Source organism: Phytobacter palmae (assembly GCF_039409775.1).
GTDB lineage: Bacteria > Pseudomonadota > Gammaproteobacteria > Enterobacterales > Enterobacteriaceae > Phytobacter > Phytobacter palmae.
Genome location: NZ_JBCIVJ010000010.1, coordinates 114593 through 171298 on the forward strand (window position 1 = coordinate 114593; position 56706 = coordinate 171298).

Annotated in this window: 54 protein-coding genes (1 of these 54 running past the window's edge); 29 read left to right on the plus strand and 25 right to left on the minus strand. The window is 53.7% G+C overall.

Annotated elements, in window-relative coordinates:
• From paeA to msrA, 4 genes are all read right to left on the minus strand, one after another.
• Window positions 1-775, minus strand: partial view of a polyamine export protein PaeA gene (gene paeA, locus AAIG39_RS13880; RefSeq protein WP_090081026.1) — the 5' portion only. Its footprint begins 560 nt before the window's first position; only the first 775 of its 1335 coding nucleotides appear in the window; the start codon lies at window positions 773-775; the stop codon falls past the left edge of the window.
• A 417-nt stretch (window positions 776-1192) separates the two neighbouring features.
• Window positions 1193-1666: a hypothetical protein gene (locus AAIG39_RS13885; protein ID WP_090081029.1), complete on the minus strand. Its 474-nt coding sequence runs from the start codon at window positions 1664-1666 to the stop codon at window positions 1193-1195.
• A gap of 356 nt (window positions 1667-2022) precedes the next feature.
• Window positions 2023-2613 (minus strand): hypothetical protein, encoded by a 591-nt coding sequence (locus AAIG39_RS13890; protein WP_090081032.1) that lies wholly within the window; start codon window positions 2611-2613, stop codon window positions 2023-2025.
• 392 nt (window positions 2614-3005) lie between these two features.
• Window positions 3006-3647, minus strand: coding sequence for a peptide-methionine (S)-S-oxide reductase MsrA (gene msrA, locus AAIG39_RS13895; protein WP_090081034.1), 642 nt, complete (start codon window positions 3645-3647; stop codon window positions 3006-3008).
• A gap of 213 nt (window positions 3648-3860) precedes the next feature.
• Between msrA and tamA the strand changes: the two genes are divergently transcribed.
• Genes tamA through AAIG39_RS13910 form a run of 3 tightly spaced genes read left to right on the plus strand, consistent with a single transcriptional unit; the run spans window position 3861 to window position 9714 of the window.
• On the plus strand, window positions 3861-5594 hold the full coding sequence (gene tamA, locus AAIG39_RS13900) for an autotransporter assembly complex protein TamA (RefSeq protein ID WP_090081035.1): 1734 nt from the start codon (window positions 3861-3863) through the stop codon (window positions 5592-5594).
• On the plus strand, window positions 5591-9367 hold the full coding sequence (gene tamB / locus AAIG39_RS13905) for an autotransporter assembly complex protein TamB (RefSeq protein WP_249569650.1): 3777 nt from the start codon (window positions 5591-5593) through the stop codon (window positions 9365-9367). The genes tamA and tamB overlap by 4 nt, the downstream gene beginning before the upstream one ends.
• A gap of 2 nt (window positions 9368-9369) precedes the next feature.
• Complete coding sequence (locus tag AAIG39_RS13910; protein ID WP_090081041.1) at window positions 9370-9714, plus strand: gamma-glutamylcyclotransferase family protein; 345 nt, start codon at window positions 9370-9372, stop codon at window positions 9712-9714.
• A 50-nt stretch (window positions 9715-9764) separates the two neighbouring features.
• Here the strand turns inward: AAIG39_RS13910 and bla are convergent, their stop codons facing one another.
• The 3 genes from bla to ppa all read right to left on the minus strand — a co-directional run bounded on the left by bla (window position 9765) and on the right by ppa (window position 13171).
• Window positions 9765-10619 (minus strand): class A beta-lactamase, encoded by an 855-nt coding sequence (bla, locus tag AAIG39_RS13915; protein ID WP_343194118.1) that lies wholly within the window; start codon window positions 10617-10619, stop codon window positions 9765-9767.
• Between the two features lie 175 nt (window positions 10620-10794).
• Window positions 10795-12378 carry a methyl-accepting chemotaxis protein gene (locus tag AAIG39_RS13920; RefSeq protein WP_090081044.1) on the minus strand — a complete coding sequence of 528 codons (1584 nt, stop codon included), beginning with the start codon at window positions 12376-12378 and terminating at the stop codon, window positions 10795-10797.
• A 262-nt stretch (window positions 12379-12640) separates the two neighbouring features.
• Window positions 12641-13171 carry an inorganic diphosphatase gene (ppa, locus tag AAIG39_RS13925; protein ID WP_039077764.1) on the minus strand — a complete coding sequence of 177 codons (531 nt, stop codon included), beginning with the start codon at window positions 13169-13171 and terminating at the stop codon, window positions 12641-12643.
• A gap of 402 nt (window positions 13172-13573) precedes the next feature.
• Here ppa and ytfQ point away from each other — a divergent pair, with 402 nt between their 5' ends.
• From ytfQ to AAIG39_RS13955, 6 genes are all read left to right on the plus strand, one after another.
• The gene (ytfQ, locus tag AAIG39_RS13930) at window positions 13574-14530 is read left to right on the plus strand and encodes a galactofuranose ABC transporter substrate-binding protein YtfQ (protein WP_090081046.1); all 957 of its coding nucleotides are present in this window, start codon (window positions 13574-13576) and stop codon (window positions 14528-14530) included.
• Window positions 14531-14661: 131 nt separating this feature from the next.
• Entirely contained in the window at window positions 14662-16164 is a 1503-nt protein-coding gene (gene ytfR / locus AAIG39_RS13935; protein WP_343194119.1) for a galactofuranose ABC transporter, ATP-binding protein YtfR, read from the plus strand.
• 10 nt (window positions 16165-16174) lie between these two features.
• Window positions 16175-17200 (plus strand): galactofuranose ABC transporter, ATP-binding protein YtfT, encoded by a 1026-nt coding sequence (gene ytfT, locus AAIG39_RS13940; protein WP_090081052.1) that lies wholly within the window; start codon window positions 16175-16177, stop codon window positions 17198-17200.
• Window positions 17187-18188: a galactofuranose ABC transporter, permease protein YjfF gene (gene yjfF, locus AAIG39_RS13945; protein ID WP_090081055.1), complete on the plus strand. Its 1002-nt coding sequence runs from the start codon at window positions 17187-17189 to the stop codon at window positions 18186-18188. The genes ytfT and yjfF overlap by 14 nt, the downstream gene beginning before the upstream one ends.
• Window positions 18189-18296: 108 nt before the next feature.
• On the plus strand, window positions 18297-19862 hold the full coding sequence (locus AAIG39_RS13950; protein WP_090081057.1) for a methyl-accepting chemotaxis protein: 1566 nt from the start codon (window positions 18297-18299) through the stop codon (window positions 19860-19862).
• Between the two features lie 53 nt (window positions 19863-19915).
• Window positions 19916-20437, plus strand: coding sequence for a DUF2569 domain-containing protein (locus AAIG39_RS13955; protein WP_090081060.1), 522 nt, complete (start codon window positions 19916-19918; stop codon window positions 20435-20437).
• Window positions 20438-20532: 95 nt separating this feature from the next.
• Here the strand turns inward: AAIG39_RS13955 and fbp are convergent, their stop codons facing one another.
• Complete coding sequence (gene fbp / locus AAIG39_RS13960) at window positions 20533-21531, minus strand: class 1 fructose-bisphosphatase (RefSeq protein ID WP_090081061.1); 999 nt, start codon at window positions 21529-21531, stop codon at window positions 20533-20535.
• Window positions 21532-21705: 174 nt separating this feature from the next.
• Here fbp and mpl point away from each other — a divergent pair, with 174 nt between their 5' ends.
• Entirely contained in the window at window positions 21706-23082 is a 1377-nt protein-coding gene (gene mpl, locus AAIG39_RS13965) for a UDP-N-acetylmuramate:L-alanyl-gamma-D-glutamyl-meso-diaminopimelate ligase (RefSeq protein WP_090081063.1), read from the plus strand.
• Between the two features lie 109 nt (window positions 23083-23191).
• Here the strand turns inward: mpl and AAIG39_RS13970 are convergent, their stop codons facing one another.
• Window positions 23192-24400 carry an aldose 1-epimerase family protein gene (locus AAIG39_RS13970; protein WP_343194120.1) on the minus strand — a complete coding sequence of 403 codons (1209 nt, stop codon included), beginning with the start codon at window positions 24398-24400 and terminating at the stop codon, window positions 23192-23194.
• A 319-nt stretch (window positions 24401-24719) separates the two neighbouring features.
• Window positions 24720-25271 carry a ribosome biogenesis factor YjgA gene (gene yjgA / locus AAIG39_RS13975; protein WP_047372043.1) on the minus strand — a complete coding sequence of 184 codons (552 nt, stop codon included), beginning with the start codon at window positions 25269-25271 and terminating at the stop codon, window positions 24720-24722.
• A gap of 94 nt (window positions 25272-25365) precedes the next feature.
• Here yjgA and pmbA point away from each other — a divergent pair, with 94 nt between their 5' ends.
• Together pmbA and cybC are read left to right on the plus strand one after the other, a co-directional pair.
• Window positions 25366-26718 carry a metalloprotease PmbA gene (gene pmbA / locus AAIG39_RS13980; RefSeq protein WP_090081068.1) on the plus strand — a complete coding sequence of 451 codons (1353 nt, stop codon included), beginning with the start codon at window positions 25366-25368 and terminating at the stop codon, window positions 26716-26718.
• A 155-nt stretch (window positions 26719-26873) separates the two neighbouring features.
• Complete coding sequence (gene cybC, locus AAIG39_RS13985) at window positions 26874-27263, plus strand: cytochrome b562 (RefSeq protein WP_090081070.1); 390 nt, start codon at window positions 26874-26876, stop codon at window positions 27261-27263.
• A 39-nt stretch (window positions 27264-27302) separates the two neighbouring features.
• Here the strand turns inward: cybC and AAIG39_RS13990 are convergent, their stop codons facing one another.
• Window positions 27303-28247 carry a quinone oxidoreductase family protein gene (locus tag AAIG39_RS13990; RefSeq protein WP_343194121.1) on the minus strand — a complete coding sequence of 315 codons (945 nt, stop codon included), beginning with the start codon at window positions 28245-28247 and terminating at the stop codon, window positions 27303-27305.
• A 113-nt stretch (window positions 28248-28360) separates the two neighbouring features.
• Here AAIG39_RS13990 and AAIG39_RS13995 point away from each other — a divergent pair, with 113 nt between their 5' ends.
• From AAIG39_RS13995 to AAIG39_RS14040, 10 genes are all read left to right on the plus strand, one after another.
• Entirely contained in the window at window positions 28361-29251 is an 891-nt protein-coding gene (locus tag AAIG39_RS13995) for a LysR family transcriptional regulator (RefSeq protein ID WP_090081075.1), read from the plus strand.
• Between the two features lie 261 nt (window positions 29252-29512).
• Window positions 29513-29851, plus strand: coding sequence for a PRD domain-containing protein (locus tag AAIG39_RS14000; protein WP_090081078.1), 339 nt, complete (start codon window positions 29513-29515; stop codon window positions 29849-29851).
• Between the two features lie 10 nt (window positions 29852-29861).
• A complete protein-coding gene (locus tag AAIG39_RS14005; protein WP_017459110.1) occupies window positions 29862-30224 on the plus strand; it encodes an SFCGS family glycine-rich protein in 363 nt (120 codons plus the stop codon).
• Between the two features lie 2 nt (window positions 30225-30226).
• Window positions 30227-30526 carry a DUF4312 family protein gene (locus tag AAIG39_RS14010; RefSeq protein WP_039077746.1) on the plus strand — a complete coding sequence of 100 codons (300 nt, stop codon included), beginning with the start codon at window positions 30227-30229 and terminating at the stop codon, window positions 30524-30526.
• A gap of 22 nt (window positions 30527-30548) precedes the next feature.
• Window positions 30549-31325, plus strand: coding sequence for a DUF4311 domain-containing protein (locus AAIG39_RS14015; protein ID WP_039077745.1), 777 nt, complete (start codon window positions 30549-30551; stop codon window positions 31323-31325).
• Window positions 31326-31334: 9 nt separating this feature from the next.
• Window positions 31335-31976: a DUF4310 family protein gene (locus AAIG39_RS14020; RefSeq protein ID WP_090081080.1), complete on the plus strand. Its 642-nt coding sequence runs from the start codon at window positions 31335-31337 to the stop codon at window positions 31974-31976.
• A 42-nt stretch (window positions 31977-32018) separates the two neighbouring features.
• A complete protein-coding gene (locus AAIG39_RS14025) occupies window positions 32019-33152 on the plus strand; it encodes an amidohydrolase/deacetylase family metallohydrolase (protein WP_343194122.1) in 1134 nt (377 codons plus the stop codon).
• A complete protein-coding gene (locus tag AAIG39_RS14030; protein ID WP_090081086.1) occupies window positions 33136-34254 on the plus strand; it encodes a DgaE family pyridoxal phosphate-dependent ammonia lyase in 1119 nt (372 codons plus the stop codon). Before AAIG39_RS14025 ends, AAIG39_RS14030 begins: the two co-directional genes overlap by 17 nt.
• Entirely contained in the window at window positions 34251-34994 is a 744-nt protein-coding gene (gene dagF / locus AAIG39_RS14035; RefSeq protein WP_249569640.1) for a 2-dehydro-3-deoxy-phosphogluconate aldolase, read from the plus strand. The genes AAIG39_RS14030 and dagF overlap by 4 nt, the downstream gene beginning before the upstream one ends.
• Window positions 34995-35065: 71 nt before the next feature.
• Entirely contained in the window at window positions 35066-36976 is a 1911-nt protein-coding gene (locus AAIG39_RS14040) for a BglG family transcription antiterminator (RefSeq protein ID WP_343194123.1), read from the plus strand.
• Between the two features lie 198 nt (window positions 36977-37174).
• Here AAIG39_RS14040 and AAIG39_RS14045 read toward each other — a convergent pair whose 3' ends face one another.
• The gene (locus AAIG39_RS14045) at window positions 37175-37654 is read right to left on the minus strand and encodes a hypothetical protein (RefSeq protein ID WP_343194124.1); all 480 of its coding nucleotides are present in this window, start codon (window positions 37652-37654) and stop codon (window positions 37175-37177) included.
• A gap of 385 nt (window positions 37655-38039) precedes the next feature.
• Between AAIG39_RS14045 and AAIG39_RS14050 the strand changes: the two genes are divergently transcribed.
• Complete coding sequence (locus tag AAIG39_RS14050) at window positions 38040-38639, plus strand: nitroreductase family protein (protein ID WP_090081093.1); 600 nt, start codon at window positions 38040-38042, stop codon at window positions 38637-38639.
• A gap of 132 nt (window positions 38640-38771) precedes the next feature.
• Here the strand turns inward: AAIG39_RS14050 and nrdG are convergent, their stop codons facing one another.
• The 5 genes from nrdG to treR all read right to left on the minus strand — a co-directional run bounded on the left by nrdG (window position 38772) and on the right by treR (window position 46145).
• The gene (gene nrdG / locus AAIG39_RS14055; protein WP_090081095.1) at window positions 38772-39236 is read right to left on the minus strand and encodes an anaerobic ribonucleoside-triphosphate reductase-activating protein; all 465 of its coding nucleotides are present in this window, start codon (window positions 39234-39236) and stop codon (window positions 38772-38774) included.
• Between the two features lie 124 nt (window positions 39237-39360).
• Window positions 39361-41496 carry an anaerobic ribonucleoside-triphosphate reductase gene (gene nrdD, locus AAIG39_RS14060; RefSeq protein WP_249569637.1) on the minus strand — a complete coding sequence of 712 codons (2136 nt, stop codon included), beginning with the start codon at window positions 41494-41496 and terminating at the stop codon, window positions 39361-39363.
• 441 nt (window positions 41497-41937) lie between these two features.
• A complete protein-coding gene (gene treC, locus AAIG39_RS14065; protein WP_090081097.1) occupies window positions 41938-43599 on the minus strand; it encodes an alpha,alpha-phosphotrehalase in 1662 nt (553 codons plus the stop codon).
• Between the two features lie 48 nt (window positions 43600-43647).
• Window positions 43648-45066, minus strand: a complete 1419-nt coding sequence (gene treB / locus AAIG39_RS14070) for a PTS trehalose transporter subunit IIBC (RefSeq protein WP_090081099.1) — start codon at window positions 45064-45066, stop codon at window positions 43648-43650.
• 131 nt (window positions 45067-45197) lie between these two features.
• Window positions 45198-46145, minus strand: coding sequence for a trehalose operon repressor TreR (gene treR, locus AAIG39_RS14075; RefSeq protein ID WP_249569635.1), 948 nt, complete (start codon window positions 46143-46145; stop codon window positions 45198-45200).
• Between the two features lie 166 nt (window positions 46146-46311).
• Here treR and mgtL point away from each other — a divergent pair, with 166 nt between their 5' ends.
• Both mgtL and mgtA read left to right on the plus strand, forming a co-directional pair.
• Entirely contained in the window at window positions 46312-46362 is a 51-nt protein-coding gene (gene mgtL, locus AAIG39_RS25695) for a mgtA regulatory leader peptide MgtL (RefSeq protein WP_222708289.1), read from the plus strand.
• Between the two features lie 185 nt (window positions 46363-46547).
• Window positions 46548-49253: a magnesium-translocating P-type ATPase gene (gene mgtA / locus AAIG39_RS14080; RefSeq protein ID WP_343194126.1), complete on the plus strand. Its 2706-nt coding sequence runs from the start codon at window positions 46548-46550 to the stop codon at window positions 49251-49253.
• Window positions 49254-49295: 42 nt separating this feature from the next.
• Here mgtA and AAIG39_RS14085 read toward each other — a convergent pair whose 3' ends face one another.
• From AAIG39_RS14085 to pyrL, 5 genes are all read right to left on the minus strand, one after another.
• Window positions 49296-49754 carry a transposase gene (locus tag AAIG39_RS14085; protein WP_249569633.1) on the minus strand — a complete coding sequence of 153 codons (459 nt, stop codon included), beginning with the start codon at window positions 49752-49754 and terminating at the stop codon, window positions 49296-49298.
• A gap of 197 nt (window positions 49755-49951) precedes the next feature.
• Window positions 49952-50338 (minus strand): 2-iminobutanoate/2-iminopropanoate deaminase, encoded by a 387-nt coding sequence (gene ridA, locus AAIG39_RS14090; protein WP_000047541.1) that lies wholly within the window; start codon window positions 50336-50338, stop codon window positions 49952-49954.
• 93 nt (window positions 50339-50431) lie between these two features.
• On the minus strand, window positions 50432-50893 hold the full coding sequence (gene pyrI, locus AAIG39_RS14095) for an aspartate carbamoyltransferase regulatory subunit (RefSeq protein WP_039077731.1): 462 nt from the start codon (window positions 50891-50893) through the stop codon (window positions 50432-50434).
• Window positions 50894-50905: 12 nt separating this feature from the next.
• Complete coding sequence (pyrB, locus tag AAIG39_RS14100) at window positions 50906-51841, minus strand: aspartate carbamoyltransferase (protein WP_090081112.1); 936 nt, start codon at window positions 51839-51841, stop codon at window positions 50906-50908.
• Entirely contained in the window at window positions 51834-51980 is a 147-nt protein-coding gene (gene pyrL / locus AAIG39_RS14105) for a pyr operon leader peptide (protein WP_072039708.1), read from the minus strand. The genes pyrB and pyrL overlap by 8 nt, the downstream gene beginning before the upstream one ends.
• Before the next feature lie 274 nt (window positions 51981-52254).
• Here pyrL and AAIG39_RS14110 point away from each other — a divergent pair, with 274 nt between their 5' ends.
• The gene (locus AAIG39_RS14110) at window positions 52255-52707 is read left to right on the plus strand and encodes a YhcH/YjgK/YiaL family protein (protein ID WP_090081114.1); all 453 of its coding nucleotides are present in this window, start codon (window positions 52255-52257) and stop codon (window positions 52705-52707) included.
• 124 nt (window positions 52708-52831) lie between these two features.
• Here the strand turns inward: AAIG39_RS14110 and argF are convergent, their stop codons facing one another.
• Both argF and argL read right to left on the minus strand, forming a co-directional pair.
• A complete protein-coding gene (gene argF, locus AAIG39_RS14115; protein WP_343194127.1) occupies window positions 52832-53839 on the minus strand; it encodes an ornithine carbamoyltransferase in 1008 nt (335 codons plus the stop codon).
• On the minus strand, window positions 53809-53949 hold the full coding sequence (gene argL / locus AAIG39_RS25700) for a putative translational regulatory protein ArgL (protein WP_378108803.1): 141 nt from the start codon (window positions 53947-53949) through the stop codon (window positions 53809-53811). Before argL ends, argF begins: the two co-directional genes overlap by 31 nt.
• A 52-nt stretch (window positions 53950-54001) precedes the next feature.
• Here argL and rraB point away from each other — a divergent pair, with 52 nt between their 5' ends.
• The 3 genes from rraB to AAIG39_RS14130 all read left to right on the plus strand — a co-directional run bounded on the left by rraB (window position 54002) and on the right by AAIG39_RS14130 (window position 56149).
• Entirely contained in the window at window positions 54002-54424 is a 423-nt protein-coding gene (gene rraB / locus AAIG39_RS14120) for a ribonuclease E inhibitor RraB (protein ID WP_090081129.1), read from the plus strand.
• Window positions 54425-54471: 47 nt separating this feature from the next.
• Window positions 54472-55230: a tRNA isopentenyl-2-thiomethyl-A-37 hydroxylase MiaE gene (gene miaE / locus AAIG39_RS14125; RefSeq protein ID WP_090081132.1), complete on the plus strand. Its 759-nt coding sequence runs from the start codon at window positions 54472-54474 to the stop codon at window positions 55228-55230.
• 91 nt (window positions 55231-55321) lie between these two features.
• Complete coding sequence (locus AAIG39_RS14130; protein ID WP_343194128.1) at window positions 55322-56149, plus strand: topoisomerase II; 828 nt, start codon at window positions 55322-55324, stop codon at window positions 56147-56149.
• A 49-nt stretch (window positions 56150-56198) separates the two neighbouring features.
• Here the strand turns inward: AAIG39_RS14130 and AAIG39_RS14135 are convergent, their stop codons facing one another.
• Window positions 56199-56702 carry a GNAT family N-acetyltransferase gene (locus tag AAIG39_RS14135; RefSeq protein WP_343194129.1) on the minus strand — a complete coding sequence of 168 codons (504 nt, stop codon included), beginning with the start codon at window positions 56700-56702 and terminating at the stop codon, window positions 56199-56201.
• Window positions 56703-56706: the final 4 nt, after the last annotated feature.

The window sequence follows — 56706 nt, forward strand, 5'->3', positions numbered from 1 at the left end:
AACCCACGATGTGGTCAATGTCTTCATTACAGACGAGGAACTTGGAGTGCGGGTTTTCAGCGACTTTTCGTTTTAAGCTTTGTTCATCTTCATGCAGGTCAAACCACACCACATTTTCGCGCGATGTCATTGACGATGGCACCGTGCGTGACTCCAGCTCAAACACATTCTCAATGAGTTCATGCTCTTGCTTACGCAGCACCCCGGCCAGTGCACCGGCTTCTACCACCGCATAGATATCATCCGACGTGATGTCATCTTTACGCACCATGGGCAATTTAAACAGGCGGAAGATAACGTTGGCCATGCCATTAAAGAACCAGACCAGCGGGCGGAAGATAAAAAGACAGAAGCGCATCGGGTTGATGATACGCAAAGCCACGGCTTCTGGCGCAATCATACCGATGCGTTTCGGTGTGAGGTCGGCAAACAGGATAAACATGCCTGTTACCAGCGAAAACGAAATAATAAAGCTCAGTTGATCTGCGAGTTCCGGCTCAACCAGATTGATAAGCATGCTGTAAAACGCAGGGGAGAAGGCAGCGTCGCCAACAATACCGCCCAGAATCGCCACGGCATTAAGGCCGATTTGTACCACGGTAAAAAAGGTGCCGGGGTTTTCCTGCATTTTCAGGATGCGTTGCGCATTGATGTTGCCTTCATCGGCAAGCAGCTTAAGTTTGATTTTTCTGGAGGCGGCCAGCGAGATCTCGGAAAGCGAGAAAAACGCACTCACACCTATCAGACAAAGTATGACTAAGATACTGTTTAACATAATTTATCCAGCTACAAGCGGGATCCTCGGAGGGAAGTTGAAAAATCCTTGTGGTAAACACATTGAAAGCGGGTCCGAAGCGGTGGACCAGCAATTTCGACGGCTAGTATAGCGTAAGCGTGTTACAGCCTGCCAGCAGTGTAAGCAGTTTGTTACAAGTAGATGCGAATTTTTCTCAATTACTTGTTCATTCGGTGAGCTAGCGGCACGATTTTCAGGTAGTTTTCAGCGAAGCCTTTCATCCGAAGAAGAGGCGCGAAGGTTAAATGAAAGAGTAAAAGGAGTAATAAGAGGGTTTTTATATAATCCCCTGGGCCCATTATTACTTCCTTTTCCTCATACTAAAGTCTTACCTTCATTTTCTATTTTGTGGGGGTGACCTTGTCATTATTAGGCTCACGTTCTTGCGCATAGCGATTAAAGTAACCACTGTAGTTTTTTTAAAGGTACAGAACGATACATGTAGCCCTGAACAGCCCAGATACCGCAATCCTGCAGCACTGAAAATTCCCATGTACTTTGCACGCCGTCGATAATGACGCGATCCGAATAAGATTTCCTGATGTTCTTAATCAATTCAGGGAAAGTGGGTTTTTGTACCTGCTTATGGTAGAAATCTCGATTAATCACTACAGCCTGACGGACATTTTCCCGCCACAGCCCAAATAACGCAGGATCTTCTTGTTTCATTAATGTCAGGTGTGGAAACTGAGCGGCAGTATCTGTAAGATTCCTGGGGTTGTTAACATAAAACAAAAGCCCATTTTCTACTGAGAAGTCAGAACAATACTTCAGGTGTTGGCTGTGCGGAGGGTGATCGCTACAGTCCATTGAAAATCCAACAATTGTGCCATTCAGGCTGTGAATGGGTATTACGCTAACCCGGTCCATATCCTTTCCTTGTTAATGCCTAGATATATCTAATATTGATCGTTAAAAGTTATTAATCAATCATTTATTGATCGATAATTAATATCAATATATATACCTATCAAATGGTATTTCTTTGATAGTTAGCGCATTTGTATATTACCGATTATGAAATGAATGTTGTTGAGCGGTAGCGGCTCTGGCTCTGGCTTTTACAGGAAAGCGGCGTTCCTGCGGGCGTAACACATGCTTCCTTACCGGTAGGTGATGTGGAATTTATAACTGCACTGGTAGTTTATTACGGAATAAAATACCAATTCATATTGCATTCTTAACAAATGAAACTGCAAATGAGCAGAGCGTATTGTAACAATGAATTACATTAACTGATGTACCTTGCTGAATGGTGTTGGCGCATAAAGCCCGCTGCAAGCCCAGATACCCGCCTCTTCAAGCGTTCTTCGGTTAATATCATTATCTATTTTAATAATGATTTTTTCGCAATAACGCTTTAAGTTTTGGATTAGGTAAGGGAATGTGTTTTTGCTTAATTCGTTGTTAGTAAATGTTTCATCCAGGATGATCGCCTCACAATACTGGATAAAAGGCACATCTCTATTCCCCACATGGCTCAGCCAGATACCATTTTTACTTTTTGCTAAATCCTGTATGGCTGTTTCAAATGTTTGGTTGATTTGTAATTTAACAAAGGGAAGTCGCGCCAGAGTTGCCTGCAACACTAAGTCGAACGTTAATATCATTGCGATCTCTTCATCAGTGATGGAGACCAGACAGAACAAACCACGTTTTTTAAAAAAATCAGCTTTGTTGCCAATGGCATTCATTAAATCAAAAAGATAAGTTCTTTTTTTTTCGATACTGTTAAGGACAGGCGCTTTTCTGGGGTAGATCTTAACTCCCAGTAGTTGACCGTGTGGAGTGGTTATCCTTTCTGCTAAGTAAGGCATATAAATTCTCCCTCCAGGTGGTACTCACATCGCTTTCTTAAAAACATGCTTACAGCTGGTGTAACACATATTAAGAGCATATTGCGACAGGTGGTGTCATTCTTAAATGGAAATTTATCTGAAATACGCTTATGCAAACGATGTTTATATATGACAGATTTTACTTAAGTAAAAAAACGGAATGGGATAAATAAACTTTCCAGTAAAATTAATGAGATGCATGAACCTTGTCATACAATGCAGACATGCGAAATTAAAGCCGTCATTGCGAGAAAATAGCGTGGCCGGTTAAAAAGGAATAGCGAAAAGTTAAAGCGAGAAATTCCAGAGGGAATGGGTCAGGTGCTATGTTAAAACCGGTTCAGGGCGGCTGAACCGGCAATATACGAATATCAGGCCAACTGTGGCGGCAGGCAAACGCCAATCCCGCCAATGCCGCAATACCCATAGGGATTTTTATACAGATACTGCTGATGATCGTCTTCGGCATAGTAGAACGGCGGTGCGTTAACAATTTCCGTCGTGATAGTACGATCATCATTTGCGGCCAGCATTGCCGCCTGGAAGCGTTCGAGGCTGGCGTGAGCGGCGGCGCTCTGTTCGGGGGTCAGCGGATAAATGGCGGAGCGGTACTGCGTGCCGTGGTCATTGCCCTGGCGCATCCCCTGAGCCGGATCGTGATTTTCCCAGAATACTTGCAGAAGTTGCTCATAGCCGATCACCGCCGGGTCATACACTACGCGAACCGCTTCGGCATGGCCCGTCTGTCCGCTGCAAACTTCGCGGTAGGTCGGATTTGGCGTATAGCCGCCCATATAGCCTGCCGCCGTGCTGTAGACACCGGGCAGTTGCCAGAACAGGCGTTCGACGCCCCAGAAACAGCCCATTGCGAAATAAGCGGTCTCCATCCCTTCCGGCACGTTTGTCATAGAGTGCTCGTTAACAGCATGTAACGTAGCAACTGGCATTGGCGTGTTACGTCCGGGTAACGCATCCGATTGAGTAACAAGGTTTTTCTTATCAAACAGACTCATGATGAGGCCTCCCATAAGCGCAAATTGCGGTTAAGGTTGTAACGAAGCGTCTCTTTTAACACAATAAACGCGGTAAATCAGGCTAGATTTAAACATAAGAAATATTTGGGGTGTCGTCCGTTTTTCAATCCACATATTGGATTTTTTACAAGCCGCGGAGCGGTGTTGACGTTTCCTTCCAGGGGTGGGAACAAGGGATATTCAGGAGAGAACGTGCCAAAAATCCGTACTGTATGTTTTGCTGGTTTGTTGCTGGCAAGCCATAGCGCCATGTCGGCAAACGTCCGATTGCAGCTGGAAGGGTTGACCGGGGCGCTGCAGAAAAATGTTCGCGCTCAGCTTTCCACCATCCAGAGCGATGAAGTGACGCCAGACAAGCGATTTCAGGCGCGTGTTGATGATGCTATCCGTGAAGGTTTGAAAGCGCTGGGTTATTACGAACCCACTATCGAGTTCGAGCTCCGCCCGCCGCCAGCGAAAGGACGTCAGGTGTTGATTGCTCGTGTCTCGGCAGGGGAACCGGTACGCATCGGCGGCACGGATGTGATCCTGCGTGGCGGTGCGCGCACCGATGAAGATTATATTGCATTGCTGAAAAATCGCCCGGAAAAAGGCACCGTGCTGAACCACGGTGATTACGAAGGTTTTAAGAAATCACTCACCCGTGTTGCCTTGCGCAAAGGTTATTTCGATAGCCACTACAATCACAGCCAGCTTGGCATCGCGCTTGACCGGCATCAGGCATTCTGGGATATCGACTATGACAGCGGCCAGCGCTACCGTTTTGGCGATGTGACTTTTGAAGGTTCGCAAATCCGCGAAGAGTATCTGCAAAATCTGGTGCCGTTTAAAAAAGGCGATTACTACCAGACCAAAGATCTGGCGGAACTTAATCGTCGTCTGTCAGCCACCGGCTGGTTTAACTCAGTAGTGGTGGCCCCGGAGTTTGATAAAGCCAGAGAGAGCAAGGTTTTACCTTTAAAAGGCGTCGTCGCGCCGCGCATTGAAAACACCATTGAGACCGGGGTCGGGTATTCAACCGATGTGGGGCCGCGCGTCAAAGCCACGTGGAAAAAGCCGTGGATAAACTCATATGGTCACAGCTTTACCACCACAGCCAGCGTCTCTGCGCCGGAACAGCAGCTGGATTTCAGCTACAAAGTCCCGCTACTCAAAAACCCGCTTGAGCAGTACTACCTGGTACAGGGTGGGTTTAAGCGTACCGATTTAAATGATACGGAGGCGGACTCCACCACGCTTGCGGTGTCCCGCTACTGGGATCTCTCCAGCGGCTGGCAGCGCGCCATTAACCTGCGCTGGAGCCTCGACCACTTTACTCAGGCGAGTGTGACCAATACCACCATGCTGCTTTATCCGGGGGTGATGATCAGCCGTACCCGTTCGCGCGGCGGCCTGATGCCAACCTGGGGCGATTCTCAGCGTTATTCCATCGATTATTCCAGCACAGCCTGGGGCTCGGATGTGGACTTTATCGTGATGCAGGCACAAAACGTCTGGATCCGCACGTTATATGACCGCCACCGTTTTGTGGCCCGTGGCAACCTGGGGTGGATTGAAACCGATGATTTTGACCGCGTACCGCCGGATTTACGCTTCTTCGCCGGGGGCGATCGCAGCATTCGCGGCTATAAATACAAATCTATCGCGCCGAAGGATGATGACGGCAAACTGATTGGCGCCTCGAAAATGGCCACCGGATCGCTGGAATATCAATACAACGTGACGGGCAAATGGTGGGGCGCGGTCTTTGTCGACAGCGGTGAGGCGGTGAGCGATATCCGCCGCAGTGATTTCAAAACCGGTACGGGGGTCGGGGTACGCTGGCAATCACCGGTTGGTCCAATCAAACTCGATCTGGCCGTTCCGGTCGGAGATAAGGACGAGCACGGATTACAGTTTTACATCGGTTTGGGGCCTGAATTATGAGTTTATGGAAGAAGATAAGCCTCGGCGTACTGGTGTTTATCCTGTTAGTGCTGGGGACGGTTATTTTTCTCGTCGGGACGACGAGCGGGTTACATCTGCTGTTTAAGGCTGCCAACCGTTGGGTACCGGGTCTGGAAATCGGCCAGGTGACCGGCGGCTGGCGAGATCTATCGCTGAAAAATGTCCGCTACGATCAGCCGGGTATTGCGGTGAACGCCGGAGAACTCCATCTGGCGGTTAAGCTGGGATGCCTGCGTGACAGTAGCCTGTGCGTTGATGATATCTCGCTAAAAGATATCAATGTGGTCATCGATACGAAAAAGATGCCGCCTGCCGCGCCAGTAAAAGAAGAGGATAGCGGGCCGTTAAATCTCTCCACGCCGTATCCCATCACGTTAAGCCGGGTGGCGCTCAATAACGTCAATATCAATATTGATGACACTACCGTCTCCGTTATGAACTTCTCTTCCGCACTGAACTGGGAAGAGAAGAACCTGACCCTGAAACCGACCTCGCTGAGCGGCCTGCTGATTGCGCTGCCGAAAGTGGCTAAAGTGGCGCAGGAGCAGGTAGTTGAACCGAAGGTAGAGAATCCAAAACCGGATGAACTGCCACTGGGCGAATCCCTTAAGCAGCTTTTCGCCAAACCGCTTCTCCCGCAGATGACCGATGTGCATCTGCCGCTCAATCTCAATATTGAAGAATTCCGTGGTGAGCAGCTTCGTTTAACCGGCGATACGGATATCACCGTCAGCAATATGCTGCTCAAAGTGAGCAGTATTGACGGCAATATGAAACTGGATGCGCTCGACATCGATTCAAATCAGGGCACGCTTAACGCCACAGGTACGGCGACATTGCGGGATAACTGGCCGGTGGACATCACTCTCAACAGCATCCTGAATGTCGAACCGATGAAAGGCGAAAAGGTGAAGCTCAAAGTCGGCGGTGAGGTACGCAAGCAACTGGAGTTTGGCGTCAACCTGTCCGGCCCGGTGGATGTGGTCCTGCGTGGGCAAACTCAACTTGCCGAGGCGGGGCTGCCGCTCAATCTTGATGTCACCAGCGAGCAACTTTACTGGCCATTCACCGGCGAAAAGCAGTATCAGGCCGACGACCTTAAACTCAAGCTGACCGGCAAAATGACGGACTACACACTGTCGTTTCGCACGGCTGTAAAAGGTCAGGACGTTCCGCCTGCCACCATCACGCTGGATGGCAAAGGCAACGAGCAGCAGATAAACATCGACAAACTGAGCGTGGCGGCGCTGGAAGGGAAAACCGAACTTAAAGCCTTGCTCGACTGGCAGCAGGCGATTAGCTGGCGCGGTGAGTTAACGCTGGACGGTATCAACACTGCGAAAACTTTCCCGGACTGGCCGGCAAAACTGAACGGGCTGGCGAAAATGCGCGGCAGTCTCTACGGCGGTAGCTGGCAGGTGGATATCCCTGAGCTGAAACTGGCCGGGAACGTGAAGCAAAATAAAGTCAGCGTAGAGGGGCAGCTTAAGGGCAACAGCTATATGCAGTGGACTATTCCGGGGCTGCATCTGGAGCTGGGGCGCAACAAAGCCGACCTCAAAGGCGAACTGGGGGTGAAAGATCTTAACCTGGATGCCAATATTGACGCGCCAGGGCTGGATAACGCACTACCTGGACTGGGTGGTACGGCCAAAGGACTGGTGAATATTCGCGGTACGGTTGATGCGCCACAGGTGCTGGCGGATATCACCGCCAGCAACCTGCGCTGGCAAGAGTTGCGTGTAGCCCGCGTGCTGGTCAAAGGAGATGTGAAATCGACCGATCAGCTTGCCGGCGTGCTGAATGTACGGGTTGAACGCCTTTCCCAGCCTGGAGTTAACGTCAGCCTGGCAACGCTCGCTGCCAAAGGCAGTGAAAAGCAGCACACGCTTGAGCTTCGGGTTCAGGGCGAGCCGGTAGCCGGGCAGTTAAAACTGGCCGGGAGCTTCGATCGCAACGAGCAACGCTGGAAAGGCACGCTTAGTGATACGCGATTCACAACGCCCGTTGGGCCAGTTGCCCTGAACCGCACCATCGCGCTGGATTACCGCAATCAGGAGCAGAAGGTCAGCATTGGGCCCCACTGCTGGACTAACCCGAATGCGGAACTTTGCGTGCCGCAGACGATTGATGCCGGGGCGCAGGGGCGCGCGGTGGTCAATCTTAACCGCTTCGACCTGGCGATGCTGAAACCCTTTATGCCGGATGCCACTCAGGCCAGCGGCACATTCAGCGGTAAAGCTGATGTCTCGTGGGATGCCACAAAAGAGGGGTTGCCGCAGGGTGAAGTGACGCTGGCCGGGCGTAACGTCAAAGTGACGCAGGTCGTCAACGATGCACCGCTGCCGGTTGCTTTCGAAACGCTGAACCTCAACGCGAAATTGCAAAATAACCGTGCGGATTTGGGCTGGCTGATCCGTCTGACCAATAACGGGCAGTTTGACGGTCAGGTGCAGGTCACCGATCCGCAGGGGCGGCGTAACCTTGGCGGTAACGTCAATATTCGCAATTTCTCGCTGGCGATGGCCAATGCCATCTTTACGCGCGGCGAGAAAGCGGCGGGTACGCTGAATGCCAGTCTGCGGCTCGGCGGTAATCTACAAAGCCCCCAGCTGTTCGGGCAGATGCAACTCAATGGCGTGGACGTGGAAGGCAACTTCATGCCGTTCGATATGCAGCCCAGCCAGCTGGCAATGAATTTCAATGGTACCACTTCGACCCTGCAAGGGGTGGTGCGGACTCAGCGTGGGCAGATTAACCTGAGCGGTGACGCGGACTGGAGCCAGATTAACAACTGGCGTGCCCGTGTGGCGGCACAGGGGAGTAACGTGCGCATTACCGTCCCGCCTATGGTGCGGCTGGACGTCTCCCCTGATCTGGTGTTCGAGGCTACGCCGACCCTGTTTACGCTTGATGGTCGGGTCGATGTGCCCTGGGCGCGTATCGTCGTACATGATTTGCCGCAAAGCGCGGTAGGCACCTCCAGTGATGAGGTGATGCTCAATGCGGATCTGAAACCGGAAAAACCGAAAAGCGCGGCGATTCCGATTAACAGTAATTTGATTGTACATGTCGGCAAGAATGTGCGGATGGATGCTTTCGGGCTGAAAGCGCGGCTGACCGGCGATCTCAAAGTGACTCAGGACCAACAGGGGCTTGGCCTTAACGGACAAATCAATATCCCGGAAGGGCGCTACCACGCTTATGGCCAGGATTTGATTGTGCGCAAAGGGGAGCTGATTTTCTCCGGTCCTGTCGATCAACCGTTGCTGAATATTGAGGCGATTCGTAATCCCGATGCCACCGAGAATGACGTGACAGCCGGGGTGCGGATTACCGGTACGGCGGATGAACCGAAAGCGGAGATCTTCTCCGACCCGGCGATGTCGCAGCAAGAGGCACTTTCTTACCTGCTTCGCGGTCAGGGTCTGGAGAGCGGACAAAGCGATAGCGCTGCAATGACTTCAGCCTTAGTGGGCCTGGGGGTTGCACAAAGTGGTCAGGTTGTGGGTAAAATCGGCGAGACATTTGGCGTAAGCAATCTGGCGCTGGACACCGAAGGGGTGGGAGACTCTTCCCAGGTCGTGGTCAGCGGCTATGTACTGCCGGGTCTACAGGTAAAATATGGTGTGGGTATTTTTGACTCACTGGCGACTCTCACGTTACGTTATCGCCTGATGCCTAAGCTGTATCTGGAAGCGGTGTCTGGCTTAGATCAGGCACTTGATCTGCTCTATCAGTTTGAGTTTTAGCAATGCGAATATTTGTCTACGGCAGTTTACGACGCAAGCAAGGCAACAGCCACTGGATGACCAATGCTCAGTGGCTGGGCGATCATTGCGTTGAAGATTATCAACTCTACAGTCTGGGGCACTACCCTGGCGCTGTACCGGGTGATGGCAGTGTGCTGGGTGAAGTTTATCGCATTGATGCGGCAACGCTTGGCGAACTGGACGCGCTACGTACCGCTGGGGGTGAATATAAACGTCAGCTTATCCAGACGCCTTATGGCAGCGCCTGGATGTATGTGTACCAACGCCCGGTTGAAGGGAAAAAGTTTATCCCTACCGGCAACTGGTTAGACAGAGACCAGTATTAATACAAACACGCCACCTTCGGGTGGCGTTGTTTTTTTCAGGCGTTGCCCGACTACCAGTGTTTAATCAGCGACGCGCCGATATCGGCAATTTTTTTATTTCGTTCATCCATGGTTGCCTGCGTCCCGGTGATGTAGATAACGACAATGCGGGTTGGTTTGCCGTCGGGCCCCAGCGCCGCAACGATACCGCGCGAGCCTCGTTCACCCGCCCCCGTTTTATCGGCGATATACCAGCCTGACGGCAAGACCGAACGAATCAGCGGACCGCCGACTTTATCCGCTTCCATCCAGGCCATTAACTGCTTCTGTGAGGCGGGCGTCAGTATCTTGCCGGTGAGGAGCTGGCGCAGGATTTGAGCCATGGCCTCGGGCGTCGTCGTATCACGCTCATCGCCAGGCAACGCTTCATTCAACGCGGTTTCCCATCTGTCGAGACGGGTGACCTGATCGCCCGCTTTACGCAAAAAAGCGGTGAGTTCTGAGGGGCCACCGATCGCAGACAACAGCAGGTTGCCCGCTGTGTTATCACTCATCGTGATAGCGGCGCTGCAAAGTTCGGCTACGGTCATCCCGTCGGTAAGATGTTTTTCCGTTACCGGTGAATATTCGACCAGGTCCTGCTGGCGATACCGTATGCGACGGGCAAGCTGCTCCTGTCCGGCATCAACCCGCGATAAGATCGCGCCGCACAGCAGTACCTTAAAGGTGCTCAGCATGGGGAAACGTTCTTGTGGACGATAGCTGCCCAGTATCTGGCCGTTGGCAAGGGCCACTTCGGCGTAGCCCACTCGCGCGTTAAGCTGGTCTTCGGCTTTTTTTACGGTTTCCTGCGTGACCGGGTGAGCAGAAGCGGGCAGGCAAAAAGCAACCAGCAGGGATAAAAGGGGCAGACGAAACCGTGACATAGAGATACGTTTCCTTGTGGCTATTTCGGGGCAACGGAGCAATTAAACAACGGTATGCATTGTAGATGCATGCGTTTATCAATGCGCGCTGGATGAACAATAAGATGAGCACAAACAACGAAGGTGGGGCGAAACAGAGCGCCATTGATCCTAAGCCCAATGGCGCTGCTGGCGGTTACGCGGCGGTTTGCCGCAGTTTGAACTGACTTACGGCTTCTAACAGCTCTTCTGCCTGACGCTGCATCTGATGCGCGGCAGCCGAGGATTGCTGCGACAATGTGGCGTTTTGTTGGGTTGCGGTATCCATATGCGTCACCGCCACGTTCACCTGATCGATGCCGGTGCTCTGCTCTTTGCTGGCGGCGGAAATTGACTCTACCAGCTCGCTCACCTGTTGCACGCTGCGCAAAATGTCGGTCATTGCTGAACCGGCGCTTTGTACCTGCGCGTTCCCTTCGGCGATACGGTTAACGGAATTGTCGATCAGGTTACGAATATCCCGCGCCGCAGAGGCTGAACGCTGTGCCAGCGCCCGGACTTCGGCAGCAACGACGGCGAAACCACGGCCTTCGGCCCCGGCTCGTGCGGCTTCGACGGCGGCATTCAGCGCCAGGATATTGGTCTGGAAGGCAATACTGTCAATCACACCGATGATGTTATTAATCTGGCTGGAGAGCTGGTGGATATCACTCATGGTTTGCACCACGCGCTCCACGGCTTGCCCGCCCTGGCCCGCAATAGTGAAAGCGTCGCGGGCGATAGTACTGGCAAAGCGCGAGTTTTCGGCATTGCTTTTCACTACCGAAGTCAGCTCCTCCATGGAGGCGGCCGTCTGTTCCAGCGCACTGGCCTGCGCCTCGTTACGTGACGAGAGTTCCCGGCTACCGGTGGCAATTTGTACCGACGCCGAGGCAATGGATTCGGTGCTGTGGCGAACACCGTGCACGATACGGGTCAGATTACCGTTCATCTCCTGCAAGGCGTGCATCAGTTCGGCTGTCTCGTCGCGACCTGAAATGCTAAATGTTGTCTGCAAATCACCGGAGGCCACCGTGCGGGCAACGGTAACGGCCTGTGCCAGGGGATGGGTGATGCTGCGAACCAGCCACCAGGTGATAATCCCACCGGCCAGCATGGTCAGCGCCATGGCAATCAGCAACATCAGGCGGGTCTGCTGATACTGCGCCAGGTTGCGCGCATCCGTCTCCACATGAATGGCACTGGCATGCTCCAGCGTGCGTGCGACCACTTCGTCAATCATACGCGTCGGCTCGCGGTCGATACCGGCCACCAGTTTATCGACGCGCTGGGCACTGGTGGGGTCGGTCAAATCGTATTGCTGTATCGCGCTCAGGTAATGCGCTTCGAGCTCAGCATGGAGCTTGCGAGTCTGTTCAACCTGCGCGTTATTCATCCCCAGCTGTGGCAACATCGCGCTCAGTTTTTCCAGCAGTTGCTGTGTTTTTTGACTCTGAGAAACGAAGGCGGCTTTGTATTTGTCAAAAGCCTCTTGCCCCTGAGAGCCGCGTAGCAGCGTGTTCTTCCACTCCTGAACCTGGATTTTGAACTGCACCTGGGCGTTACGTGCGGTATCAATGCTCTCGACGAGCACTTTTTCCGTTGCCATCATTTTCTGATTCTGCCCGAAGCTATCACTGTTTATCGCCAGGCCGCGCAAGCCGATAAACAGCGTTGCCAGCAGTAACAGTGTTGCCATCAGGCCGAGTCGTTGCCCAATTGTGAAGTGATTAAGTTTCATGTTGTTCCCCGGTGGAATAAAAGATCACGGCCACAAAAGGGGTATCGACCCGTATCAGGTGGACTTTACAGCGGTCAGAGGGCGGTAGTGGGGCTGGTTTGGCTTATATTGTTCAAACGCATGGGAAAAGAATTTTGTGACATTTTTATGACAATTTAAGGAGCGGGCGCTGAAAGGGCAGGAACAGAGAGGGCAGAAAAAAAGAGATAAAAAAAACCCTGTCCGCAGGTATCCACGTTCAGGGTTTTTCAGATAAAACGGATTACTTCTTCGCAGCGCGCTCGAAGGAAGCAACGATTTCCGCTTTAGCGGCTTCAGCGTTGTCCCAGCCGTCTACTTTCACCCATTTGCCTTTTTCGAGATCTTTATAGTGCTCGAAGAAGTGAGTGATCTGTGCTTTCAGCAGTTCCGGCAGGTCGTTCACATCTTTAATGTGATCGTACTCTTTGCTCAGTTTGGTGTGCGGTACGGCAACCAGTTTGGCATCTTCACCAGACTCGTCGGTCATTTTCAGCACGCCTACCGGGCGGCAGCGAATCACAGAGCCGGGTTCCAGCGGATACGGCGTTGGGACCAGCACGTCTACCGGGTCACCGTCCAGAGACAGGGTGTGGTTGATGTAGCCGTAGTTGCACGGATAGAACATCGCAGTGGACATGAAACGGTCAACGAACAGCGCTCCGCTGTCTTTATCGACTTCGTATTTGATCGGATCTGCGTTAGCCGGGATTTCGATAATAACGTAGATATCTTCTGGCAGATCTTTGCCCGCCGGGACGTTGAGTAAGCTCATGTTTGTTTCCTTTAAAATGTGTGGCAAACAAGTGCCGGGTATTATAGCCAACTCATCGGGAATGTCTTTGCTTGTTTTACGTTGCGACACGGCTGGCCCCTCGTTTTTATTCTGAAAACGTAGCCGGATTATCCATAAAGATAGCCGCATCCTGAATAAAATTGTGGAAGCGATTACACCGGGCAAACGTGACATGGCTTTGAATGAAAATTTGTGTCTTTTCAAAGCATGATGCAGAGGTGATCGAGCTGTCTCTTTTCGCGCGCCAGATCTCAACTGACAACTAACAATTCATTCACTTTTCTGATTTGTGATGTAACGCATTCTGTTACATCTCTAATTGTCTATAGTTTTCCCCGCAGGCGAAGTTGTAGCCAACAATAACCCTACGAGGATACCCCTATGTGGAAGCGCTTACTTCTTGTCACAGCAGTTTCAGCAGCCATGTCGTCTATGGCGATGGCCGCCCCGTTAACCGTGGGATTTTCGCAGGTCGGATCTGAATCCGGCTGGCGAGCAGCCGAAACCAACGTCGCTAAAAGCGAAGCTCAAAAACGCGGTATTACCCTGAAAATCGCTGACGGTCAGCAAAAACAGGAAAACCAAATCAAAGCGGTGCGTTCGTTCATTGCCCAGGGCGTGGACGCCATCTTTATTGCGCCTGTGGTAGCGACAGGCTGGGAACCGGTGCTGAAAGAAGCTAAAGATGCAAAAATCCCGGTATTCCTGCTCGACCGTTCGATTGATGTAAAAGATAAATCCCTCTATATGACCACCGTTACCGCCGATAACGTCCTGGAAGGCAAACTGATTGGCGACTGGCTGGTGAAAACCGTCGCGGGCAAACCTTGTAACGTGGTTGAACTGCAGGGCACCGTCGGCGCGAGCGTGGCTATTGATCGTAAGAAAGGCTTTGCCGAAGCCATTTCCAAAGCATCCAACATCAAAATTATTCGTTCTCAGTCCGGCGACTTCACCCGCAGTAAAGGGAAAGAGGTCATGGAAAGCTTTATCAAAGCAGAGAACAACGGCAAAAACATTTGCATGGTTTATGCCCATAACGATGACATGGTGATCGGTGCAATTCAGGCCATCAAAGAAGCCGGCCTGAAACCGGGCAAAGACATCCTGACGGGTTCCATTGACGGCGTGCCGGATATCTACAAAGCGATGATCGACGGTGAAGCCAATGCCAGCGTGGAGCTGACGCCGAACATGGCCGGACCGGCGTTTGATGCGCTGGAGAAATTCAAAAAAGACGGCACCATGCCTGAGAAGCTGACTATCACCAAATCCACACTCTACCTGCCGGATACGGCGAAAGAAGAGTTAGAGAAAAAGAAAAACATGGGCTACTAAGCCGCTGATACCCTCACCTTAACCTTTCTTTCAAAAAAGAGGGGGCTGTCTGGTGAGGGTACGTCTGCTTGTCGGCACGATATGTCCCCTCTCCCCAACGGGGAGAGGGCAAGGGTGAGGGGGAGAACATCATGACCACCGAACAACACCAGGAGATCCTCCGTACTGAGGGGCTTTGCCAGTACTTCCCGGGCGTTAAAGCGCTGGATAACGTCAATTTCAGTCTGCGTCGGGGCGAAATCATGGCGTTACTCGGTGAAAACGGTGCGGGAAAATCCACGCTGATTAAAGCTTTAACGGGCGTCTACCATGCAAACAGCGGCACCATCTGGCTGGAAGGTAACGAAATCCGGCCTAAAAACACTGCCCATGCCCAGCAACTGGGCATCGGTACGGTGTATCAGGAGGTCAACCTGCTGCCGAACATGTCGGTAGCGGATAATCTGTTTATTGGACGCGAACCGCGTCCTTTCGGCTTTATATGCCGCAAAGAGATGGAAAGACGTGCCACCGAGTTAATGGCGTCTTACGGTTTTTCCCTCGACGTGCGCGAGCCGCTCAACCGTTATTCCGTCGCCATGCAGCAGATTGTGGCGATCTGCCGTGCCATCGATCTCTCTGCCAAAGTGCTCATCCTGGATGAACCTACCGCCAGCCTGGATACTCAGGAAGTGGAAATGCTCTTCACCCTGATGCGCCAGCTCCGCGAGCAAGGTGTTGCGCTGATTTTCGTGACCCACTTCCTTGACCAGGTTTACGAGGTGAGCGACCGCATCACCGTTCTGCGTAATGGTGGCTTTGTGGGCTGTCGCGAAACGCGAGAACTGCCACAAATCGAGCTGGTAAAAATGATGCTGGGGCGCGAGCTGGACAATAACGCCCTGCAACGTGCGGGACGTACCCTGTTGAGCGAAAAACCCGTCGCGGCATTTAAAGATTTCGGTAAGAAAGGGTTGATAGCGCCGTTCGATCTGGAGGTTCGTCCTGGTGAGATCGTCGGGCTGGCGGGACTACTGGGTTCCGGGCGCACCGAAACCGCCGAGGTCATTTTTGGCATTAAGCCTGCCGACAGTGGCAGTGCGATGATCAAGGGCAAGCCGCAGACGCTGCGCTCACCGCATCAGGCCTCCTGCCTCGGAATCGGTTTTTGTCCTGAAGACCGTAAAACGGACGGCATTATTGCCGCCGCGTCCGTGCGGGAAAATATTGTTCTTGCGTTGCAGGCGCAGCGCGGATGGCTACGGCCCATTCCCCGGCGCGATCAGAATGCCATCGCTGAGCGTTTTATCCGCCAGTTGGGGATCCGCACGCCGAGTGCGGAGCAACCGATAGAGTTTCTCTCCGGCGGCAACCAGCAGAAGGTGCTCCTTTCCCGCTGGCTGCTGACCAAACCGCAGTTCCTGATCCTCGATGAGCCAACGCGCGGCATCGACGTCGGAGCGCATGCGGAAATCATCCGCCTGATTGAAACGTTGTGCGCGGACGGCCTGGCGCTACTGGTTATCTCTTCGGAACTCGAAGAGCTGGTGGGCTACGCTGACCGGGTAATTATCATGCGCGATCGCAAGCAAATAGCGGAGATCCCGCTTGCTGAGCTCTCGGTCCCGGCGATCATGAATGCCATTGCGGCATAAGGAGTACTGTGTGATGCCTCAATCACTCCCGCAAACCGGGCAGCCGAAGCGCCACTTTAAGTGGCCCACAGGGACGCCACAACTGTTGGCGCTAATTCTGGTACTGGTGGTGGATAGCCTGGTGGCCCCCCATTTCTTCCAGATTGTGTTACAGGATGGGCGCCTGTTCGGCAGCCCGATTGATATTCTCAACCGCGCCGCGCCCGTGGCGTTACTGGCCATTGGTATGACGCTTGTGATCGCGACGGGGGGGATCGATCTCTCTGTCGGCGCGGTAATGGCCATCGCCGGGGCAACCGCCGCATCAATGACCGTGGCCGGATATGGATTGCCGATAGTGCTGCTTGCCGCGCTGGGTACGGGGATTCTCGCTGGTCTGTGGAACGGTGTTCTGGTTGCGATTTTAAAGATCCAGCCGTTCGTCGCCACGCTGATTTTGATGGTAGCCGGGCGCGGGGTGGCGCAACTGATTACCTCCGGGCAAATCGTCACGTTTAACGCGCCAAATCTGGCCTGGATTGGTAGCGGTAAGCTGCTCCTGTTCCCGACACCGGTCATCATTGCATTGGCCACCCTGATTATCTTCTGGCTGTTTACCCGTAAAACGGCGCTGGGCATGTTTATTGAAGCGGTGGGGATTAATATCCGCGCGGCGAAAAATGCCGGGGTGAATACCCGCACTGTGGTGATGCTGGCCTATGTGTTAAGCGGCGTGTGTGCGGCTATTGCCGGGGTGATTGTGGCGGCGGATATCCGTGGGGCTGATGCCAACAACGCCGGTCTTTGGCTGGAGCTGGATGCCATCCTCGCCGTGGTGATTGGCGGTGCATCGCTAATGGGCGGACGCTTTAACCTTGTGCTGTCGGTGGTAGGGGCTCTGATTATTCAGGGCATGAATACAGGGATTTTGCTCTCCGGCTTCCAGCCAGAGCTTAACCAGGTGGTGAAAGCGGTGGTGGTGCTGTGCGTACTGATTGTTCAGTCGCCGCGCTTTATCGCACTGATTAAAGGAGCGCGCGGTCATGATAAAACGTAATTTACCGCTGATGATCACCCTGGGCGTTTTTATCCTTGGGTATCTCTACTGTCTGACGCAGTTTCCCGGCTTTGCGTCCACACGTGTTATCTGCAACATTCTGACCGATAACGCTTTCCTGGGGATTATCGCTGTCGGTATGACCTTTGTGATTCTCTCCGGCGGGATAGATCTCTCCGTGGGCTCGGTGATTGCCTTCACGGGGGTGTTTTTGGCGAAGGCCATCGGCTTCTGGGGGATATCGCCGCTGGTGGCTTTCCCGCTGGTGCTGGTGATGGGCTGCGCGTTTGGCGCATTCATGGGGCTTTTGATCGACGCGCTGAAAATTCCGGCGTTCATCATTACCCTGGCCGGGATGTTCTTTTTACGCGGTGTCAGTTATCTGGTCTCCGAAGAGTCGATCCCGATTAACCATCCGGTGTATGACACGCTGTCCGGGCTGTCATGGTTGATTCCCGGCGGTGGGCGTCTGAGTGCCATGGGGCTGCTGATGTTAGGAGTGGTGGTCATCGGTATTTTCCTTGCCCATCGAACCCGTTTTGGCAATGAAGTGTATGCCATTGGCGGCAATGCAACGTCGGCGAACCTGATGGGGATCTCAACTCGCAGTACCACCATTCGTATCTATATGCTCTCCACCGGGCTGGCAACGCTGGCAGGTATTGTCTTTTCTGTCTACACCCAGGCGGGTTATGCGCTGGCCGGTGTCGGGGTTGAGCTGGATGCAATTGCCTCGGTAGTGATTGGCGGTACGCTGCTGAGCGGCGGTGTGGGCACGGTACTGGGTACGCTGTTCGGTGTAGCGATTCAGGGGCTAATCCAAACCTATATCAATTTTGACGGAACACTGAGTTCCTGGTGGACCAAAATCGCGATCGGCATTTTATTGTTTATTTTTATCGCGTTACAACGTGGTCTTACGGTGCTGTGGGAGAATCGCCAGAGCTCGCCTGTTACACGTGTTAGCACGGCAGCAACAAGGCAGTAACACATTGAAATAATTAAAAAGAAGTAAAGTTTTTCCGGTGGCGGTCGATAACCTGCCAATGAGGCTTATTTTACGCCTGAAAGAATCTCTGCTACCGGAAAAACTATCATGCTCAGAACGCTCTCGCTTCGTACTGGTTTGCTTTCCCTTCTCGCTATTATGACTTTCCTGCTGCTGGTGGTAAGCGGCATCGGAATTTATGCCCTCAGCAAAAGCTCATCCTCCCTGGAACGTATCAGCGTTCTGCAAGGCGAGAAAATGGCGCGCCTCAATCAAGGCTATACGCAAATTCTGCGTGCGCGTAACGAGTCGGGTCAGGCCGTACGAATGATGGAAGTGGGCCTGCTTGCTGACGCAGGCAGTGCGGTAAAAATCATTAATGGTGAAATTGAGCAGGGACGTAAAGCGCTGGACAGCGTCATTAAAGCGGGCGTGGATGACGACCAGGGAGCCGCGCTGCTGGCTCAGGTTGCAAAAAGCTACGCTATTTACCTGGATCAGGGCATCAAACCGATGCAGGCAGCGTTAAACCAACAGAGTGCGGATGCTTATTATGATCTGCTGGAGAGCAAACTAGTTCCGGTTTCCCGTCAGTTTGATAACGATATCCAGGCGTTCCTGACCTGGGGCGAAAACCGTGGCAAAGCCGAGGTAAGTGCGGTCCAGTCGAGCAAAAATTTTGTGATGATGCTGATTGTCGTTGTTGCACTGGCGGCGGCGGGCATTATCGTGCTGGCCTGGCTGGCACTGCGTCATATGCTACTTAAGCCGCTCGATGCGTCGATTGTACAACTGGAGCACGTTGCCGCCGGCGATCTGGCCTCGGTGAGCCTCAGTAGCGCCAGTAAAGAATTTAACCGTCTGAATACGGCGATTGAGAACATGCGTCACTCGTTGATCAGTTCCGTTACCCGCGTACGTGACGCCAGCTCGCAAATCGATACCGGCAGCCGTGAATTGTCGCTGGGTAACGTCGATCTGGCGCAACGTACTGAATCAACGGCCACATCGCTGGAACAGACAGCTGCCAGCATGGAAGAGATTACCGCCACGGTAAAACAGAATGCGGATAACGCCGACCAGGCGCATCAACTGGCGAAATCGGTCTCTGATACTGCCGATCGCGGCAGTGAGATGGTCTGCTACGTAATTGAGAAGATGCGCGACATTTCCGACAGCTCCAGCCGCATTGCCGATATTCTCAGCATGATTGACAGCATTGCCTTCCAGACCAACATCCTGGCGCTGAATGCCGCCGTTGAAGCGGCCCGGGCAGGGGAGCAAGGGCGCGGCTTTGCGGTGGTGGCTGGCGAAGTGCGTAATCTGGCGAGCCGTAGCGCTGATGCGGCTAAAGAGATCCGTCAGCTTATTAGCAGCTCACAGGCTCATGTATCAGAGGGTAGCGATCTGGCGATGCAGGCAGGCGAAACGATGGATGAGATTGCGTCAGAGGTCATGCGTATGACGAAGCTGATGCGTGAGATTGCCAGCGCGTCGCAGGAGCAGAGTCGTGGCATTGAGCAGGTGAATATTGCTGTCAGTCAGATGGACGAAACGGCACAGCAAAACGCCTCTCTGGTGCAGCAATCTTCCGCCGCGACCCGTTCGCTGGAAGAGCAGTCCCGCGAATTACTGGAGGCGATGGCCTCTTTCCGTTTGCAGCCAACTGCATAATAATTTGCCCTGCGCAGGTTCGCGCGGGGCTATTTTATACAGGGTAAGGATAGATGGACACACAGGAAGAGATCAGAAAACACATTTGTATTCAGTGCGATAACGAAGCGATTAAAGGCAGCGATTACTGCGAAGCGTGTGAGGCCAAAGAATTTAAGAAAATTGGTGGTTGGTTGTATCTTCCCGCGCTGGGGCTGCTTGTGGCGCTAGTCATGAGTATTTTGGCCATTAATAATACCGCGCGTGCGCTACTGCAATTCAGCAGCAGCTTTACCACCACGGGGCTGGCGGTCATTTACTTTGAGCTCTTTGGTTTTATCGGACAGTTTCTGCTAACGATTTATGTGGGCAGTCTCTTTTTGCGCAAAAAGCGTCAGTTACCGCTTACTTACATCGTTTTTCTTCTGTACGGCGTGGTGTTTGTGGGCGTCGATTTATGGCTGGCGAACGCGCTGATGAATCTTCCGATTGACTATGACGACACCCGTTCTCTGATTCGTGCGATTGTCGCTTGCTGTATCTGGATACCTTATTTCCGGGTATCTGAACGAGTAAAACGGACTTTTGTGCATTAAAAAATGCCGCGCCGGGCAACCCGGATGCGGCATTATGGCTCTATGCGGGCTCGTAGCCCGGGTAAGCGAAGCTAACCCGGGACCAGATGCCGCGTTTACGCGTCCGGGAACTCACGCATAAAACGTTCGACATCATCTACCATATGTTCATTCCCAACGAAGAACGGGCGACGCTGGTGCAGGCTTTCCGGCACGATATCCAGAATACGGTTTTTACCGTCACTCGCTTTACCGCCAGCTTGTTCCGCCAGGAACGCCATCGGGTTGCACTCATAGAGCAGACGCAGCTTCCCTTCCGGATGGCTCGCAGTGCTCGGGTACAGATAGATACCGCCTTTGAGCAGGTTTCGATGGAAATCCGCCACCAGTGAACCGATGTAGCGCGTGGTGTAAGGGCGTTGGGTGGACTTATCCTCTTCCTGACAGAATTTGAGATATTTCTTCACGCCCAGAGGGAATTTGATGTAGTTGCCTTCGTTGATGGAGTAAGTGTTTCCTTTTTCCGGGAAGCGCATACGCTCCTGACACAGGCAGAACACACCCAAAGAGGGGTCATAGGTGAAGGCATGTACGCCACAACCAGTGGTGTACACCAGCATGGTGGACGAGCCGTAAACTACATAGCCCGCGGCAACCTGCTTGCTACCCGGCTGCAGGAAATCTTCTTCGGTGACAGGCGTGCCTACCGGCGTAACACGACGGTAGATAGAGAAGATGGTACCAACAGAAACGTTAACATCGATATTGCTGGAGCCGTCCAGTGGATCCATGAGCACAACATATTTCGCGTGTTCGCAGCCTTCGAATACGACGATTTCGTCTTCTTCCTCAGAGGCAATACCCGCGACAATGTCTCGCGCCCGCAGCGCGGCTTTCAGTTTTTCATTGGCAAACAGGTCGAGTTTTTGTTGCACCTCTCCCTGGACGTTTTCGGCGCCACTGGCACCCAGGATATCAACCAGACCCGCTTTGTTGATATCCCTGTGGATGATTTTGGCACCCAGTTTTATTGCCGAGAGCAGTGCAGTCAGCTCACCGGTAGCATGAGAAAATTCATGCTGCTTTTCGACAATAAATTCACCTAACGTTTTCATACCCTGTCCCTACGTTTTATATGGAGTAATGTCACTGCAACAATATTAACAAAGATTCAAATGCTCGCGCACAGGTGAATCGCGCCAGCACAATACGGATTATCCTGAAATGCATTTCCGTCATATGAGACAAGAGGGTAAAATGTGCGCCGTAAATAAGAAGGATAGAGACGAATGCGCATTCATATTTTGGGGATTTGTGGCACCTTCATGGGTGGTCTGGCGCTGCTGGCGCGCTCACTGGGCCATGAGGTAACGGGTTCGGACGCCAATGTGTATCCGCCGATGAGCACCCTGCTTGAGAAGCAAGGCATTGAACTTATTCAGGGTTACGACGCAAGCCAGCTTGATAACACACCGGATCTGGTCATCATTGGCAACGCGATGACGCGCGGCAATCCGTGTGTGGAAGCGGTGCTGGAAAAAAACATTCCGTATGTTTCAGGCCCGCAATGGCTGCATGACTTTGTGCTGCGTGACCGTTGGGTACTGGCGGTGGCAGGAACACACGGTAAAACGACTACGGCAGGTATGGCAACCTGGATTCTGGAAGCCTGCGGCTATAAACCCGGATTTGTCATTGGCGGCGTACCGGGAAATTTCGAGGTTTCCGCTCGCTTAGGGGAAAGCCCGTTCTTCGTCATCGAAGCCGACGAATATGACTGCGCGTTTTTCGATAAGCGTTCGAAATTTGTACATTACTGCCCGCGTACGCTGATCCTCAATAACCTTGAGTTCGATCACGCGGACATCTTCGACGATCTGAAAGCGATCCAGAAACAGTTCCACCACCTGGTGCGTATTGTGCCGGGGCAGGGCAAGATCATCTGGCCTGAAAACGACATCAACCTGAAACAGACGATGGCGATGGGCTGCTGGAGCGAGCAAGAACTGGTGGGCGAACAGGGCCACTGGCAGGCAAAAAAACTGACCACCGATGCGTCTGAATGGGAAGTACTGCTGGACGGTGAATCAGTCGGGCAGGTGAAGTGGGGTCTGGTAGGCGAACACAATATGCATAACGGCCTGATGGCGATTGCCGCTGCCCGTCATGTTGGTGTTGCGCCAGCCGACGCTGCCGATGCGTTGGGCTCGTTCGTGAATGCCCGTCGTCGCCTTGAACTGCGCGGAGAAGCGCACGGCGTTAAAGTGTATGACGACTTCGCGCACCATCCGACGGCGATTCTGGCGACGCTGGCTGCCCTGCGCAGCAAAGTGGGCGGTACAGCGCGCATTATTGCCGTACTGGAACCGCGCTCGAACACTATGAAAATGGGTATCTGCAAGGACGATCTGGCACCGTCCCTGGGGCGTGCCGATGAAGTCTTCCTGTTACAGCCTCAGCATATTCCATGGCAGGTAGCGGAAGTGGCTGACGCCTGTGTGGTGCCTGCCCACTGGAGCGGCGATGTCGATGCGCTGGCAGAGATGATCCTCAAAACGGCGATGCCAGGCGATCACATTCTGGTGATGAGCAATGGCGGATTTGGCGGTATTCATCAAAAACTGCTGGATGGGCTGGCGAAGAAAGCCGAAGCAGCCGCAGAGTAATTGACCTGCTTGTCGTGCGACTGAGAGGACGGTTGTGCAGACATTAAGCGTGAGTTGATATGTGCAGAAAACCGCGCCACCTGATGGGAATGGCGCGGTTTTTTTATGCTTACTCTTTGGCGATTGGGGTGTCGATAATCTGTGGCGCTTTATTACCCTGAATATCGGCAACACGTTTTTCCACATCCTTAACCTGGCTTGCGTTATGCAGCAGGGTGTAGGTCAAATCGAAACGGGTGCTCTGGCCCGGCTCAAGTTTCTTCACGCGTTTCTGTTCGCGCTCAATGGTTACCGGATAGGCGTAGCTGGTGCCCGGCTCAATCCCGGTCACATAGCCCTGTTTCAGCGTGTCGGTATTTTTCCACAGCGTCAGCACCGGCAACTGCTGCGTGTTAAAGCTGATAGCCGCCCCTTTATTGCCGGCTTTGTTAATCACCGCTGCCACGGTCTCTTTACGTGCGTCAGCCAGCGGTTTGAAGTTGAATACCATTTCATCGAAGCCTTTGGTCGGCCCGCTGTAGGTTTGCCAGTTTTTCAGTCCGGCTTTGGCGTAATCGTTGAACGGGCTGACGCTCTCGACCGGAGCGATAAAGCGCGCACCCTCTTCCAGAATCGGCGTGCCGAAGTTGCTGTGATAGATGATTTGGTAGTCGTGCGCGTAATCCGCATGGTTGGTTAGCACATCATGCAGAGTAAAGCTGTTGCTGCCCGGAATGTAGCTCAACTCCATTTCGGTCTGCAGATCGGCTTTTTTGAAGGTGCTCTCTTTTACCAGCCCACGAATGCGAATCTCATATGGTGCTTTCTCGCTGACATCCACGGAAACCTGTGAGGCCGGGGTGTTGCCTGCTTTGCCATGCAGGGTATAAATCTGCCCGTCAGCGGTGACCGGATGGCCGGTCCATTCATAGCCGCAGCGCACCAGCATTTCATTGAATCCTTCCAGCCATCCCAGGCCATTGCGGCTTTCCAGATTCATATACGCCGGGTTAACCACCTCTTTTACCGGTGAATCCCAGCCCATCCGAACGCCAAAACCTTCAACACGGAGCAAATTCATGCCGCGTGTCGGACTCAGGGTGATTGTCAGGCCATTCTGGCTGTTGATAGTGATGATTTTACTGCCTTCCTGCTTGCCGCCGTGCAGGACTTTTTGCTCAATGCTGAAAGTCTGATCTTTAATTTTCAGCTGCTGGCTGGTGACCTGCCAGTTTCCTTGTTCTACACCGCTTTCAGCACTTGTCAGCAACCATGTCTTTGCGCAGACATTGCCAGAGATAAGCAGAGCGAGGGTAGATAATACCAGGGCTTTTTTCATTTTTATTCCTTTTTGCTGAATCGATTATTTTTGTGACCTCTGAAATCTAATAATTGCCGATGCCAAAAAATGTGATCCGTTTCATCTGGTGTAAAAAGGCACGCTTTAGTGATCAAAAACCTGATATTGATCGCTTTGATCTATGTAACGATGCAGTTTTATACATAGATCTTGTGAGATGTGCAGATTTTTGCTTTAACGATTCAGCTTTTATGGTGCGTAATTACCAGCCAAACGATAGTCGCCGGGGAAGCGTTGCAAAATGCGGAGTGGGGGAAGCAAAAGCGATGTGCGGGGCGAGCCGCACATCCGGGAGAGATTACTCTGCGGCTTCGGAAAGCTCGCGCAGGTACTGGAAAATCAAACGCGCAGATTTTGGTGGTTTGTTTCCTTCTTTCTCTTTCTTTGCGTTGCGGATAAGCGTGCGCAATTGCTGACGGTCTGCGTCCGGCCACAAGCCTAACACTTCCGCAATGGCATCATCGCCTTCCTCAATCAGGCGGTCGCGAAGCTGTTCCAGTTTGTGGAAAAACGCCACCTGTTGGTTATGGCGGTTTTTCAGCTTATCCAGCGCCTGGCGAATTGGCTCAACGTCACGTTGACGCAACAATTTACCAATCAGTTGTAACTGACGGCGGCGACCTTCCATCTTAATGCGCTGCGCCAGTTCAACGGCGTCACGCAGGTCCTGGTCGAGCGGGATTTTCTCCAGCGCGTTTTTACCCAGGTCTACCAGTTCCGCGCCCAGGCGTTTTAATTCCTCGGCGTCGCGTTTAATTTCACTCTTACTGACCCAGATGATCTCATCATCTTCGTCCTCGATGTCGTCACCGGGAACGTCGTCGAGCCAGTCGTCGGGCTGCTTTGTCATCTCAGGTTCCTCAAAAAAGAGGCTAATGTTACCAGTTAAGGGGCGCACTGAAAAACGGTTCTCTGTTAGACTTCAAAGATTCTCTCCTCTAATTATGGCATTGGCGATGAAAGTAATCACACAAGTTGCACAACAACGCAAAGCACTGGAAGAAGCGGTTTCTACCGCGCTGGAGTTGGCCTCCGCAAAAGCGGATGGTGCGGAAGTGTCTGTCAGCAAGACCACCGGGATCAGCGTCAGCACGCGCTACGGTGAAGTGGAGAACGTAGAATTTAACAGCGATGGGGCGTTGGGGATTACGGTTTATCATCAAAACCGTAAGGGCAGCGCGTCGTCTACCGATTTAAGCCCGGATGCTATTGCCCGCACCGTGCAGGCGGCGCTCGATATTGCCCGCTACACCTCGCCGGATCCCTGTGCCGGGGTGGCCGATAAAGAGCTGCTGGCCTTTGACGCCCCCGATCTGGATCTCTTCCACCCGGCGGAAGTCTCCCCGGATGAAGCCATTGAGCTGGCTTCACGCGCAGAACAGGCGGCGCTGAAAGCGGACAAACGCATTAACAACACCGAAGGCGGCAGCTTCAATAGCCACTACGGTATTAAAGTCTTCGGCAATAGCCACGGCATGCTGCAGGGCTATGCTTCTACGCGCCACTCGCTCTCGAGCTGCGTTATCGCCGAAGAGAACGGGGATATGGAACGCGATTACGCTTACAGCATTAGCCGTGATATTCGCGATTTGCAAAGCCCTGAGTGGGTGGGCGAAGAGTGCGCGCGTCGTACGTTATCGCGTCTTGCTCCGCGTAAACTCTCGACCATGAAAGCGCCGGTCATTTTTGGTCATGAAGTGGCGACCGGTCTGTTCGGGCATCTGGTCGGGGCGATTGCGGGTGGGTCGGTTTATCGCAAATCCACCTTCCTGCTCGACTCGCTGGGTAAGCAAATTCTGCCGGAATGGCTGACCATTGAAGAACATCCGCATTTACTGAAAGGGCTGGCGTCTACGCCCTTTGACAGTGAAGGGGTGCGCACTGAACGTCGCGACATCATCAAAGATGGCGTATTAACGCAGTGGCTGCTGACTAACTACTCCGCACGTAAGCTGGGGCTAAAAAGTACCGGGCACGCGGGCGGGATCCACAACTGGCGGATCGCCGGGCGCGGCCTGAGTTTTGAGCAACTGCTCAGACAAATGGGCACTGGTCTGGTTGTTACCGAACTGATGGGGCAGGGTGTCAGCGGCATTACCGGCGACTACTCGCGCGGTGCGGCGGGTTTCTGGGTGGAAAATGGTGAAATTCAGTATCCGGTAAGTGAGATCACTATTGCAGGAAATCTGAAAGATATGTGGCGTAATATCGTTACGATTGCTGACGATATCGAAACACGTAGCAATATTCAGTGTGGTTCAGTGTTGTTACCGGAGATGAAAATCGCCGGTCAGTAACGCCCGTCATAATTCTGATTGCAGGTGCGCAGGCTGCACGTGCCCACCCCAGTCGCTTACCCGGTAAGTGGCTGGCATTTACGTGTTTGCCGCTTGCCTGAAATTCGGGTTATTCAGGGTCTGGCTTTTTTTAATAATAAAAAAGGAAGTGAGCAATGCGGAAAAAACTGCTGGCGATGTTAGCTGTCTCTACCCTTGTCCTGAGTTCGGCACATGTCTTTGCTGCCGATCTTGAAGATGACATGGACACCCTCAACAAAAACCTCCAGGTTGTCGAAAAATCGGATGACGCCGCCACCATCAAAGATGCGTTAACCAAAATGCGCACGGCTGCCGAAGACGCACAAAAAGCGACACCGCCGAAGCTGGAAGGCAAAGCGCCGGACAGCCCGGAAATGAAAGACTACCACCAGGGGATGCAAACGCTGATCGGGCAAATCGACGGCGCGCTGAAACTGGCGAACGAAGGCAAAGTCAAAGAAGCAAAAGCGGCGGCTGAGGATTTCAAAGCCACCCGCAACAGCAACCACAAGAAGTTCCGCTAAGTATCCCGAAGCGGGGCATATGCCCCGCTTTTCTCCCCTCTACGGGACAAGCACGATCTTCCCGCTAAATTCCCGGTTCTCCAGCAAACGATGTGCGTTTGCCCCTTCCCTCAGTGAAAACGCGGTGATCTCTGGCAGGGAAACATGTCCGTCTTTGATAAGTCCGAACAGGCGATCCGCCCGCAATTGCCGTTGCTCACGCGAACTCAAATAGGTCCACAGATCGGCCCCCAGCACACCGGAAGATTTCAGCAAAAAATCAGCCGGATCCACCGTCGGAATTTTCCCTCCTGACATACCAAACAGCACCACGCGGCCGCCTTCTTTTACGGCTTCCAGGCTCTGTAACAGGGTGCTACCCACGGAATCAAAAACGATATCGCAACCTGCGGCCTGTTTCTGCCAGATGTCATAACCCACCGCAATTTCCGCACCATGGGCAAGACAGATGGCCTGCTTCCCCTGGCTTGATGCAACGGCAACCACGCGAATGCCCCGATGGACGAGCATCCGCGTCAGTAATCGCCCAACACCACCAGCAGCGGCCAGTACAGCAACGCGCATCCCCGGCAAAACTGGCAGTACATCGTGGATCAGGTAATCAGCGGTCAATCCTTGCAACAGCACGGCGGCGGCCTGCTCCTCGCTAAGCCAGTCGGGAAGGTGAATGGCATGGGTTTGAGGCACGATAACGTGGCTGGCATGTGCCAGCGGTACATCGGTAAAGCCGATACGATCCCCTGGCTGCCAGCCGCTGACCCCCGCACCGACCTGCACCACTCGCCCGGCCCCTTCATAACCCGCGATCCAGGGGGCGTTTCCGGCAAGGGGATAGCGTCCCTGTCGCCGGTAGACATCGGCAAAGTTAAGCCCGGCAGCGGAAATTTCAACGAGAATGTCGCCTGGCCCCGGCTGCGGTGTGGCGCTCTCTCGCAGGTACAACACGTCGGCAGAGCCAAACTCATCAAAAACCAGTGATTGCATAATAAAATGACCTAATAGACGGTAATTTGACGATTATTCCTCCCGTTAATGGGCGGATAAAGAGGGCTCTGTTATTTTGATTTGATAGCCAAAGTTTAGAATCTGGGTGGTGAATGGATTACTTAAAATGCGTTGAGTCTTTTGTCCGCACGGTAACCTGCGGCAGTTTCACCGCGGCGGCGGAAGAGCTTGGCATCACCCCGGCGATGGTGGGAAAACATGTGCGCGAGCTGGAGGCCAGAACGGGTTGCCAGCTGATTCACCGAACGACCCGGCGTCAGGGACTGACGGATGCCGGCCAGCGTTTTTACCAGTACGGGCTACAGATCCTTGCCACCATTCGTGAGGCGGACGGGCTGGCAAACCATCTTTATGACAATGTCGCGGGTATGCTGCGTATCAGTGCGCCGGTGACCTATGGCCAGCGCGTACTTACCCCCATCCTGTCGCGTTTTTTGCAGCAATATCCTGGGGTCGATGCTGAAATGGTGCTGACGGACAGGAAGGTGGATCTGATTGAGGAGCGCTTCCAGCTGGCGATCCGCATTGGCAATATTAACGACGACGGGATCGTCGCCATCCCGCTTCCGCCGTATCGTATGATCCTTGCCGCCTCCCCTGATTACCTGCAACGCCACGGCATGCCACTCTCGCCGCAGGAGCTAAAGCATCATCATTGCATCAGTTTCAGCCAGTGGCGTTCGGATCATAGCTGGCAACTTGAAGGCCCCTCCGGGAAGGTGGAGATTGCCATCACGCCGCGTCTGATGGTCGATTCCGGTGAAGCGATACGCCAGGCGGCGCTTTCCGGGCTGGGGATAGTGCAGCACTCGGTTCTGACGTTGCAGCAGGACATCAACGAAGGCCGCCTGTGCCTTGTGCTGCCAGACTACCTGCCCCCACCGCGACCAATGCATTTGTTGCGCTTACCGATCAGGCCGCTGCTGCCTATCGTCTCTTCGTTTACCGACTACTTTTTGCAGGCGATAAAAACGCGCTTTTGATCCTTTTTCATAAGGAACCCTTATCTCGTCACACTTTTGCCTTCGCGTTGGCCGTTTTTTTATTCTCCCGTACCCCCGGTTTTCCGCATTTTTCCATCAAACCTGTGAGCGTTGCACAGTGAAAACCCCCGGAGGGGCACATTAATGTGGCGCAGATCACTAAAGTCTCCCGGCTTTCCACTTCAAAGTGGAAAACTCCTCGCTACAAACTCTTAACCTGCAACGTTAGTTTTATTCCAGGCCATTAACGGGGTAAGACGAGTGAAAAACGGAGCGGTAATGAACGACGCGGGAGATGAGGCGGAACAAACGGCAAGCCTGGCCGGGCATATGCTCACGCAGGTATACACCTTGCTGAGCCAGCACAACATCACGCCTAACGCGGTGCAGCAGCAGATGTTGACCTCGCATGTCCGCGCGATGGCTCATCGATCGGTGACGGGTGAGCCGCTACCGGAGGTGGATGCCAGCCTGTTTGACGAAATCTCGCCTGAATCAATGCAACTTGCCCGCGACGTTGTGGCGCAATTTGGCAATCTCCCGGAAGAAGAAGCCTGGCTACTGTCGGTGCACTTCGAAGTGGCAAAAGACAACCTGTAAGGAGCGAACAATGGAACAGATTACCGTAGTGATTGGCGACCGTCTGGGTAAAGGCCAGAAAGTGGCGGCAGGCGTTGAGAAAGCCGGTGGTCGCGCTGTCGTGGTACCGGGTGTGGCGGCGGATATGAAGCTGGGCGATGTGATGAAGACGGAAAATGCGACGTTCGGCATCTCGTTTTGCGGCAGCGGCGGCGCGGGCGCTATCACCGCGCAAAACAAACACGGCTATAAAGCCAAATATGGCATGCGTTCGGTTGAAGAGGGCGTCACCGCTATCAACGAAGGCTGCAATGTACTGGGTTTCGGCTTTATGGATAAAGAAGAGTTAGGCGAGCGCCTGGTGCAGGCGTGGCAGAAGAAATACGGCGCGTAACCATGAAAGAACAATTCACCACCACGGTCAGGGTGAAAGGGAAAGGCGAGGCTAAAGCGCGCGCGTTTTCCGATGCGCTGAACCATGTTCAGGCCGCGGTGATGAAAGCGTCGCCGCACATTTTACTGCGTATAGAGCCACAGGATGTGCAGGTTGTTCATGCGCATGAAACGACGCGGAAAGAGGCTTTTTTATTCTTCTTTCTGCGCCGCGAAAGACGGACGTACAGCGTGGAGCTGGATGTCACCGTCAACGTGACCGCCATCAATCTCGACAAAGTGGATTTCGTCACGCAACGCTGATTCTGACTAAAAGGGCAGACTGATGTTCTTAATCATACTAATAAAATCGCTCATCATCGGCGGCCTTGTGGGCGTCGGGGTAGGCGCTGGGGCTGCACGCATGTTTCATGCGCCAACCACACAAGGAATGGGCGCATTTCGTACACTCGGCGAGCTGAACTCCTGCGAAGGGGATCCGGCCTCTCACTTCTCCTTTGGTTTAGGTTTCTTCTTCAATGCCTGGGCCTCGTCCGTAGCGGCGGGTTCCTTCACCCAGGACGTTGATCATCGCATCATCCCGAACTGGGGCGCGGCGGCGCTGATGGTGAAAAACCGTAACGTCGGCGAAACCCTCCACGATCCCAAAAAGATGGCCATCGCCTGCGGCCTGATCGGCATGATCGTGGTGACCTTCCTTAACCTGACGGCTTCCTCCGTTCCGGCGGCCCTGCAGGTGACGGCGGTGAAAGTGCTGGTGCCTGCGGCGAACCTGCTGGTCAACACCGTGATGCCGGTTATCTTCTGGCTGGCGGCGATTGATGCAGGGAAAAAATCCGGCTTCTGGGCCACCGTTTTTGGCGGGGCGGCGCAGCTTATCATGGGTAATGCCGTGCCGGGCCTGGTGCTGGGCATTCTGATTGGTAAAGGTGTGGAAGAGAGCGGCTGGCATCGCGTCACCAAAGTGATGATGAGCGCCATTGTGGCCCTGTTCGTCCTGAGTGCCTTCTTCCGTGGCTTCGATCTGAAAATGATCCAGTCCTTCCACCTGAGCGCGCCGAACTGGCTGGAGCTCATCCATAACTCGCTCAGCGGCAAGTAAGGAACGATGATGGAACAGAATAAAGGTTTTTGGTACGCCGACTGGTCATTTCCGATTTTTGTCGGTCTGCTCTCTTCCGGCGTTTTCGCCGGGACCCATATGTACTACCTCTACGGCATCGGTGCCTTTAACGAAGTGGCATTCGTGGCGATGCTGAAATCGGGGATTGATACCGGCGCGTACGGTGCGGTGGCAGCCTTTGGCGCGAGCTTCCTGTTTGCCCGCATTATTGAAGGTTCGCTGGTGGGGATTCTGGACATCGGCGGGGCAATCCAAACCGGCGTTGGCCTTGGCGTTCCTGCGTTGCTGCTGGGTGCGGGGATTATGTTCCCGGTGACCAACTTTATCGCTTCACTGGTGACCGGCCTGGTGATTGGCCTGGCGATTGGTTACATCATTATCCTGGCGCGTAAATTCACCATCAACCAGAGCGACTCCACCTACGGGGCGGACGTCATGATGGGGGCGGGCAATGCTTCCGGTCGTTTCCTGGGGCCGTTGATTATCCTCAGCGCGATGACCGCGTCGATTCCTATCGGCATCGGCTCGTTGATTGGCGCACTGCTGTTCTATCTGTGGCAAAAACCGATTACCGGGGGCGCCATCCTCGGGGCGATGCTGCTGGGCTCTCTCTTCCCGATTGCACTTTGATCTGACCGGGCGCGTAAGCGCCCGCTATCACTGGAGATTTGCATGTTTGATTTACTCCTGCGCCGGGCACGTCTGGTGGATGACACGGTGACGGATATCGCCATCGAAAACGGTAAAATCGCGGCGCTGGGCGACATTAGCGGCCCGGCGACCAAAACCGTCGATTTAGGCGGTGAGCATTACGTGAGTGCTGGCTGGATTGATTCCCACGTCCATTGTTACTCCAAATCACCGATTTACAATGACCAGCCGGACAGCGTCGGTATCGCGACGGGTGTGACCACGGTAATTGATGCGGGGAGTACGGGTGCAGACGACATTGATGACTTTTATACCCTTACCCGCAAGGCGGTGACCGAAGTTTATGCGCTGCTGAACATCTCTCGCGTTGGGCTGATCGCGCAAAACGAACTGGCAAACATGGCGAATATCGACGCCGATGCTGCGCGCGAGGCGGTGAAACGTCATCCGGATTTTATCGTCGGTCTGAAAGCGCGCATGAGCAGCAGCGTGGTCGGCGAGAATGGAATTAGGCCACTGGAGCGCGCCAGGGCTATCCAGCAAGAGAACGGTGGCCTGCCGCTCATGGTACATATCGGTAATAACCCACCGGACCTTGATGAGATTGCCGATCTGCTGACTTCCGGTGACATCATCACCCACTGCTATAACGGCAAACCTAACCGCATTCTGACACCATCCGGCGAACTGCGCGCCTCAGTTATGCGAGCCATTGCGCGCGGCGTGCGTCTGGATATCGGGCACGGCAGCGCCAGTTTCAGCTTTGCCGTCGCGAAGCAGGCCATTTCTCTTGGCATCCTGCCGCAGACTATCAGTTCGGATATCTACTGCCGCAACCGGATCAACGGTCCGGTCTTCTCGCTGGCGAAAGTGATGTCCAAATTCTTGTCTATTGGTATGTCGCTGCCACAGGTGATTGCCTGTGTGACCGACCATGCCGCCGAGGGGCTGCGTTTGCGTTGCAAAGGCCGGCTTGCCGTAGGCTATGACGCTGACCTGACCATTTTCGACCTGCGCCGTCAGCCCGTGCTTTTTCGTGACGCGGAAAATGACACCCTGCAGGCCGACCAGCTACTTACGCCGCTCGCCGCCATTCGCGCAGGCAAGGGCTATATGACCGAACAAGGGAGTGCGGAACATGTCTTCGATTTATGAAAAGTATCAGTTAAAGCAAGTGATTAATGCCTCCGGGCGCATGACGGCGCTGGGTGTATCCACGCCGCGCCCGGAGGTCGTGGAGGCCGTGCTGAGTGGCATGAACCACTACTTCGAAATGAAAGATCTGGTGAATAAGACCGGCGACTACATTGCGAAGCTGCTGGAGGTGGAAGGGGCGACGGTGGTCTCCTGCGCTTCAGCGGGGATCGCCCAGTCGGTGGCGGCGGTACTGGTGAAAGACAGCGACTGGTTGCTGGAAAACCTGCACAGCACGCCAATCGAGAATAACGAAATCGTCCTGCCACGCGGCCACAACGTCAATTTTGGCGCCCCGGTGGGTACGATGGTGGCGCTGGGCGGCGGAAAGGTTGTGGAGGCAGGTTATGCCAATGAGTGCTCCGCCGATCAGCTGGCGGCGGCCATCTCCCCGCGCACGGCGGCAATCCTCTACATCAAATCGCACCACTGCGTGCAAAAAAGCATGCTGAGCGTGGAGCAGGCGGCCGTCGTTGCACGTAAACATAACCTGCCGCTGATTGTGGATGCGGCGGCGGAAGAAGATTTGCAGTGCTATTACCGTGCCGGGGCAGATCTGGTGATTTACAGCGGCGCGAAGGCGATCGAAGGGCCAACCAGCGGGCTGGTCATCGGCAAAACGCAGTACGTAGAGTGGGTCAAACGCCAGACGGCAGGTATCGGGCGCGCCATGAAAGTGGGTAAAGAAGGCATCCTCGGCCTGACATGTGCCATCGAGCACTACCTGAACGCCACCAAAGAGAGCGGCGCAGAAATGGTTGCCAAAATGACGCCGTTTATCGACAGGCTGAATACACTCAACGGCGTCAGCGCCAGGGTAGTGTGGGACAGCGCTGGTCGCGACATTGCCCGCAGCGAAATCAAGTTTGATGAAGCCATCACCGGCATCGCCACCGGCGAGCTGGTCAGCGCTCTTAAGCAGGGTGAATACGCCATTTATTTCCGTGGTTATAAAGCCAATGAAGGGATCATCGAAGCCGATGTACGCAGCGTGACTGCTGAGCAACTGGACATTGTGGCGGATCGTATCGCCGAAGAATTAAATAAGGAGCACCGCGCATGAAACTGACGCCCAATTTTTATCACGACCGTGTCTGCCTGAATGTGCTGGCGGGAAGCAAGGAGAACGCCAGTGCCATTTACGAGGCCGCAGAAGGTCATGTGCTGGTGGGGGTGCTCTCCAAAAATTATCCGGATGTGGCAAGCGCGGTAGCGGACATGCGCGAGTACGCGGCGCGTATCGACAATGCCCTCTCCGTTGGTCTGGGAGCGGGGGATCCGAATCAGTCGGCGATGGTGAGTGCTATCTCCCGCGAAGTACAGCCGCAGCACGTTAATCAGGTCTTTACCGGGGTGGCGACCAGCCGTGCGCTGCTCGGACAGAACGCAACCGTGGTGAACGGGCTGGTGTCGCCAACAGGCACGCCGGGCCTGGTAAAAATCTCTACCGGACCGCTCAGCAGTCAGGCAGCAGATGGCATCGTGCCGGTGGAAACGGCAATTGCACTGCTCAAAGACATGGGCGGCAGTTCGATTAAATATTTCCCGATGGGCGGCCTGACATGTCGTGAAGAGTACGTGGCGGTAGCACAAGCGTGCGCGCGTTATGACTTCTGGCTGGAGCCGACGGGCGGTATCGATCTGGCGAACTTTGGCGAGATTTTACAGATCGCACTGGACGCGGGGGTGAGTAAAATCATTCCTCATATTTATAGTTCTATTATTGATAAGGTAAGTGGCGATACCCGTCCTGAGGATGTCCGCCAGTTGCTGGCGATAACCCAACAGCGCGTGGGTTTTTAGTCCCCTCGTCCCTTTGGGGAGAGGGTCAGGGGGAGGGGCAATCCCTCCCGCCATATTAAGAGGACAACGACGTGCGATTCCCCAACCAACGTTTAGCGCAACTGTTCATGATGTTGCAGAACGAGACGCTGCCGCAGGATGAGCTGGCGCAGCGGCTGTCGGTTTCCACGCGTACCGTCCGGGCTGATATCACTGCGCTGAATGCTTTACTGGAAAGCCACGGGGCGCAGTTTATTCTCAACCGTGGCAGTGGGTATCAGTTAAAAATTGACGATGCCGCCCGTTATCAGACCCTGCAGGCGGAGCGTCCGCGCACGCTGCGTATTCCCCGTAGCGGGCCGGAGCGGGTACAGTATCTGCTGTTGCGCTTCCTGACATCGGCCTTTTCCATCAAGCTGGAGGACCTGGCCGACGAGTGGTTTGTCAGCCGCGCCACGTTGCAAAATGACATGGCGGAGGTCAGGGAATGGTTTTCCCGCTACCGACTGACGCTGGAGACCCGACCGCGTCACGGCATGAAGTTGTTCGGCAGCGAAATGGCGCTACGCGCCTGCCTGACGGATTTACTCTGGGAGCTGACGCAGCAGAATGCCCGTAACCCGCTCGTCACCGAAGAGGCGCTCAATAAAGGGATACCTGAGCAACTGGCGGTGATTCTGCACGATGTTTTTAGTCGGCATCATATTCGGCTGACCGATGAGGGCGAGTTGTTCATTCGCCTGTATTGTGCGGTAGCGGTACGCCGTATCAGCGAAGGATTTCCGCTGTCAGACTTCACTGCCGAAGACGGCGACGAGAACGTGCGGGAAGCTGCGCGGGAGATCGCCGCCGTGCTGCAACAGCTGGCGGAAAAGCCGCTGGCGGCTTCGGAAGTACACTGGTTGCGGGTACATATTGCCGGGCGTCAGTTGCAGGACATTACCCCCAGCGCTATCAGTGCGGACGATGACGAAGCGCTGGTTAATTACATCCTCAATTACATCAACAACCACTATAACTACAACCTGCAAAACGACGCGCAGTTACATGCGGACCTGCTTACCCATATCAAGACCATGATCACCCGGGTACGCTATCAAATCATGATCCCAAATCCGTTGCTGGATAACATCAAGCAGCACTACCCGATGGCGTGGGACATGACGCTGGCAGCAGTCTCCAGTTGGGGGAAATACACGCCCTATGTCATTAGCGAAAACGAAGTCGGCTTTCTGGTGCTGCACATCGGCGTTGGCCTGGAACGACATTACAATATTGGCTATCAGCGCCAGCCGCGCGTAATGCTGGTATGCGATGCGGGTAACGCGATGGCGCGAATGATTGAGGCGGTGCTGCAGCGCAAATATCCGCAGATTGAAGTCACCCGCACGGTGACGTTGCGCGACTATGAGCAGTGCGAGACCATTAGCGAGGATTTTGTTATCTCCACGGCAAGAATCAGCGAAAAAGATAAGCCGATTGTGACCATTGCGCCTTTCCCGACGGACTACCAGCTTGAACAGATCGGCAAGCTGGTGCTGGTGGACAGAACGCGACCGTGGATTCTGGAAAAGTATTTTGATGCCTCGCATTTCACTATTATCGACCGACCGTTAGACAGACAAACGTTGTTCACTACGCTTTGTGCCCAGCTTCAGCGGGAAGGGTTTGTCGATGCTGATTTCCTCGACTCGGTCGTAGAACGTGAAGCGATTGTCAGCACCATGCTGGGTGAAGGGATCGCGCTGCCGCACTCGCTGGGGCTGCTGGCCCAAAAGACGGTGGTCTATACGGTGCTGGCCCCACACGGTATTCAGTGGGGAGAGGAGACAGCCCACGTTATTTTCCTGCTGGCCATTAGCAAAAGCGAATATGAAGAGGCGATGGCGATATACGATATTTTTGTGACATTTTTACGCGAGCGAGCTGCATCCCGATTGAGTGCCTGTAAGGATTTCATGTCATTTAAAGCCGTGGCGATGGAATGCGTTAGCCGTTTTTAATGGGCTTGCGCGTTGAAACAACGCGCCCCACCTGACCAGACGTTACTGCTTAATATTCCGAAAGAGTAAAACGAATATTCTCTTTAATGCCTGAGCTTATTTTCCTTGTCGGAAATAAGGCTTTCTTATCTTATATTCCTGTGTGCGTAGTAAATGATTTACTATTTCGCAAGGAAGATTGATTATATTTTTTAATATTTATTCTGCGTTTCCGGCATGAGATTTAATAGTCTCTCCCGGTGTCCCTGCAATGTTTGCCATCTCTATATTTAATGCTTCCTGAACGTTTTCTGTAGAATGACTAAACTGTTGCTGCAGGTCTTGTGCCGTTAATCTGACGCCAGAGAGGGCATCAACCATCTCTTCACTCCCGTCAGGATACTTGACCACTGAGATCAGCCGGCCATGAAATAGCGGGATGCCCGTCATTTCCAGGGTGTAGTCAGTCTTTTTTATTTCTTCCTGTTTTAATTGATGTTGTTTCTTAATTTCCTCCGCTGTTTTGGACGATAGCGAAAGTTTGGCACTACTGTCATCGCTGCCAGCGCTATTCGTGTCAGAATTAATATCTGCTGATTTGGGTTTATTTCGCAGACCAAACGTACTTTCATTATTTGATAAATGAGGATCACCGAATGTGCCTGCGCTTACGGCGGTAATTTTATCAATACCGTTCATTGTCATCTCCGAAAAATGCAATCCAGGACCTGATGCAAGGAGCCTTCTGCCTCGTTGGATGATGAATCTACGCGGGAAAGAACGAGACTACGTCATTATCGGCAGTAAAAAGAATATGTTTAGAAAATAATCACGCAAAGGGTTCTTTCACTTTTTTTGTATGATAGATCCAAATAGTTCTGCTTTCCCTAACTGGCTGGCAGGATTACTCTTTTCACAGTCAGGGCAAACAGCCAGCGGGGTGTTTGCTCTCGTTTAAGGGACAGACAGGAAGCAGCGAACCATGAACTCGTTTCAGCGAATTTTGAACGTACTACTTTCCCGGGAGCAGCCTGTCACGCAAAACCCAACTCCGTTGGAATTCACCACGCTTTCAGGAGGCGTTATGCCAGAGAACTACCTTGCTTTAGCGAAACAACGCAGAACGATTTATGCACTGGGCAAAGACCTGCCGTTGCCGGAAGAAGAAGTTGTTCAGACTATTCAGGACGCCATCAAACAAGCGCCATCTGCGTTCAACTCGCAGAGTTCTCGCGCGCTGATTCTGCTGGGCAATGAGCACAACAAGTTCTGGGAACTGGTTCGTGAACAACTGCGAAAAATTGTTCCGGCAGAGAGCTTCCACGCCACCTCCGACAAACTCGATGGTTTTGCCGCAGCTGCGGGTTCCGTACTGTTCTTTGAAGATCAGGACGTCGTGACCGGGTTGCAGGAGCAGTTTGCCGCCTATGCCGACAATTTCCCGATTTGGTCAGAGCATAGCTCCGGTATCGCGCAATATGCGGTATGGCTGGCACTGGCTGAGAAAGGTATTGGCGCTAATCTCCAGCACTACAATCCGCTGGTGGATGAAGATGTTCAGCGTACCTGGAATGTCCCGGCAAGCTGGAAGCTGCGCGCGCACATGAACTTTGGTTCGATTATTGCGCCAGCTGGCGACAAAGCCTATATGGATGACGACAAACGCTTTATCGTGGCGAAATAATCCGCTCAGGCTGGATGATCGCATGTATTCGTAGCCCCGGACAGCGTAGCGCTGTGGGAGAAAACCCGGATGGTGACGCAAGCGCCTGATCCGGGCTATTGAAAACCCCGGCACCTGTGCTGGGGTTTTTTACTATCGCAGGTGGTGTACTACCTGATTGCTGCTTCCCCGCCAGATAAGCGCCGGGTCTTTTAGATCCTGCACAAACTTACCGTCAATCAATACATTAATTAAATCAACAACGGCCATTTGTGCGTCGTTTAGCTCGTTTATCTTATACCCCGTCCAGACCCAGATATCTTTGCCCGGACACTCGGTGCGGATGCGCTGCACCAGTTTGAGGATATCCGGCACATTCTGCGGATGGAGCGGATCGCCGCCGGACAACGAAATACCCTGGCGCTTGACGCGGGTGTCGTTGAGATCGGCAATGATCTGGTCTTCCATCTCTTTGGTAAACGGCTTACCGGAGTTTAACCGCCAGGTGCTTTTGTTGTAGCAGCCGGGGCATTCGTGTACGCACCCGGAGACAAACAGGGTGCAGCGCGTGCCGGGGCCATTAACAATATCGACAGGGTAGTACTGGTGGTATCGCATTTTTCCTCGTCGTATTTGACGCTGTAGCGGCGTTGGCGGCGACGAACACAAGCCTCAACACCGCTCTCGATCGGCCCCTCTCCTGAGGGAGAGGGTAATGCCCTTACTCCCAACGAACCGCAATTCAGCCGAGCTGCCCGTTCCCCAGATGTTTCACGCGGCGTTTCACTTCTTCCTGCTTCCCGGCATTAAACGGACGGGCATCCGGGCTACCCAGATAACCGCACACGCGACGGGTCACCGACACACGTGCGGCATCGTGATTGCCGCATTTCGGGCAGGTAAACCCTTTGCTGGTACATTCAAACTCGCCGGTAAAGCCGCACTCGTAGCACTCATCAATCGGCGTGTTGGTACCGTAATACGGCACATGTTGATAGCTGTAATCCCAGACGTCTTCCAGCGCACGCAGGTTGTGCTGAATGTTCGGGTACTCGCCGTAGCAAATAAAGCCGCCGCTGGCGAGCGGGGGGTATGGCGCTTCAAAATCAATCTTGTCGTACGGGTTTACCTTTTTCTCGACATCAAGGTGGAAGCTGTTGGTGTAATAACCTTTATCCGTTACGCCATCCACTACGCCAAACTCGGCGGTATCCAGACGACAGAAACGGTCACACAGGTTTTCACTCGGCGTGCTGTAGAGGCTAAAGCCATAGCCGGTCTCTTCTTTCCACTGATCCACTGCCTGACGCAGCCGTTCAACAATCGCAACGCCTTTAGCGCGCAGCGCTTCGCTGTCGAACATATGTTCGTTACCGAACAGCGCATTAATGGTTTCGTGGATGCCGATATAGCCAAGAGAGATAGATGCACGGCCATTTTTGAAGATTTCAGAGACATCGTCGTCCGCTTTCAGACGCACGCCGCAGGCTCCTTCCATGTACAAAATCGGCGCCACCCGTGCTTTTACCCCTTCCAGACGAGCGATACGGGTCATCAGTGCCTTACGCGCCAGCACCAGCCGTTCGTCCAGCAGTTTCCAGAATATGGCTTCGTTGCCTCTGGCTTCCAGTGCGATGCGCGGCAGGTTCAGGCTGATGACGCCCAGGTTGTTACGCCCGTCGTGAATCTGTTCGCCGTTCTCTTCATACACGCCGAGGAAACTGCGACAGCCCATTGGCGTCTTAAACGAGCCGGTCACTTTCACGACCTGATCGTAATTGAGGATATCCGGGTACATGCGTTTGCTTGCACACTCCAGCGCCAGCTGTTTGATGTCGTAGTTCGGGTCATCAAACTTATGGTTCAGGCCGTCTTTAATGGCGAACACCAGTTTCGGGAACACGGCGGTTTTACGGTTTTTACCCAGACCCGCAATACGGTTACGCAGAATCGATTGTTGAATCAGACGCGATTCCCAACTGGTGCCAAGACCAAAACCGAAGGTGACGAACGGGGTCTGACCGTTGGCGGTGTGCAGCGTGTTAACTTCGTATTCCAGTGACTGGAAGGCGTCATAACACTCTTTTTCGGTGCGACTGTGTGCATAGCCGTCAGCATCCGGGATTTGCCATTCTTCGGCGACTTTACGGTGTTTGGCAAAGCTTGCGGTGACAAACGGCGCCAGCACTTCGTCGATACGGTTAATAGTGGTACCGCCATATATGTGGCTGGCTACCTGCGCGATAATTTGCGCGGTGACCGCAGTGGCGGTGGAGATGGACTTCGGCGGCTCGATTTCCGCGTTCCCCATTTTAAAACCATGGGTCAGCATACCTTTCAGGTCGATCAGCATGCAGTTGAACATCGGGAAGAACGGTGAATAGTCGAGATCGTGATAATGGATTTCGCCCCGCTCGTGCGCCAGTACCACATCGCGCGGCAGCAGGTGCTGACGGGCATAGTGTTTGGCAACGATGCCGGCCAGCAGGTCGCGCTGGGTCGGGATGACTTTACTGTCTTTGTTTGCGTTTTCGTTCAGCAGTGCGGAGTTGGTCTGTTCCACCAGACCGCGAATTTCCTGGTTCAGGCGGCCCCGTTTCTCACGCGCGATGTCACGGTCGTGGCGATATTCAATATAAGCACGAGCAAGTTGTTTGTAGGAACCGGACATCAGCTGGTTTTCGACAGCGGTCTGGATCTCGCTGATGTCGACCTGTGAACGGTTTTGCATCTGCTGACTGACAATTTCTGCGACGGTGGCGCAATAGTCTGCGTCATCGACTCCCGCTGCTTTAGCTGCACGTAGAATGGCTTCTTTGATGCGCTCTGATTTGAACGGCACTTTTTTACCGTCTCGTTTCATCACATGCGGTGTCATGATCACTCCATATTAAAAACAGGTTATCCACAGAGGTGAGGAATTATTCACTGGAGGTAAGTGTTGGTGCGACAGTGAGTTCCCCGAGTCCCGACCCTTGTTATCCACAATTCCGGCCAGCGTCGTGCCGTTGCTTTGTTGGAATAATAGACGATTAATACAATATGTTGGGTCGGCGTGCATTCTAAGTTCTATATATAGTGATTTGCATCAAACAAGTTTGCGTTTTTTTTGATGCAGAACAAAGTAAAAAAGAGAGAGTACAAATGGCGGGCGCTGGCGGCTTTGTAAATTCTGCCGAGAAAAATCTGATTAATTATTCAACAAAAACAGCAATGTAAAATGGCGCGCAGGTCGTACACGTCCCCGGTGTCGCTGCGCTAACCGGGGCTATGGGGGAAGCCCGGATAAGGCGCATCAGGCGCCGCATCCGGGATCAGGTCAGTCGTCGGATTGCAGCCACCATACCGCTTCAAACGGTCGCAGTGTCATTTCACCTGGTGCCGGGGATATTTCGGCATAATTGCTTATGATCGGTTGCCACGACCCAGGCATCTCTTTTTGCTGCCACTGCTGGCACTCGCGGCTCAGGTTTGCCGCGACCACCAGTGTCTGACCGAGCCACTGACGGCGATAACACCACAGCCAGGGATGCGCAGGCAGCAAATCCTCATAATCGCCCCAGGTCAGGATCGGCTGCTCTTTACGCAAGGCGATCAGACGCAGGTAAGTATAAAATACCGAATCCGGATCGTTCATCGCCGCCTGCGCGTTAATCTCGTCGCGGTTATCGCAAAGGTCAATCCAGGGTTCACCGGTGGTGAATCCGGCATGCTTATCGCTCGACCACTGCATCGGCGTGCGGCTGTTATCGCGGGATTTACTGGCCAGGATCGCCAGAAGCTCGTCGGCATCGCGCCCGCTGGCCCGCAATTCGGCAAACATATTGTGACTTTCCACATCCCGATAATCGGTGATCCGGGTAAAATGTGGGTTGGTCATGCCAATCTCTTCGCCCTGGTAGATATAGGGCGTCCCTTGCATACCGTGCAGCACCATTGCCAGCATTTTGGCTGACGGCACGCGTAGCTCGCCTTCATCGCCAAAGCGCGACACAATGCGCGGCTGGTCATGGTTACACCAGAACAAGGCATTCCACGCCACTTTATGCATACCCTTTTGCCAGTGATTAAACAGCGCTTTGAGCGCCACAAAATCTGGTCTGGCCTGGGTCCATTTCTGACCGCCGGGATAGTCCACTTTCAGATGGTGGAAGTTAAACGTCATTGACAGCTCGCGCCCGTCCAGCGCGGCATATTGCTGACAATGTTCCAGCGAAGTCGATGACATCTCGCCCACCGTCATCAGATTACGCGGCTGGAAAACATCCCGGCTCATCTCCTGCAAGAACTCGTGGGCACGCGGTCCGTCGGTGTAAAAACGCCGCCCGTCACCGTCATGATCGTTCGGGAAATCCTGATCTTTGGAGATCAGATTAACCACATCCAGGCGCAAACCGTCCACGCCGCGATCGGCCCAGAATTCACAGACCTTTTTCAGCTCGCGGCGTACTGCCGGGTTTTCCCAGTTCAGGTCCGCCTGCTCCGGCGCAAAGAGATGCAGATAGTACTGCTCACTTGCCGCATGCCAGCGCCAGGCGTTGCCGCCAAACTTCGAGCGCCAGTTATTGGGTAACTCATCCGGCGTGCCATCGCGCCAGATATAAAAACTGCGGTACGGGCTGGCAGGGTCCTGAGACTCACGAAACCAGGCGTGCTGCGTTGAGGTGTGGTTAAGCACCATATCCAGCACCAGGCGAATACCGCGCGCTTTGGCCTGAGCGACCAGCTCATCAAAGTCTTCCAGGGTGCCGTAGAGCGGGTCGATAGCAGTGTAATTGGCAACATCGTAGCCGTTATCCACCTGCGGTGAGATATAAAACGGTGTCAGCCAGATGGCATCTACGCCGAGGGTTTTCAGGTAATCCAGGCGCATAATCACGCCGCGCAAATCGCCCGTGCCGCTGCCGGTCGTGTCCTGAAAACTCTTTGGATAGATCTGGTAGATGACACCGTTTTGCCACCAGTGGGGAAGGGTATTCATAGTGTTTTCCTGGTAAAAGCGAAGGGGCGCAATCGCGCCCCAAAAAAGTTACACAATCTGCAGCGTGCCCTGGCGGAACTTACGCTGGTAAACCACTGAGGTCAGCGCCATCGGCACAATAATCGCTACCGCCATCGCCAGTGCGAATACCTGCCAGTAAGAGGGCTGAATGGAGAGGATACCCGGCAGGCCGCCGACACCGATGCCGTTTGCCAGCACGCCGTTCAGGCCGCACAGCAACCCGGCAAGACCGGAACCTACCATCGCGCAGAGCATCGGGAAGCGGTATTTCAGGTTGATGCCGTACATTGCCGGTTCGGTCACGCCGAGATAGGCCGCAATGGCCGCCGGGACGGAGATTTCACGCTCGTTCTGTTTACGGCTGACAATAATGATCCCGGTTACCGCCGATGCCTGAGCAATGTTAGAGAGCGCAATCAGTGGCCACACCGGGGTGCCGCCCATGCTCTGAATCATCTGCATGTCGATAGCCAGCGTCGTCTGGTGTACGCCGGTAATAACCAGAGGAGCATAGAGGAAACCAAACAACGCCGCGCCAATGGGGGCAAAGCTGCCGGTCATCAGGTGGCGTACCGCGAAGGCCACACCATCGCCAATCATGCGGCCAAACGGGCCGATAAAGGCATGTGCGAGGAACACGGCCAGCAACAGAGAACAGACCGGCACCACCACCAGATAGAGGTAATCTGGCACCCATTTTTTGAGGCGCGTTTCAATTATCCCCAGCGCCAGACCGGCCAGCAGGGCAGGGATGACCTGTGCCTGATAGCCCACTTTGGCGATACTGAACAGCCCGAAGTTCCAGACTTCCGGCACCTGAGAGCCGAGCAGATAAGCGTTCATCAATTGTGGCGAGACGAGGGTTACGCCGAGCACGATACCGAGGATCGGTGTGCCGCCCATTTTGCGTACCGCCGACCAGCAGATGCCTACCGGCAGATAGAAGAAGATCGCCTCGCCAATCAGCCACAGGAAGTCGTAGACGGTTTTGAGACCAGGGTACATCTGCGCCAGCGTCTGGCCGTTACTCATTGGCAGATCGCCAATGACGTTACGAAAGCCGAGGATCAAACCGCCGCTGATCAGCGCCGGTAGCAGTGGGAAAAAGATCTCGGCAAAGTGGGAGATCAACTGTTCATGCCATTTCATGTTCTGGCGCGCCGCACGCTTGATCTGTTCTTTATCGACCGAGTCCAGGCCGATAGTACTGATAAGCGCCTTATACCAGTCGCCCACATCGGTACCAATAACCACCTGAAACTGCCCGGCGTTGGTAAAGCAACCTTTAACCATCGGCAGCGTGTCGATGGTTTTTGGGTCGGCTTTGGCCGGTGCGTTCAGGACAAAACGCAAGCGGGTGATGCAATGACTCACCGTAGCGATGTTTTCGCGCCCGCCGACCAGTTCAATAAGCCTGGCGATATCCTCTTGTCTGACTTTGCTCATCGTGATGCCCCACTGAGAGAAATAATGACTGCTGGTGAATGTGCGCAAGCATATCTATTGGCTCAATAACTGAAAATGGGAACGTTCCCGAAACCAAGCGAAGATCACAATAAACCGTGCGGGAGGGGGACTCAGGCGAGGTGGGCGGGGATTATAATTTGACGTGGATCGGTACGGCCATTGACCTGATCGATCAGCTGCGCTGCGGCCTGGCGGCCTGCTTCGGCATAGCCGGGATCAACGGTGACGATCTCCGGATGGAGAAATTTCATCAGCGGTGTATTCCCCACGCTCGCCAGCTGTAAATTATCGATGCGCTGTTCCTGCAGATACTTGCTGGCCCCCAGGGCAAGGGTATCCGTAGCACAGAGCAGGGCGCTGGTCTCAGGCGTCAACACGCTGGCGACGTTTTCATAGCCGTGTTTCATAGCGAGACCCGGCAAAATGAAGTGGGGGGAGAGTTGATGGCGCTCGCAAAATGCCATATAGGCCTCGTGACGACGCTTACCGGTAGTGATGTCGCTGTGCGGTACACCAATAAAACTGATGTGGCGATGGCCCTGATCGTAGAGATTTTGCATCAACAGATTTATGGCCCCTTCATCGTCATAGCAGACGGAAGCGAACCCTTTAGCGTCTCGCGCCAGCAGGACCAGCGAGGAGCGCCAGGACGATAAGAGGGTCTCTGTGACGCCGGTAAAGCCAAACAGCACTACGCCATCAATATTGCGGCGACGTAACATATGCAGATGCTCTTCGACCATATCCGGTGAGAACTGGCTTTCCATCATGATCGGGTCATAACCCTGTTCGTAAAAAGCCGGGAGCATGGTCTGGACGGCAAGATTTTCCGAAAGAGAATCGAGACGAGAGACGATAATAGCCACCACTTTATCGCTCTGGCCGCGCATGGCGCGTGCGGAACGGGAAGGAGAAAAACCGTGTTGATTGACCACCGCCTCCACGCGTTCGCGGGTACGTTCACTCACGCCGCTTTCATTATTCAGCACGCGAGACACCGTTGATTTCCCAACGCCACTTAAACGCGCAATATCTTTGATCGTCAGCCGGTTTTGCATGCGTCCTGTCCTGTTCCTCTTCAAGGCGGATAGCAGAATAAAGAAAGTTTGGTGAGGACTCAACCAAACGACAATGGGTAAAGTCTGGTTTACGTTCGGTTTAATTCACCGGATATATAATAGCGACGCTTGAGATAGTCCCCTTTTCACCCTTACCGGAGGTTTTATGGACCCTGATCCCGCACCTCTCCCGCGACGGAGATACTCTTTCCGGTAAGCCCGCCTTTGCTGCCTTACCGGAAACGTAAGGCAGTGACGCAAAACGTCCCTGCATAACTGAAAACGCCTGCTGGCGCGGATTTCCCGTGCCTGCGGCAATGCACCAACTCCTTTACGATGCCTGAGCTCGCGAAGGATGACGTGTAGTGGCACCCGCGTGATGCGGGGGCAAGGATGACTACTATGTTCAAAAATATCACCCGACTCCTGGCCCGGCTTAACCGCCACTTACCTCGTCGTCTCGTGCAGCGTGACCCGCTGCCTGATGCCGCAAATATTCAACATGCCGAAGTCCCGGCCTCGTTAAGCGACCGCTGTCTGGCGCTGTCGACGATGGAACTGGCCGAACTGTGGCAACAACTCAACAGCCATCCGGAAGGGCTGAATGAAAAAGAGGTGCTGGAGGCACGGGAACAACACGGTGTTAACCAGATCCCTGGTCAGCGCCCGGTGCCCTGGTGGGGGCATCTGTGGTCCTGCTATCGCAACCCGTTTAACCTGCTGCTGACCTGTTTGGGGATTTTCTCTTACGCGTCGGAAGATCTGTTCGCCGCCGGGGTGATTGCGCTGATGGTCGCCATCTCGACCTTCCTGAACTTCATTCAGGAAGCGCGATCCACCAAAGCGGCAGATGCGCTGAAAGCGATGGTGAGCAATACCGCAACGGTGCTGCGTGTAGCCAATGAGCAGGGTGAGACCTGCTGGCTGGAGATCCCGCTCGACCAATTGGTTCCTGGCGATATCGTCAAACTGGCGGCAGGGGACATGATCCCCGCCGACCTGCGTGTGGTGCAGGCGCGCGACCTGTTCGTAGCGCAGGCGTCGCTGACCGGTGAATCCCTGCCGGTAGAGAAAGTGGCAAAAACCCGCGCAGCGGATCAGGCCAACCCGCTGGAGAGCGACACCCTCTGTTTTATGGGTACTAACGTGGTGAGCGGCACGGCGCAGGCGGTGGTGATCGCCACGGGCGGAAACACCTGGTTTGGGCAACTGGCCGGGCGCGTGAGCGAGCAAGAGAGCGAGCCGAATGCCTTCCAGAAAGGGATTGGCCGCGTCAGTATGCTGCTTATCCGCTTTATGATGGTCATGACGCCAGTGGTATTGCTGATTAACGGCTTTACTAAAGGTGACTGGTGGGAAGCGGCGCTGTTTTCGCTCTCGGTTGCCGTGGGGCTGACGCCGGAAATGCTGCCGATGATCGTCACCTCTACGCTGGCTCGCGGGGCGGTGAAACTCTCGAAACAGAAAGTGATCGTCAAGCATCTGGATGCGATTCAAAATTTTGGCGCCATGGACATCCTGTGTACCGACAAAACCGGTACGTTAACGCAGGATAAAATCGTGCTGGAAAACCACACGGATATCGCCGGTAAAGTCAGCGAACGGGTGTTGCACTGTGCCTGGCTGAACAGCCACTACCAGACCGGGCTGAAAAACCTGCTTGATACGGCGGTGCTGGAAGGGGTGGATGCAGAAGCAGCGCGTACACTCTCTACCCGCTGGCAGAAAATTGACGAGATCCCTTTTGATTTCGAACGTCGCCGCATGTCGGTTGTGGTCGCCGAAAACGCGGATGCCCATCAGCTGATTTGCAAAGGGGCATTGCAGGAGATCCTCAACGTCTGTAGCCAGGTACGTTACAACGGCGACATTGTGCCGCTGGATGAAACCATGCTGCGTCGTATTCAGCGCGTCACTGAAACGCAGAACCGTCAGGGACTGCGGGTGGTGGCGGTGGCAACCAAATATCTCCCGGCACGCAGCGGTGATTACCATCGCGTGGACGAATCCGATCTGATCCTGGAAGGTTATATTGCGTTCCTGGATCCGCCGAAAGAGACCACGGCGCCGGCGCTGAAAGCGCTGAAAGCCAGCGGCGTGACGGTGAAAATTTTGACCGGTGATAGCGAGCTGGTGGCGGCGAAAGTATGCCTGGAGGTGGGGCTGGATGTTGGCGAAGTGGTGACGGGCAACCAGATTGAGCATCTGGGTGATGACGAACTGGCAGCACTGGCGAAACGTACCACGTTGTTCGCGCGCCTGACGCCGATGCATAAAGAACGAATTGTGACCTTGCTGCGTCGTGAAGGGCACGTGGTGGGCTTTATGGGCGATGGCATCAACGACGCTCCGGCGTTGCGCGCGGCGGATATTGGCATTTCCGTTGATGGCGCAGTGGATATTGCCCGTGAAGCGGCCGATATTATCCTGCTGGAAAAAAGCCTGATGGTGCTGGAAGAGGGTGTTATTGAAGGACGTAAAACCTTCGCTAATATGCTGAAATACATCAAAATGACGGCCAGTTCTAACTTCGGTAACGTCTTCAGCGTGCTGGTGGCGAGCGCCTTCCTGCCGTTCCTGCCCATGTTGCCGTTACATTTGCTGATTCAGAACCTGCTTTATGATGTATCCCAGGTGGCGATTCCGTTTGATAACGTTGATGATGAGCAGATTCGTCAACCGCAGCGCTGGAACCCTGCCGATCTCGGTCGTTTTATGATCTTCTTCGGCCCGATCAGCTCCATTTTCGACATTCTGACATTTTGCGTCATGTGGTGGGTATTTAAGGCGAATGTGCCGGAAGCTCAGACGCTGTTCCAGTCAGGCTGGTTTGTGGAAGGGCTGCTTTCGCAGACGCTGATTGTGCATATGATCCGTACTCGCCGCGTGCCGTTTATCCAAAGTCGCGCTGCCTGGCCGCTGATCATGATGACGGTGATGGTGATTCTGGTGGGTATCGCGCTGCCGTTCTCGCCACTGGCAAGCTATCTGCAACTGCAGGCATTGCCGCTCTCTTACTTCCCGTGGCTGATTGCGATTCTCGCCGGATACATGACGCTGACGCAGATGGTGAAGGGGTTCTACAGCCGCAGGTATGGCTGGCAGTAACTCGCTGTAATAATCGACCTGAAGCCGTTTTGTTCAGGTCGATTATCTCAAGACCAGGTGCGCGAACAGATACCCCAGTGAGCAGAGGAAAAGAATAATCAGGCACCAGCTTAACTGATAAAAGACATTATCCGCTCCTAAGCCTGAACGTGCGAGGGAGGTATCTCCTTCCTTGATATGTTCTGCGGACAGCGCGCGATAGCGGCGGATGTAACTCAGGCAGTAAAGTAAGACAAAGGGAATGACCCAACTGGCAACGGGTTTTGAGAAAATAAAAGCGAGCAGTAAAGTCGAAATCAAGAAGCCCAGAAAGACGTAGGACGCGGTTTTTTCCGTTTGTTTTAACTCACCACGTATCCGTTGGGCGTGTAATTCTTGCCAGCGTCGAAGTGTGCTCGGGCTGAATCCAAATTTCTCGCACAATACGTTGTTGGGAACCCCATTTTTTGATTGCTGAAGAAAATCAGCAATCTGCTCCTCAGTGAAACGTACTTTTGCCATGAGCACCCCTCCATGGCAGGTATCAATGTGTATTCAGCGAGATTAGCGGCGTACCACGATGGCTTCAATCGCGATTTTTACCGCCTTTGGAAGACGAGTCACTTTAAGGCATATGTGCAGGAGATCCCCGATGGCGCTGCGCTAACCGGGGCTACGTGGTGCCCGGATAAGGCGTTTATGCCGCATCCGGGAAAGCCTTAGCGGCGTACCGCGATGGCTTCAATTTCGATTTTCACATCTTTCGGTAAACGCGCCACTTCTACGCAGGAGCGTGCCGGGAAAGTGGCGTTGTGCTCAGTAAAGAATGCTTCGTAGGTCGCGTTAACGGTAGCGAAGTCGTTCAGATCTTTCACGAACACCGTCGTTTTCACAATATCACCTACTTTAAGGCCGGCTGCTTCCACGATAGCTTTAACGTTTTCCAGCGACTGACGCGCCTGGGCAGAAACGTCTTCCGGCACGCTGCCGGTTTTCGGATCAACCGGGATCTGACCAGAGGTGATGATCATACTGCCAAGATCAACACCCTGCACATAAGGGCCGATTGCTGCTGGTGCATTTTCCGTCGCGATAGTTTTGCTCATGATTTCTCCTGAATTACAGCGGTAATAAGGTCGGGGGGTCATTATATACATGAGTAACAGGTGTGTCGCACCAGGCGTACACACCTGCATCAATTACCCTGCCAGTACCACAGAATGCGAAAACTCTTTTTCACAATATTTGCATTTCAGGGCGATATCGTGCGGGCGTTTTTTCACCGCGAAGCTGGAGGCAACCGGCTCAGCGTGGCTGATACAGTTGCTGTTTGGGCAGACCAGCACGCTGTCGATACGGTCCGGCAGATTCGGATGAGACTTGCTTACCACTTCGTAATTATCGATGCGGTTCACCGTCGCCTGCGGGGCATACAGCGCCAGCTGGTTAACCTGCTCATCTGTCAGGAAAGTATTCTCGATTTTTATCAGGTCTTTGCGGCCCATTTCGCCTGACGGCAGATTCAGACCGATAGTGATGCGCTGCTCGGTTTCTGTCAGTTTGAACAGCGTCAGCAGCTTAAAGCCCACCTGCGCCGGAATGTGGTCAATCACCGTACCGCGATTGATCGCTTCAACCTGGAGTTTATTGTCGTGTGTCATTATCGCTTCCTCCTACAGAGCCAAATCACTATTCAGAACCAGTGCCAGCAGTGCCTGGCGTGCAAAGATGCCGTTACCCGCCTGCTGGAAATACCAGGCGTGCGGCGTCTTATCCACGTCGGTGGTGATCTCATCAACGCGTGGCAGCGGGTGCAGCACTTTCATGTTGCTGCGTGCGCCGACCAGGTCGCTGGCGCGCAGGATGAACTGGGCTTTGACATTGGCGTACTCTGATGGATCCAGGCGCTCTTTCTGCACGCGCGTCATATACAGAATATCCACCTCCGCCATCACCTCTTCGATGCTGGCGTGAATGCTCCACGGCAGCCCTTTCTCATCGAGCATGTCGAGAATGTACTGCGGCATGGCCAGCGCATCCGGGGCGATAAAGTAGAAGCGGTTGCCGCTGAACTTGGCCAGCGCCTGCGCCAGTGAGTGCACGGTGCGGCCATATTTCAGGTCGCCGACCATCGCGATATTGAGGTTCTCCAGGCGGCCCTGGGTTTCCTGAATGGTGAAGAGATCCAGCAGAGTTTGGGTCGGGTGCTGGTTAGCGCCGTCGCCTGCGTTCAGAACCGGAATGCCGCCGGAAAACTCGGTCGCCAGACGGGCGGCGCCTTCCTGCGGGTGGCGCATCACAATCGCATCCACGTAGGTGCTGATAACCGAAATTGTATCCGCCAGGGTTTCGCCCTTCTTGCCGAGCGAGGTGTTGCTGCTGTCAGAAAAGCCTACCACGCTTGCCCCCAGGCGATGCATGGAGGTCTCAAACGACAGGCGGGTACGCGTTGAGGCTTCAAAAAAGCAGCTGGCGATCACTTTGTGCTTGAGTAACTCCGGCTGCGGGTTGGCTTTCAGTCGGGCGGCAGTGTTCAGCACCAGTTCAAGTTCTTCGCGGCTGAGATCGTTTATGGAAATGATATGTTTCTGATATAGCGGATTAGCCATGTTTATCTCCTGACGACTGCGCAAAAAAAAGCCCCTCAATAGAGGGGCTATGGAATGGGGTGGGCAACGGGAAGAAAAACGGCAGGCCTGCGTCCTTTTTCAGACGCCCAGGGACATTATGTCGAACACACTGGACCATGCTTCCTCCCGGCAAATTGTCCGCGATTATACTCAGCTACTTTTCGGTTTCAAGCGATTAATGCAACATTTACGTCAGGCAATCGGTTTATTTGCATATAAATTCGTAATTAATAAATAAATAGTTAATTTGTGCGCGTGTGGCGAGTTGCACTGACACTCGGGGGAATAAACATGCGCAAGCGCAACTCTTCGGCAAAAAGGGGTGGTGAGCATCGCTATTTTTCCGTATAAAAGCTAAAAATGAAACGATGTTTTATCTTGAGGAGATAGTCATGATCGTTGGCAACATTCACCACTTACAAAGCTGGTTGCCGCAAACACTGCGCCAGGCCATTGAACACGTTAAAGCCCATGTGACGGATGCCACCCCGATCGGGAAGCATGATATTGATGGCAACAACCTGTTTTATCTCGTTTCGGAAGATATGACTCAGCCGTTTGCCGAGCGTCGCGCGGAATATCACGCCCGTTATCTGGATATCCAGATTGTGCTCAAAGGCCAGGAAGGGATGACATTCAGTACCCTGCCCGCAGGCGCGCCGGACACCGACTGGCTGGCGGATAAAGATATCGCATTCCTGCCGGAAGGCGGTCAGGAAAAAACCGTGGTACTGAGCGAAGGGGATTTTGTGGTGTTCTACCCAGGCGAAGTCCATAAACCGCTGTGTGCCGTAGGCGCGCCCGCACAGGTGCGTAAAGTGGTTGTGAAGGTTTTAGTCGCCTGACTCGCGTTACCCGTTTCCCCTCATCCCACCGGGGTGAGGGGAGCTATCAAGCTTGAGAGTCACCAGGGCGGGTTCACTCCCTCTCCCTAAGGGAGAGGGGCGGGGCGAGGTTGCGCAGACCTCATTATGCTTGCGCCAGGGTCGCCACCATCACCGCTTTAATGGTGTGCATGCGGTTTTCCGCCTGATCAAACACAATACTTGCTGCCGACTCAAACACCTCGTCGGTCACTTCCATTCCGCCGTGCAGACCGAACTCTTCCGCCATCTTCTTGCCAAGCGTCGTCTGGTCGTCATGGAACGCAGGCAGGCAGTGCAGGAACTTCACATCCGGGTTACCGGTCAGCGTCAGCATCTGGCTATTCACCTGATAAGGGCGCAGCAGATTAATGCGCTCGGCCCACTTCTCTTTCGCCTCGCCCATCGATACCCACACGTCGGTATAGATAAAATCTGCCCCTTTCACCCCTGCGGCGATATCTTCGGTCAGTGTAATAGTGCCGCCGTTTGTCTCTGCGAGCGCTTTACACTTCGCTACGAGACTGGCTTCCGGCCAGCAGGCTGTCGGGGCGACGAGGCGTAAATCCAGCCCGGTCAGCGCTGCCGCTTCCAGCATGGAGTTGCCCATGTTGTTGCGCGCGTCACCTGCATAAACCAGCGTCATTTCATTAAACGCTTTGCCCGGAAGATGCTCTTGCATGGTCAGCAGATCAGCCAGCAACTGCGTCGGGTGAAACTCATTGGTCAGGCCGTTCCACACCGGAACACCAGCAAATTGCGCCAGGGTTTCGACGATCTCCTGACCATAACCGCGATATTGAATACCGTCGTACATTCTGCCCAGTACGCGCGCGGTATCTTTAATTGATTCTTTATGCCCAATCTGACTGCCGCTTGGGCCGAGATATGTGACGCGAGCGCCCTGGTCAAATGCGGCAACTTCGAAAGAGCACCGGGTGCGAGTTGAGTCTTTTTCGAAGATGAGCGCGATGTTTTTTCCGGTAAGCTTTTGTTCTTCTTTGCCATTTTTCTTATCATTTTTGAGTCTGGCGGCAAGTTGCAACAGAGCGTTGATTTCAGCAGGGGTAAAATCGAGCAATTTCAAAAAATGTTTCTGGTAAAACGACGACATGGTTCCCTCACCTGGCTAAAGCCACTTATTGAATTAAAATTCAATTTATATGTATGAATATTCATTTGCAAGCCAAATGAATAAATCTTTTCCGCCAGGAGTGGAGGCATTGCCAACGGTATGTGACAATATCTCTATCTGCCACATTATGAGGAATGAGCCATGGCGAACCCGGAACACCTGGAAGAACAGCGCGAAGAGACGCGTCTGATTATTGAAGAATTGCTGGAAGATGGCAGCGATCCTGATGCGCTCTACACCATTGAGCATCATCTGTCGGCAGATGACTTCGAGACACTGGAAAAAGTGGCCGTTGAAGCGTTCAAACTGGGTTATGAAGTCACCGAGCCGGAAGAGCTGGAACTGGAAGAGGGCGAAGTGGTGATTTGCTGCGACATACTGAGCGAATCCGCATTGAACGCCGACCTGATTGACGCACAAGTTGAACAGCTGATTAATCTGGCCGAGAAATTTGACGTCGAATATGACGGTTGGGGCACCTACTACGAAGACCCGAACGGCGAAGACGAAGACAGCGACGAAGATGACTACGAGGATGAAGACGACGACGGCGTACGTCACTAAGTCTTCCCTGTGCGGCAGCTACGGCTGCCGCAGTGCAAGGAACAGCCATGGATTACCCGCAAATACTCTCCCCTGTTTTACATTTTCTGCATTGCCCGACACCTCAGGCCTGGATAGATAAAGCCCGCGATCCGCAAAACCTTCCGCTGTTACTCACCGATCATATGGTTTGCGAATTAAAAGCCGCGCAAACCGCCATGCTGCTGGTGCGTAAATATGTGGCGGATAAAAGCGGGGCCGATACGCTACTTGAGTGGCTGAAACCCTATGAAGCGTTCACCTTTCGCGAAGGGCCGGAACCGGACTTTGTGGCGCTGCACAAACAGATCGCTAAAGGCGCGATGCCGAAAGCGGATGATCCATGGGGCAAGGCGCTAATCGACAGCATGGTGCTGCTTATCAAAGAAGAGTTGCACCATTTCTGGCAGGTGCGCGAAGCCATGCTTGCCCGGGACATTCCCTATGTGAAGATAACAGCCAGCCGCTATGCGAAAGGAATGCTTAAAGGTGTGCGTACTCATGAGCCGTTAACGCTTATCGACAAGCTGATTTGCGGTGCGTATATCGAAGCACGTTCCTGTGAACGTTTTGCCGCGCTGGCGCCGCATCTGGAAGAGGAATTACAGAAATTTTATCTGTCATTGCTGCGTTCGGAAGCCCGTCACTATCAGGATTATCTTGCGCTGGCACAGCAGGTATCGGAAACGGATATCGCACCACGGGTTCGCTATTTCGGCGAAATTGAAGCTGAACTTATCACCTCACCGGACCCGGAGTTTCGTTTTCACAGCGGCGTGCCGGGCTGACCTGCCAGAATCCGTAGTTATTTCGCTCGCCAGGTGACAATCCTCGCCGGGCTGGTACAACAATCAGCAAAATGGTTACAAGGAACCTGAAATGAACTGGACGTCTGTTTTACTCTCCGCTTTCGTCGCTGGTCTGGCGGCAGCGCTGACCCAGTATCTGCGCCGGAAAGGGAAAATCGGCGGTATCACCTCGGCGGTGATTGTTGCGGTTGCTATTGTGGTCTGGAACGTGGGCTATCGGCAGTATATTGCACCCTTACTGCAAAATAGCGGTGAGTCGCAAATGGACGTGGCGTTCCGTGCGATAAGCAGCATGCCGACATACCAGGTGTTGCGTGAACAAGAACCGCAGTTGCTGGAAACTATTCGCAGCACGGCGAAAAAAATGGAAAAAGAGGGGAAAACTCCTCAGCAGATTATTGACTATATTCAACCGCAGATCGTCGGCGTACAGATGGTGCGTTTACAAAACGCCCCGGATGAGAACGTGATTGCTTATATGCAGATCAATATGGAGCAAACCGTGGCCATTCAGAAAGTCAGCGATGATAATTGCTTTCGTTTCCTGTTCCCGGCGGTGAAAGGGGGGATCAATCCCGCGAAAATGTTGTCGAGTGATTTCCTGATGAAACGCATGAATATTGATGCCGCGATGATGCGCGCTGCCTACGGCGTCAACCGACACACGGTGACAGATAAAGAGCGCCAGGACGCTCAGCAGCATCTGCAGCCAATTATTGCGGCGCTGGTCAAGAAATACGGTCAGGATATTGAGATCATGCCGGACCCGCGCAAAGGCGTCGGCAAAGAGAAAGTCGCCTGCGACATTGTACAGGATTTGTGGCGTAACGTGCTGACGTTGCCCAAGGATCAGGCTGCGGGAATGATTCGTCTGATTATGGCGCCGGAGAATCAGTAAAAAAGAGGTTCCGGTCCTTTCCGGTAGAAAAGGAAAGGGCCGGGAACTATTACAGTGTTTTCAGCATTCGCACTTCGCAATCCACATGCCCGGTACAGCCCAGCGGCCCGCTGATATGGCTAAATCCGAGATGCTCATACAGGCCAATCGCCTCTTTTAAGAACGCGGTAGTTTCCAGATAACAACGGGTGAAACCCTGCATGCGGGCGTGTTCAAGGGCAATGAGCGCCAGTTTCTTCGCCAGCCCCTGACCGCGCGCGGCAGGTAAAAAATACATCTTTTGCAGTTCGCAGATATCCGGCTCGCTACATTTCAGCGGGGCGACACCTCCGCCGCCAACCACTATGCCATCCTGCTCCACCACCCAATAGGCGTGCCCCGGCTGGCTGTAGAGTTGGTACAGCTCGTCCAGGTTGGGGTCCGCCACGGTATAGCCTTTATCGGCGGTAAGGCCGTATTCGGCAGAAACCCGACGAATAACGGAGGCAATCGCGGCATTATCTCCGGCAGTTATCCGGCGTAATGTTACGCTCTGCTTAGCCACAACACTCATACAC

What these genes read in the sequence shown, in the direction of transcription:
- AAIG39_RS13885 (WP_090081029.1), bottom strand. Translation starts at nt 1,666, where the DNA reads ATGGACCGGGTTAGCGTAATACCCATTCACAGCCTGAATGGCACAATT.
- AAIG39_RS13890 (WP_090081032.1), bottom strand. Translation starts at nt 2,613, where the DNA reads ATGCCTTACTTAGCAGAAAGGATAACCACTCCACACGGTCAACTACTG.
- msrA (WP_090081034.1), bottom strand. Translation starts at nt 3,647, where the DNA reads ATGAGTCTGTTTGATAAGAAAAACCTTGTTACTCAATCGGATGCGTTA.
- tamB (WP_249569650.1), top strand. Translation starts at nt 5,591, where the DNA reads ATGAGTTTATGGAAGAAGATAAGCCTCGGCGTACTGGTGTTTATCCTG.
- AAIG39_RS13910 (WP_090081041.1), top strand. Translation starts at nt 9,370, where the DNA reads ATGCGAATATTTGTCTACGGCAGTTTACGACGCAAGCAAGGCAACAGC.
- bla (WP_343194118.1), bottom strand. Translation starts at nt 10,619, where the DNA reads ATGTCACGGTTTCGTCTGCCCCTTTTATCCCTGCTGGTTGCTTTTTGC.
- AAIG39_RS13920 (WP_090081044.1), bottom strand. Translation starts at nt 12,378, where the DNA reads ATGAAACTTAATCACTTCACAATTGGGCAACGACTCGGCCTGATGGCA.
- ppa (WP_039077764.1), bottom strand. Translation starts at nt 13,171, where the DNA reads ATGAGCTTACTCAACGTCCCGGCGGGCAAAGATCTGCCAGAAGATATC.
- ytfQ (WP_090081046.1), top strand. Translation starts at nt 13,574, where the DNA reads ATGTGGAAGCGCTTACTTCTTGTCACAGCAGTTTCAGCAGCCATGTCG.
- ytfR (WP_343194119.1), top strand. Translation starts at nt 14,662, where the DNA reads ATGACCACCGAACAACACCAGGAGATCCTCCGTACTGAGGGGCTTTGC.
- yjfF (WP_090081055.1), top strand. Translation starts at nt 17,187, where the DNA reads ATGATAAAACGTAATTTACCGCTGATGATCACCCTGGGCGTTTTTATC.
- AAIG39_RS13950 (WP_090081057.1), top strand. Translation starts at nt 18,297, where the DNA reads ATGCTCAGAACGCTCTCGCTTCGTACTGGTTTGCTTTCCCTTCTCGCT.
- AAIG39_RS13955 (WP_090081060.1), top strand. Translation starts at nt 19,916, where the DNA reads ATGGACACACAGGAAGAGATCAGAAAACACATTTGTATTCAGTGCGAT.
- fbp (WP_090081061.1), bottom strand. Translation starts at nt 21,531, where the DNA reads ATGAAAACGTTAGGTGAATTTATTGTCGAAAAGCAGCATGAATTTTCT.
- mpl (WP_090081063.1), top strand. Translation starts at nt 21,706, where the DNA reads ATGCGCATTCATATTTTGGGGATTTGTGGCACCTTCATGGGTGGTCTG.
- AAIG39_RS13970 (WP_343194120.1), bottom strand. Translation starts at nt 24,400, where the DNA reads ATGAAAAAAGCCCTGGTATTATCTACCCTCGCTCTGCTTATCTCTGGC.
- yjgA (WP_047372043.1), bottom strand. Translation starts at nt 25,271, where the DNA reads ATGACAAAGCAGCCCGACGACTGGCTCGACGACGTTCCCGGTGACGAC.
- pmbA (WP_090081068.1), top strand. Translation starts at nt 25,366, where the DNA reads ATGGCATTGGCGATGAAAGTAATCACACAAGTTGCACAACAACGCAAA.
- cybC (WP_090081070.1), top strand. Translation starts at nt 26,874, where the DNA reads ATGCGGAAAAAACTGCTGGCGATGTTAGCTGTCTCTACCCTTGTCCTG.
- AAIG39_RS13990 (WP_343194121.1), bottom strand. Translation starts at nt 28,247, where the DNA reads ATGCAATCACTGGTTTTTGATGAGTTTGGCTCTGCCGACGTGTTGTAC.
- AAIG39_RS13995 (WP_090081075.1), top strand. Translation starts at nt 28,361, where the DNA reads ATGGATTACTTAAAATGCGTTGAGTCTTTTGTCCGCACGGTAACCTGC.
- AAIG39_RS14005 (WP_017459110.1), top strand. Translation starts at nt 29,862, where the DNA reads ATGGAACAGATTACCGTAGTGATTGGCGACCGTCTGGGTAAAGGCCAG.
- AAIG39_RS14010 (WP_039077746.1), top strand. Translation starts at nt 30,227, where the DNA reads ATGAAAGAACAATTCACCACCACGGTCAGGGTGAAAGGGAAAGGCGAG.
- AAIG39_RS14015 (WP_039077745.1), top strand. Translation starts at nt 30,549, where the DNA reads ATGTTCTTAATCATACTAATAAAATCGCTCATCATCGGCGGCCTTGTG.
- AAIG39_RS14020 (WP_090081080.1), top strand. Translation starts at nt 31,335, where the DNA reads ATGGAACAGAATAAAGGTTTTTGGTACGCCGACTGGTCATTTCCGATT.
- AAIG39_RS14025 (WP_343194122.1), top strand. Translation starts at nt 32,019, where the DNA reads ATGTTTGATTTACTCCTGCGCCGGGCACGTCTGGTGGATGACACGGTG.
- AAIG39_RS14030 (WP_090081086.1), top strand. Translation starts at nt 33,136, where the DNA reads ATGTCTTCGATTTATGAAAAGTATCAGTTAAAGCAAGTGATTAATGCC.
- dagF (WP_249569640.1), top strand. Translation starts at nt 34,251, where the DNA reads ATGAAACTGACGCCCAATTTTTATCACGACCGTGTCTGCCTGAATGTG.
- AAIG39_RS14045 (WP_343194124.1), bottom strand. Translation starts at nt 37,654, where the DNA reads ATGAACGGTATTGATAAAATTACCGCCGTAAGCGCAGGCACATTCGGT.
- AAIG39_RS14050 (WP_090081093.1), top strand. Translation starts at nt 38,040, where the DNA reads ATGCCAGAGAACTACCTTGCTTTAGCGAAACAACGCAGAACGATTTAT.
- nrdG (WP_090081095.1), bottom strand. Translation starts at nt 39,236, where the DNA reads ATGCGATACCACCAGTACTACCCTGTCGATATTGTTAATGGCCCCGGC.
- nrdD (WP_249569637.1), bottom strand. Translation starts at nt 41,496, where the DNA reads ATGACACCGCATGTGATGAAACGAGACGGTAAAAAAGTGCCGTTCAAA.
- treC (WP_090081097.1), bottom strand. Translation starts at nt 43,599, where the DNA reads ATGAATACCCTTCCCCACTGGTGGCAAAACGGTGTCATCTACCAGATC.
- treB (WP_090081099.1), bottom strand. Translation starts at nt 45,066, where the DNA reads ATGAGCAAAGTCAGACAAGAGGATATCGCCAGGCTTATTGAACTGGTC.
- treR (WP_249569635.1), bottom strand. Translation starts at nt 46,145, where the DNA reads ATGCAAAACCGGCTGACGATCAAAGATATTGCGCGTTTAAGTGGCGTT.
- mgtA (WP_343194126.1), top strand. Translation starts at nt 46,548, where the DNA reads ATGTTCAAAAATATCACCCGACTCCTGGCCCGGCTTAACCGCCACTTA.
- AAIG39_RS14085 (WP_249569633.1), bottom strand. Translation starts at nt 49,754, where the DNA reads ATGGCAAAAGTACGTTTCACTGAGGAGCAGATTGCTGATTTTCTTCAG.
- ridA (WP_000047541.1), bottom strand. Translation starts at nt 50,338, where the DNA reads ATGAGCAAAACTATCGCGACGGAAAATGCACCAGCAGCAATCGGCCCT.
- pyrI (WP_039077731.1), bottom strand. Translation starts at nt 50,893, where the DNA reads ATGACACACGACAATAAACTCCAGGTTGAAGCGATCAATCGCGGTACG.
- pyrB (WP_090081112.1), bottom strand. Translation starts at nt 51,841, where the DNA reads ATGGCTAATCCGCTATATCAGAAACATATCATTTCCATAAACGATCTC.
- pyrL (WP_072039708.1), bottom strand. Translation starts at nt 51,980, where the DNA reads ATGGTCCAGTGTGTTCGACATAATGTCCCTGGGCGTCTGAAAAAGGAC.
- AAIG39_RS14110 (WP_090081114.1), top strand. Translation starts at nt 52,255, where the DNA reads ATGATCGTTGGCAACATTCACCACTTACAAAGCTGGTTGCCGCAAACA.
- argF (WP_343194127.1), bottom strand. Translation starts at nt 53,839, where the DNA reads ATGTCGTCGTTTTACCAGAAACATTTTTTGAAATTGCTCGATTTTACC.
- argL (WP_378108803.1), bottom strand. Translation starts at nt 53,949, where the DNA reads ATGCCTCCACTCCTGGCGGAAAAGATTTATTCATTTGGCTTGCAAATG.
- rraB (WP_090081129.1), top strand. Translation starts at nt 54,002, where the DNA reads ATGGCGAACCCGGAACACCTGGAAGAACAGCGCGAAGAGACGCGTCTG.
- miaE (WP_090081132.1), top strand. Translation starts at nt 54,472, where the DNA reads ATGGATTACCCGCAAATACTCTCCCCTGTTTTACATTTTCTGCATTGC.
- AAIG39_RS14130 (WP_343194128.1), top strand. Translation starts at nt 55,322, where the DNA reads ATGAACTGGACGTCTGTTTTACTCTCCGCTTTCGTCGCTGGTCTGGCG.
- AAIG39_RS14135 (WP_343194129.1), bottom strand. Translation starts at nt 56,702, where the DNA reads ATGAGTGTTGTGGCTAAGCAGAGCGTAACATTACGCCGGATAACTGCC.